This window comes from Streptomyces sp. NPDC002055 (assembly GCF_040296705.1).
Taxonomy (GTDB): Bacteria; Actinomycetota; Actinomycetes; order Streptomycetales; family Streptomycetaceae; genus Streptomyces.
Window position 1 is genome coordinate 56,352 of sequence record NZ_JBEOXS010000010.1, and the last position, 57,671, is coordinate 114,022.

The following is a 57,671-nucleotide window of genomic DNA, read 5'->3' on the forward strand; positions in this document are numbered from 1 at the left end:
GCCAGCTGGCACAGGCGGCCGGCCCGGCCGCGCGGGACGCCTTCCTGGTCAATCTGATGCTGGTGCTGACGCGGGAGATCCGCACCTACGAGACCGCCGTGCAGCGGACCATGCACGACCCGGCGCCGGCCGTGCAGGCTCCCGGCGCGACGGGTGAGGAGCAGCGGCTGCTGCTCCGCCGGCTGCACGACGACTGCGCCATGGCGCGCCGGGCCGTACGGGCGGCCGTCGGCACGCGCTGACCGGAGTGGGGATGGTGGCCGACCCGGGTACCGGGGTCGGCCACCATCCCCACTCCAGGGGTCGGCACGCTCCCGGGGCGCGACGGTCGGCGCGGGGTGAACCCTCTGGGCCGATCGGTCGAAATTCCCTGACGCTCCGCGGCCCGGCTCCGGTCCACTCCGCAGGCCCGCAACAGCCTCTCGGCCTTGTATTCCGTGCCTCTGGCGGCACCTGAATGACGTGCACACTCCTCCGCCGCAGCGTGATTGACGGATCGTCTGACTAGCGATAGCTGTAGTCGGGTTCCACGCCATCCCCATCCCGTCTGCGCATCACCTGGCACGGTCCAGCCCGAGGAGGCTGCTGCATGCGAGGATCCGCTCACGAAGGCGCGAGAGGCACCCGGCGGCTCGGGGGGCGGGCGGCCGTCGCGACAGCCGGCGCCGCTCTGCTGATCCCCCTGGTCGCCGCCGCGCCGTCCGCCACCGCCGCCCGGCCCGATCCGTACTCCCTCGAGCAGGCGTTCACCGACGCGGCGCAGCGGTACCAGGTGCCCCGGAGCGTGCTGCTCGGGGTCTCCTATCTGCAGTCCCGGTGGGACAGCCACCACGGGGAGCCGTCCGTCTCCGGCGGCTACGGCCCCATGCATCTGACGGATGCCCGGACCGCGCTGGCGGAGGCCCCTCCCCTGGCGCACGGTGGCGAGGAGGATCCGCGCGGCGACGGTTCCCGGGCGCGCCGGACCGTTCCCGAACAGCCTGCCAAGGTTCCGGAGCCGTCGGAGGTGCCGGCCCGGCTGCGGACGCTCCAGCGGGCCGCCGAGCTGACGGATCTCGCCCCGCGCCGGCTCCGGGAGGACGACGCGGCCAACATCAGCGGTGGCGCGGCGCTGCTCGCCGCCGCCCAGGAGTCGCTCGGGCTGCCGCTCAGCGGGGATCCGGCGCAGTGGTACGCGGCCGTGGCCCGGTACTCCGGCGCCGACGACCGTGCCACGGCGGCCGGCTACGCCGACGATGTGTTCGAGGTGATCCGGCACGGCGAGCGGCGCACCACCGACAGCGGGCAGGAGGTCGCGCTGCCCGGTGCGCCCGGGCTGGAGCCGGCCACCGAGCAGGCGCCGCGGCTGGGCCTGCGGGCCACGGCCGCGGGCAAGGCGGAGTGCCCGGCCGCGGTGGCCTGCGAGTGGATTCCGGCTCCGTACAAGGAGTTCGGCGAGGGGAGCGAGCGGGACTACGGCAACCACGACAAGGCCGACCGGCCCCGCGGCCAGAAGATCGAGTACATCATCGTGCACGACACCGAGGGTCCGTGGGACGTGACGATCGACCTGATCAAGGATCCGACGTACGTCTCCTGGCAGTACAGCCTGCGCTCCTCGGACGGCCATGTCGCCCAGCACGTTCCGCTCAAGGACGTCGCCTGGCACTCGGGGAACTGGTTCGTGAACTCCAAGTCCATCGGTCTGGAGCACGAGGGCTTCCTCACCGCGCCCGACGCCTGGTACACGGAGGCGATGTATCGCGCCTCGGCCCGGCTGGTGCAGCATCTGGCGAAACGATTCGACATTCCGCTGGACCGGCAGCACATCCTGGGCCACGACAACGTCCCGGGCCCGACGGCGATGACGATTCCCGGGATGCACACCGACCCCGGTCCGTACTGGGACTGGGCGCACTACTTCGAGCTGCTGGGCGCCCCGCTGCGGTCGACCGCGGACGCGAAGGGCGGGCTGGTGACGATCCGGCCCGACTACGCCCGGAACAAGCCCGTCTACACCGGCTGCAAGAAGGACAGCAAGGAGAAGTGCCCGTCGCACGGCTCCGGCGCCGTCCGGCTGCACACCGCGCCGCGTGCGGACGCGCCGCTGGTCAAGGACATCGGGCTGCATCCGCCGAACGGTGACGACTCGACGACCGGGGTCAACGATCTCGGTGCGCGGGCCTCCACCGGCCAGCAGTTCGCGGTCGCCGAGCGGAAGGGCGACTGGACGGCGGTCTGGTACCTGGGCCAGAAGGCGTGGTTCCACAACCCGGCCAAGCAGCCGACGGCGGTGAACGCCAAGGGCCGGGTCGCCACCCCGAAGGCGGGCAGGAAGACCGTCGAGGTGTTCGGGCGCGCGTACCCGGAGGCGGCCGCCTACCCGAAGGACATTCCGGTCCAGCCGCTGTCCGCGCTGCCGTACAAGCTGGGGGCCGGCGAGAAGTACGCCGTGGGCCCGAAGATCACCGGTGAGTACTACTACGCCCCGACCTTCGACACCAAGGGCCACCGGGTGGTCCGGGGGAAGCAGAAGTACTACCAGATCCAGGCCGGCCACCGGGTGGCGTTCGTGAAGGCCGAGGACGTGACCGTGCGCCAGTCGGACCAGTAGACCCGGCTCCCGCCGGGCTCGGGTGCGGCCCGCCCAGGGGACGGCCCGTAGCGTCTGTGCCGCCGCTCCGCCACCGCTGGGGCGGCGGCACCGCTGTGGGCTCGGCTCCGCGTGGACAGCCGTGGGCAGCAGGTGGAGAGCCGTGAGCAGCTCCGGGTGGACAGCCGTGGCCCCCGTTCCGCGTGGCCGGCCGAGCGGTCAGCTCTGCTGGAACATCTCCGCGGGCAGCGGCTTGAGCAGCTGGTACAGGTCGTCGGTGATCGGGCGGTCCCAGCTGGCGATGGTGACGAGCACGCCGTCGCTGCGGTCGAACTGGGCGCAGGAGATCCGGCTCTCCGAGAGCTTGATCCGCCGCACGATCAGCAGGTTGTCCTCGTGCATCACCGGGGTGTCCTCGGTCTCGACGATGTGCACCGGCTCCTCGTTGCCCAGTGCGGCGAGGAGCTGGGCCACCTCGAAGGGGGCCTGGTCCTCACCGAGTTCACGGGCCGGGGAGCCCGCGGGCAGATTGCCGATGATCATCGCCGGGCCGCGGCCGCCGAACAGGTCGTAGCGGAGGAAGACGCCCTGGCAGCTGCCGTCCGGGGCAGGCAGCAGGCCCGCGCCGAGATTGCCCGGCCAGTCACTGGGATCCATCGCGAGGACATCGAAGTCCGGCCCGGTGGGCGTGGCTGCGCTGCGGCGGCGGAGGAAGGACATGCCGACATGGTACGTGCCCGCCGACCGCGCGCGATCCGCACCGGGGCGCCGCCGGGAGCGTGCCGTGGCGCTCCGGGGAGCGCGCACCGGCGGTCGGCCGGCCCGGTGCGGGGCCGCACGCCGGAGAGCGGCGGCGCCGGGCCGCGGCCCGTCCGAACGGACCGCCCGAACAGCCCGGCGGCCCGTCAGCCGGACCGTCGTGGCGGTGGCGCGGCCGGTGGCCGGTGTTCCTCCGTCACCGGCCCCACGAGTCCGGCTTCGTAGGCGAGGATCACCGCATGCGTACGGTTGTTCGCATTGAGCTTGGCCAGCAGGTTCCCCACGTGGGTCTTGACCGTCTCCAGGGCCACGGTCAGCCGGGTGGAGATCTGCTGGTTGGACAGCCCCTGGGCCATCAGGCGGACGATCTCGGTCTCACGGCTGGTGAGCGTCGCGGCACCTCCGGTGGCCGGGTCCCGGCGGACGAGCCGTCCGGGGGCCGGTGGCCGGACGGCACCGGGGAACAGCACGGAGTCACCGGTGGCGACCAGCCGGACGGCGTGCGCGATCTGCTGCGACGGGGCGCGCTTGCGGATGAACCCGCTGGCGCCGGCCCGCAGGGCGTCGTGGACGTGCTCGTCGTTCTCGAAGGTGGTGATCACGACGACCTTCGGCGGACGGGCCAGTTCCGCGTGCAGCCGGCGGATGGCCTCGATGCCGCCGACCCGGGGCATCCGGAGGTCCATCAGCACCACGTCGGGGCGCAGCTCGGTGACGAGCGGGAGCACCTCGTCACCGTCGGCCGCCTCGCCCACGACGTCCAGGTCGGGCTTGGCCGACAGCAGGGTGCGCAGTCCGGTGCGGGTGAGTTCCTCGTCGTCGACGATGAGGACGGTCACCGGGCGTTCCTCGGCGGCCGCCTGCGCGGCCGGAGTGCCGTTCACGGCGCGGGCCGCAGCGGCAGCCGTGCGACGAGCCGCCAGCGGCCCCCGCCGGACGGGGCCGGGTCGTCCACCGGGCCCGCGGTCACCTCGCCGCGCAGCAGCCGGACCCGTTCGGTGATCCCGGTGAGGCCGTGCCCGTGCCGTCCGGACGGGCGGCCCGCCGCGGTGGTCACGGGGTTGGTGAGCTCCACCTCCAGCAGGCCGTCGCGGACGGCGACCCGGAGGGTGAGGCCGGTCTGCCCGCCGTGCCGTAACGCGTTGGTCAGGCCCTCCTGGATGATCCGGTACGCCTCCCGCGACACGGTGGCGGGGACGCGGTCGAGGCCGCCGGTGGTCTCGACGGTCAGCTGGGCCCCGGCCCGGCGGACGGTGCCGGTGAGTGCTCCGAGGTCGGTCAGGGTGCGCCGGGGTGCCGTGGGGGAGGGTTCCGCGCGGAGGACGCCGAGGACGTGGTCGAGGTCGTCCAGCGCGGCGCGCGAGGTCTCCTCGATGCTGCTCAAGGCGCTGAGGGCGGCCTGCGGGTCACTGCCCAGGAGTTCCTTGGCGACGGCGGCCTGGATGGTGGCCGCGGTGAGGGTGTGCCCGATCGAGTCGTGCAACTCCTGGGCCAGCCGGTTGCGTTGGGCCTCCTGACGCATCCGCTCCTCGGCGGCGGCCAGCCGCTCGGCGGGCCCGAGGCCCAGCAGGGCCGGGGCGAGCAGCCGCAGCAGCGCCGCTCCTCCGGCGGTGACACCGCAGGCCGTCACGAGGCACGCGGCCGCGACGCCCAGGGTCCACAGGCCCTGCGGACCCGCCGGCACCCGGGCCTCGGTGCGGTGGATGTCGATGACACCTCCGCCGCCGAGCCAGACCGTGACGAAGGCGACCGCCGCGAAGAGCAGCAGTCCGGTCGCCGCGGTCACCACGGCGCCGAGCGCCATGTGCGGCACCAGCCAGGCCGAGGTCCGCAGCCGGTCGGCCCAGCGGGACCGCGGTGCCGCGGCCGGGGCGGGGAGTCCAGTCCCCAGCAGGCCGTTGGCCAGGCGCACGCTCCCCCGCCGGGCGGCGGCGGGCACGCCCATGGCCACGATCACCGCGACCGTGGCGAGGCAGCCGCCCACCGCTCCTGCCGGAGTGGGGTGGCCGGACGCCGCCAGGACGGCGGTCAGGGGCGGCAGGCTCAGCGCCGCCCCGAGGCACGCGTGGAGCCAACTGCGGTACACGGCACCGCCGAACAGCGGTCGCATCATCGTCTGCACGCCGGAACAGTACGTCCGCGGCGGGAGGCGGCACCTCCCTCTGAAGAGCCAGACCGGGGGGCCGGTGAGCGGAGCCGGTGCTTCCGTGCGACGCCCCTTCCGTGCGGCACGTATGCCTACGGCGCGGCTTCGTCGGGCACTGCTGTCATCCGGCGCCTCTTTCATCCGGCTCTGCTTCATCCGGCGCCGCTTTCATCTTTCATCCGGCACTGCTTCGCCCGGCGCCTTCCTCCTAAGCCGTGTCGTCCGATAGCTCCGGGGCTTCGTGCCGGGGTTGTCCGCTGCGTCTTCCGTTCCGGCGGCCGGGGCGGGCTCATCCCTCCCGGCCGGCTCCCGGCGCGGGACCGCCGGTGCGGTCCCGGTGCCGTGCGTGGTGGCGGGCCACCCGGGCGCGGTTGCCGCAGGACGGCTTGCACCACTCCTGGCGGGGGTGGTCCTGGAGGAAGTAGCGCACACAGCGCGGCGCCGGGCAGGCCCGCAGCCGCGCCCGGCCGGGCCCGGTCAGCAGCGCGACGGCGGCGAGTGCGAGGGCCGCGGCCACCCGGTCGGCGGGGGACGCGGGGGCGGCGGCGGTGGGCACGGCCACCGGGGCGCCGCCCTCCGGCCAGTCCAAGCGCGGCGCGGCGGGCACCCGTCCGGCGGCCCGGGCCAGGGTCTGCAGGGCGTCCTCGGCGGTGGGCAGCCGGCCGGCGTCGGCCCGGCTCGCGGGGCGCGGAGCCACGGCCCGCGCGAACAGCGCGCGCACCGCGGTGCGCACCTCCCGCACGGCGCTCAGCACGGTCTCGTCCGCGGTGACCGGGCCGGCGTCCAGGGCGGAGCGCAGCCGTCCCTCCCGGCCGCGCAGCCACTGGGCGAGGCCGTCGACCGTTTCCAGGTCGTCGGTGACGCCGCCCGCGCCATCGTGCCGGAGGGTGACCGCGAGTTCGAGTGCCAGCTGTTCCGGCATCGGGCCAGTCGTCATCGGGCTAGTCGTCATCGGGCTAATGCTAGCCTCGCGATCAACCATTAGGTACGGAGGGGGATTTCATGTCCGATCTGCGGGAACTGCTGCGGGGGCTGGAGGTGTTCACCGGCGATCCGCCCCGGTTCGATCCCGGGAGCGCGCCCGGCAGCCCGGACGGGCTGTTCAGCCAGTGGCTGCTGGGGGCGGTGGAGGCCGCCGTTCCGGCGCCGCACGCCATGACGTTGTCCACGGCCGGTGCCGACGGCACGCCGTCCGCCCGCGTCCTGATCCTGAAGAACGTGACCGCGAACGGCTGGCAGTTCGCCACCGACGCCGCCTCCGCCAAGGGCCGCGACCTCGCCGCCTGGCCGTACGCGGCACTGACCTTCCACTGGCAGCCGCTCGCCCGGCAGGTCCGCGTCCGGGGGCCGGTGGCCGCGGAGAGCCCGGAGCGCAGCGCCGCCGACTTCCTCGCCCGGAGTACCGCGGCCCGGGCGGAGTCCCTGCTGGGGCGGCAGAGCAGTCCGCTCGAGGACCCGGCCGTCCGGGACCGGGCGGTGCGGGAGTCCCGGGCGCGACTGGAGCGGGATCCGGAACTCGTGGCTCCCGGCTGGACGCTGTACACCCTCCGGGCCGACGAGGTGGAGTTCTGGCAGGGCGACCGGGACCGCCGGCACACCCGGCTCGTCTACCGCCGCACCGGGTCCGACTGGCGCAAGGAGCTGTTGTGGCCGTGACACCCCCGCTGCACGCCGTGCTCGCTGCCCAGCGGCGGCTGGACGGCCTGCTGGACGGACTCACCGACGCGGTGGTACGGGCACCGAGCGCGCTGCCCGGCTGGTCCCGTGCACATGTGCTCGCGCATCTCGAAGGAGTCGGCGCCGCCCTCGCGCGGCAGGCCCGGTACGCCACCCAGGGCAGGACGATCGAGGTGTACGACGGCGGCCGGCCGGCCCGGGACGCCGCCATCGAGGCGGGTGCGGAGCGGTCCGCCGAGGAGCTGCGGGCGGCCGTGCGGAGCATGCTCGGCACCGCGGAGGAGGTCTGGTCGGGGCTCGATCCCGAGCAGTGGCGGCTCCCGGTGCGCTACCGCGACGGCGAGGTGACGACCGCCCTGCTGGCCTGGTGGCGGGAGGTGGAAGTGCACACCGCCGACCTGCTGCTGGGGCGCGGGCCGAGCGGCTGGTCCCGCGCGTTCTGTGCGCACGCGCTGGACTTCCTCGCACCGCGGGCGCCCGAGGGCGGTCTGAGGCTGGTGGCGGCCGACGGTCCCGAGGTGCGCGCGCTGGGGACGGGCGAGCGGCCGGTCACCGTGCACGGGGCGCTGGCCGATCTGACGGCGTGGCTGGCGGGCCGGGCCCCGGAGGGCCGGGTCGACGCGGCGCCGGGGCCGCTCCCCGAACTCCGGCCGTGGCCCTGACCGTCGGGACATGCCGGTCCGCCCGGCGGGTGGACCGGCGCCGTGCCGCGCCGCGGCGCCTCGTCGGGCGGCCGCGGCGCGGGGCGTGAGCCGGGGGTCGCCCCTCGGGACACGCCGGAACGACGCTCAGGTGAGGTCGAACTCGCCGTCCCGGGCGCCGAGGACGAACGCGCGCCACTCCGCCGGTGTGAAGATCAGCGCCGGGCCCTCCGGGTTGCGGCCGTCCCGCATCGCGATGTAGCCCTCGATGAAGGCGATCTGGACATCACCCGTCCCCTGGCTGCTGGACTGCCACTCGGCGTTGCTCAAGTCGAGCTGGGGCTTCTTGAATCCTGCCGGCGCCTGCTGTGTGGTGCTGTCGGCCACGTCCGTGCTCCTCCCGGTTCGTCTGCCCGGTCAGCCTATCGATCGTCACCGGTGGCGCACAGGCCGTGCGCCAATCAGGACCGGGGCGGCTCGGAGCCGACCAGCCACATGGCGAAGAACTGGGAGCCGCCGCCGTACGCGTGTCCGAGCGCCGTGCGCGCGCCCGCCACTTGGTGCTCCCCCGCCCGGCCGCGGACCTGGAGCGCCGCCTCGGCGAAGCGGATCATGCCGGAGGCCCCGATGGGGTTGGTGGAGAGCACCCCGCCCGAGGGGTTGACCGGCAGGTCGCCGTCGAGTTCGGTGGCGCCCGACTCGGTGAGCTTCCAGCCCTCCCCCTCGGCGGCGAAGCCGAGGTTCTCCAGCCACATGGGTTCGTACCAGGAGAACGGCACGTACATCTCGACCGCGTCGATCTCCCGGCGCGGGTCGGTGATCCCCGCCTGCCGGTAGACGTCCGCGGCGCAGTCCTTGCCGGCCTGCGGGGAGACGAAGTCCTTCCCGGCGAACATCGTGGGCTCGCTGCGCATCGCCCCGCCGTGCACCCAGGCCGGCGGGTGCGGGGCGCGCCGGGCGCCGGCCCGGTCGGTGAGGACCATGGCGCAGGCGCCGTCCGAGGAGGGGCAGGTCTCGGAGTAGCGGACGGGGTCCCAGAGCATCGGGGAGGACTGCACCTTCTCCAGGGTGAGCCCGGCCTCGTGGAGGTGCGCGTAGGGGTTCCTCAGCGCGTTGCGCCGGTCCTTGTAGGCCACCAGCGCGCCGACGGCGGACGGCGCGCCGGAGCGGCGCATGTACGCCCGTACGTGCGGGGCGAAGAAGCCGCCCGCCCCCGCTAGCAGCGGCTGCTGGAAGGGGATCGGGAGCGACAGCCCCCACATGGCGTTGGATTCGGACTGCTTCTCGAAGGCCAGGGTGAGGACGGTGCGGTGGACGCGGGCGGCGACGAGACCGCAGGCGACCAGGGCCGTGGAGCCGCCCACGGAGCCGGCGGTGTGCACCCGGAGCATCGGCTTGCCGACGGCGCCGAGCGCGTCGGCGAGGAACAGCTCCGGCATCATGACGCCTTCGAAGAAGTCGGGGGCCTTGCCGATGACGACGGCGTCGATGTCGGCCCAGTCCAGCTCGGCGTCGGCCAGGGCGCGGACGGCGGCCTCCCGGACCAGTCCGGCCAGCGACACGTCGTGCCGGGCCGCGACGTGCTTCGTCTGTCCGATGCCGACGACGGCCACGGGTTCTCGGGTCATCGCTCGGCTCCTTCGAGGACGGCGACCAGGTTCTGCTGGAGGCAGGGGCCGGAGGTGGCGTGGGCCAGGGCGCGGTCGGACGCCCCGCGGTGGATGCGGGCGGCGGCCTCGCCGAGGCGGATCAGGCCGGCGGCCATCACCGGGTGGGCGGCGAGCGCGCCGCCGGAAGGGTTCACGGTCACCGTGCCGTCCAACCGCAGGGCCTTGCGGAGCACGACCTCCTGGGAGGTGAAGGGGGCGTGGATCTCGGCGGTGTCGACGGGCCGTTCGAAGGCGCCGGCCCGCTCGGCGGCGAGCCGGGCGGAGGGCGAGTCGGTCAGGTCGCGCACCCCGAGGCTGTGGGCCTCGATGCGGTGGTCCATGCCGCGGATCCAGGCGGGGCGGGGGCACAGCCGGCGGGCGGTGGCCCCGGCGGCGAGGACGACGGCGGCCGCGCCGTCGCTGACCGGGGGCACGTCGTGCCGCCGCAGCGGCCGCACCAGGTACTCCTCGGCGAGCAGCCCCTCCGGCGGCGGCGAACCGGTGAGCTGGGCGTGCGGGTTGTCGCGGGCCGCGGTGCGGCTGCGGGCGGCGATGCCGGCGAGGGCCCGCTCGTCGGTGTCGCCGGCGTCGATCAGCGCCTGGGCCTGGAGGGCGGCCAGGGAGACGGAGTCCGGCCAGAGCGGCGCCACGTAGTACGGGTCGAGCTGACGGGTGAGCACGTCCCGGAGTTCGCCCGGGGAGGACTTCCCCCAGGCGTAGACGAGTGCGGTGTCCGCCTCGCCGGTGAGCAGCCGGACCCAGGCCTCGTACAGGGCCCAGGCGCCGTCCGTCTCGACGTGCGACTCGGAGATCGGGGGCCAGGCGCCGACCCCGTCGAGGGCCATGGTGAACGAGAAGGCCCGCCCGGCGAGGTAGTCGCTGGAGCCGGAGCAGGTGAAGTCGATCTCCCCGGTCCGCAGGTCCACCTGGCGCAGGACGTCCTCCAGGACGGGGATCAGCATCTCCACCTCGGAGACCTCGGCGGTGCTGCGCCGGTGGTCGGTCTGGGCGAAGGCGACGATGGCCACGTCCCGCGTCACAGCAGCTCCCGGTAGGTCTCGTAGGCGGCGTCGGGTTCGCCGGTGGGGCGGTAGTGGTCGGGGTGCCGGCCGCCTTCGGTCCAGACGGGTTCGACGCGCAGCCCCATCCGCACCCGGTCGTACGGGATGCCGCCGATGCGGCCGTGGAGGGCGAGGTCGGCGCCGTCCAGGGCGATGTGGGCGTAGACGTAGGGCACGTCGATGTCGAGGTTCTTCGCCTTGATGTTGACGATGCAGAAGGTGGTGACGGTGCCGCGGGGGCCGACCTCGACCTGCTCGCCGGTGGCGACGCCGCAGGTGGGGCAGGCTCCGCGGGGCGGGACGTAGACCTTCCGGCAGGCCGGGCACCGCTCCCCGACGATCCGCCGGCCGGCGAGCGCGGCCAGGTGACGGCTCTGCGCGCGGCCGGGAGCGTAGGTGTAGTCGAGACGGGCGGGGGCGACGATGCCGGTGACCGGGTCGTCGAACACGCCGTCGTGCGGGGCGGGTTCAGCCGCATCCGGGTCGGTTCCGACGGTGTCCGGGGCAGGTTCGAAGCAGGCGATGTCGGTGATGGCGCCGGTGCGCTCCGCGGCCCAGCGGATACGGACCCGCAGTCCGGTGCGGACGTGCTCCGGCCCCGGGACGTCGAGAGCGTGCAGCAGCGCGGTGTCGGCGCCGTCGAGCCGGACGAGCACCCAGGCGAAGGGCCGGTCGCGGGGGCCTGCACGGCGGGGCTGCGGGTTCCAGGCCCAGGTGGTGACGGTTCCGGTGGTGCCGACCTCGACGAGTTCGCGCAGCTCGGCGGCGGTGACGGGGTCGTACTCGGCGGGCGGGACGAGGATCCGGCCGTCCTCCGTGCGTGCCCCGAGGACCGTGCGTTCGCGCAGGCCCGTGAGGAAGGCGCCGCGGACGGGGCCGAGGGAGCGGGTGAAGGGGAACTCGAGGACCAGCGGGGCGCTCAGCACCTCGGGGCCGGGGGTGGACGGCATGGCGTGGCTCCTTCCAGGGGCCGGTGCCGGAGGGCCGGTCGTCAGGCCCGCCGGAAGACGGGGGGCCGCTTCTCGGCGAAGGCCCGGGAGCCCTCCTTCGCGTCGGCGGTGCCGAAGACGGGCCAGCCGAGCTCGAATTCGCGTCGCAGGGCCTCGGTCTCGCCGAGTTCCGCGGCCTCGTGGACGGACGCCTTGACGGCCTCCACGGCGAGCGGGCCGTTGGCGTTGATCAGTTCGGCGGTCTCCAGGGCCCGTTCCAGCGCGGTGCCGTCCGGGACGACATGGCCGATCAGGCCGATCCGCTCGGCCTCGGCGGCGCTGTACGGACGGCCGGTGAGCAGCATCTCCAGGGCGTGGGTGCGGGGGATCTGCCGCGGCAGGCGCACGGTGGAGCCGCCGATCGGGAAGAGCCCGCGCCGGACCTCGAAGAGGCCGAAGGTGGCGCTCTCGCCCGCGATCCGGATGTCGGTGCCCTGGAGGATCTCGGTGCCGCCGGCGACGCAGGGGCCCTCCACCGCGGCGATGACCGGCTTGCGGGGGCGGTGGTTCCGGAGCAGGGCCTTCCAGTGCAGATCGGGGTCGGCCTTCATCCGGTCCCGGTACTGATCGCCGCCGGAGCCGTCGCCGGCCAGGGACTTGAGGTCCATGCCGGCGCAGAAGGCTCCGCCGGCGCCGGTCAGCACCACCGACCGGATGTCATCGTCCGCGTCCGCCGCCAGCCAGCCGTCGTACAGGCCGACCAGCATGGGGAGCGACAGGGCGTTCCGGGCCTGCGGCCGGTTCAGGGTGAGCACCAGGGTGGCGCCTTCGCGCCGCTCGGTGAGGTGTTCCGTCTCCACGCCCACGGCTTCCTCCTGTCGTCGGCCCGTGGCCGGGCCGGGGTCGGGGCGCGCCGGCCCGGTCGCTCGCCGGACGCGGTGCGGCCGGCGCGGCGCTGCGGATCGGGTGCGCGGGTCGGCGCCCGGCGCCGGCGGGAACCGTCCGCCGCGCCGGCGCGGCACCGGAACAGGGTGCAGGAAGCGGAGAGCCAGTTCAAGAGTTTTCTGACTAGCAGTCAGATTTCTTGGGCGGCGCTCTTCCCCCCTCCGGCGCCGGGCGCTCTAATGACCGCCGGGCCGCGGGCCCGAACGTCGCCGCCGGGGCGAGGAGGAGATGTGGAGTACAACCTTGCCGACCTGTTCGAGTCGGTCGTGGACGCCGCGGCGGACCGTGAGGCGCTGGTGTACGCGGACCATCCCGTCACGGGCGCGGAGCGGCGCCTGACCTACGCCGAGCTGGACACCGCCGCCAACCGGCTCGGCCACCATCTCCTGGACCGGGGGATCGGCCCCGGCGATCATGTCGGCCTGCACCTGTACAACGGCGTGCCCTACGTCCAGACACTGCTGGCCTGCCTGAAGATCCGCGCGGTGCCGGTGAACGTCAACTACCGATATGTCGAGGAGGAGTTGGTCTACCTCTACCGGGACGCCGATCTGGCGGCCCTCGTCTTCGACGGGGAGTTCGGTGCGCGGGTGGCGGCCGCACTGCCGCGGACGCCGTCGCTGCGCCACCGGATCCGGGTCGGCGGGTGCGCCGAGGAGGCCGACTGGCCGGGCGGCCTGCCGGTGCCGTTCGCCGAGGCCGTGGCGTCCGGGGACCCGGGGCGGGGGTTCGGGCCGCGGTCCGGGGACGACCGGTTCATCATCTACACCGGCGGCACCACGGGCATGCCCAAGGGTGTGCTGTGGCGGCAGGAGGATCTCTTCTTCGCCGGCATGGGCGGCGGCGCGCCGACCGGCCGGCCGGTGTCCCGGCCGGAGGAGCTGGCCGAGCGGGTCGCGGCGGGCGGTGCGGGGCTGGTCTTCTTCCCGACGGCGCCGCTGATGCACGGCACGTCCACGCTCACGGCCTTCATCGCCTTCCACTTCGGCCAGAAGGTGGTGCTGCACCGGAAGTTCGTACCCGAGGAGGTGCTGCGCACCGTGGAGCGGGAGCGCGTCACCAGTGTCTCCCTGGTCGGTGACGCGATGCTGCGGCCGCTGGTCGACGCGCTGTCCGGGCCGTTGAAGGGGACCGACTGCGCGTCGCTGCTGAGCGTCAGCAGCTCCGGCGCGATCCTCTCCGAGACGGTGCGGGCCCGGTTCCGGGAGCTGGTGCCGCACACGCTGCTGCTCAACAACTTCGGTTCGTCGGAGTCGGGTTTCAACGGCACCGCCACCGAGGACGCGGGGCCGGAGCGGGGCTTCCGGTTACGGGTCGGCCCGACGACGACCGTGGTGGACCCGGCCACCCATGAGCGGGTGCCGCCGGGCGAGCCGGGACGGATCGCCCAGCGCGGCCATGTCCCGCTCGGCTACTACAACGATCCGCGGAAGACGGCCGAGACGTTCTTCGAGGCGGACGGGGCGCGCTGGGTCCTGCTCGGGGACATGGCGACCCTGGACGAGGACGGGGTGCTGACGGTCCTCGGCCGCGGCTCGCAGTGCATCAACACCGGGGGCGAGAAGGTCTATCCGGAAGAGGTCGAGCAGGCTCTGAAGGCGCACCCCGATGTGTACGACGCGCTGGTCACGGGCGTACCGGACCCCCGGTGGGGGCACCGGGTGGCGGCTGTGGTCGAACTCCGGGACGGGGCCGCGGAACCGACGCTGGAGGAGATCCAGCACCACTGCCGCACCCGGCTGGCCGGGTACAAGATCCCGCGCGGCCTGGTCGTCACGGCACGGATACAGCGGTCACCCAGCGGAAAGGCGGACTACCGGTGGGCGCGCGCCGTGGCGGCGGGCGGCGGCGGCTGAGCGGACGGGGTGCACGGGCGGTAGCCATGGGCGGTGTGCGCGGGCGGTGTCGCGGCCTCGGCTCGGTTGCCGTCGGCACCCTCGGCGTCCCGGGCCTCCCCGGATGAAACAGCCCGCGCGGTGAGCGGCGGCACGGCCGCGGCCGGCCATGGCCCGCTCGCCGACGCCCGATGCCTGGCCCGCCGTCCCCGCCGGATCACCCCCGGTCCGGGCCCGCACCCCCGCCCGTCCGGTCCGGGCCGTCCGCATCAGCCGCCCCGTCGGTGTCCTCGACCAGCGTGGATCCCTCGAACACGCCGAGCCGCTCCCGGTAGAGCTCGATCGGCACCCCGTTCGGGTCGTGCAGGTAGAGGCTGTCCTCGACGCCCCGGTCCGGGCCCAGATACTCGATGCCGGCGGCGTCGAGCGCTTGCCGCGCCGCCGTGTACTGGGCGTCGCTGACCGAGAGCGCGAGGTGCTGGACGCCGCCGACGGTCTCGGTGAACGGCGGGTGGTCGTGCCCGGGGAAGTCGAAGAACCCGAGCAGGTTGCCGTGGCCGATGTCGAAGAAGAAGTGCGTGGAGCCGCGGTAGTCCCGGTTCTCCACGATCTCCACCAGGGGGAAGCCGAGGAACTCCTGGTGGAAGCGGATCGTCTCCTCGACGTCCCGGCAGATGAAGGCGATGTGGTGGATGCCGCGCGCTGTGGCGGCCGGCCGGTTCCGGCGGCCGTGGAGGTACCGGGCCCGCAGTTCCTCACGGTGCGCGCGCACCCGTTCCAGCGCGGCTCCCTCGGGCTGAGGCATGTCCTGGTCCTCCTGGCGGCTCAGTGGTTGATTGGCCCTTCAACCATTAAGCCGCTTCCGCCCACGAACCGGAAGGCCCACCGCCGGGTGACGCCACGATCCGGCCGGTGATCACCCGAGGCCGGGAATCCGCAGGCCGACGCCGGTATCGCCCGTCGGCCGGCGCCGTTCAGCCGGTGGTGAACCGGTCCCGCAGCTCGCGCTTGAGGATCTTGCCGCTGGCGTTCCGGGGCAGTTCGTCCACGAGGAAGACCCGTTTCGGGGCCTTGAAGTGGGCGAGCCGCTCCCGGGCGTGGTCGACGAGCCGCTGCGGCTCGATGTCACCACGCGGGACGACCACCGCCGTGACGCACTCGATCCAGCGGTCGTCGGGGAGTCCGATCACGGCCACCTCGGCGACCTGCGGATGCTCGTACAGCACATCCTCGACCTGGCGCGAAGCGACCAGCACTCCCCCGGAGTTGATCACGTCCTTCACCCGGTCGACGACGGTCAGATAGCCCTCCGCGTCCCGGACGGCCAGGTCGCCGGAGCGGAACCAGCCGTCCCGGAAGGCCTCGGCCGTCTCCTCCGGCTTCTCCCAGTAGCCCTCGCAGAGCTGCGGGGAGCGGTAGACGACCTCACCGGGTGTGCCGTCGGGCACGTCCTCCCCCGCCGCGTCCACCACCCGGGCCTCCACGAACAGGACCGGACGCCCGCAGGAATCCATCCGGCCGTCGTGCTCCTCCGGCCGCAGCACCGTGGCGAGCGGACCGATCTCGCTCTGCCCGAAGCAGTTGTAGAAGGCGAGCCCGGGGAGGCGATCGCGCAGGCGCTCCAGCACCGGCACGGGCATGATCGACGCCCCGTAGTACGCCTTGCGCAGTGCCGACAGATCGCGGTCCGCGAAGTCCGGGTGCCCGGAGAGCGCGATCCAGACGGTGGGCGGCGCGAACAGGCTGTCCGCCCGGCCCGCCGCCACCAGGTCGAGGAGCGCGGCGGGGTCCGGTCCGTCGACGACGGTGTTCTCGGCGCCGACCGCCAGATACGGCATCAGGAACACGTGCATCTGCGCCGAGTGGTAGAGCGGCAGGGAGTGCACCGGCCGGTCCGTCTCGCGCAGATCGAGCGCGGTGATCGCGCTGACGTACGCGTGGACCAGGGCGCGGTGCGTCATCATCGCGCCCTTGGGCAGCGCCGTGGTGCCCGAGGTGTAGAGCAGTTGGACGAGATCCTCGGTGTCCGGTGGCGGATCCGCGCGGTACGGCCGCGCCGTCCGGAGCCGGACGAGCAGGGAGTCGTCGGTGTCGCGCAGCGGCAGGACGGCGAGGCCGTCGGGGACGGCGGGCGCCGTGCCGGGGTCGGCCAGCACCAGGGCGCTGCCCGACTGCTGCAGGATGTACCGCAGATCCTCGCCGGTGAGGTGGTGGTTGACCGGTACGTGCACCAGCCCGGCACGGGCGCAGGCCAGGAAACCGATCAGGTAGGCGTCGGAGTTGTGCCCGTAGGACGCGACCCGTTCGCCGGTCCGGAGCCCGTGCTCGCGCAGGACACCGGCTGCCGCCGAGACCGCCTCGTCCAGCTCGCGGTAGGTCCAGGAACGGGTGCCGTACCGCAGGGCGGTGCGGTCCGGCACCCGCCGGGCGCTGCGCCGCAGGACGCCGTCGACTGTGCTGCTGCGTACACCGGTCATTCCGTGATCCTGTGGCGCGCGCCGGGTGAGGTCAAGGCACCGGGCGGGGTCCGGGGCGGGTTCGGCGCGTTCGGTTGTCCGTCAAGGCATCGCGCGGACAGCGGGTGGGCGGCACGGGACGGTTCAGCCATCGGGCGGGGCCCCGGTCCCCGTCGTCCGCCGGCCGGCTCCGCAGCAGGCCGATCCGGGTCGGAGCCGGCCCGGGTCAGAGCCGGTCCGAGGGTTCCGGGCCGGGGTTCCAGGACGAGGTGCCGTGGACGGTGCCGATGGACTGTACGGCGCACCCCATGCGGTCGACGGCGGTGAGGACGGCGTGCCGGGCCGCTTCGCTGTCGCTGGGCGGGAAGGCGACGCGCAGTTGGTGCGCGTAGGCCGTCTCGTAGGTCAGCTGCCAGCCGGTTCCGGTGACGATGAAGTGGTCCTGCCGGCTGCCGTTGTACTCATAGCCGCCCCGGTCCGCGGTGGGGGCGAGTGCGTCGCGCAGGATCCGCAGACGCTCGGAGTAGGGGAGTTCTCCCTCCTCCAGCCGGATGTAGATGTGGTCGTGTTCGACCGCCGCGTCGAACCAGGGCGCGATGTCCGTATCACGGGAGAGGAGTTCGGAGGTGAGGCGGCCGCTGAGCCATCCGTCGAGGAACGCGGCAGCCCCGCAGTCGAAGCGTTCGTACTCGCTCTCGCGTGACCAGATCACCACCGGCCAGGACTCGGGCGGGCCCTCGGTCAGCCAGCACACCTGTCCCGCGTCGCCGGTCAGGGCCCAGGTGAGCAGCCCGCCGGGCTCCGGGAAGAAGGGGTACGGGTGCTCCTCGGGCCAGCGCTCACGCATCGGGCCGAAGACTTCCAGGAGGTCCGCTTCGAGCCGGACCGGGTTGTCGTCACCGAACGGCGTGCACAGGCACAGCCCGCCCGAGAAGTCACCGCGGCCGTACGTCTCCACCAGCTGTTTGTAGTCGTCCGGCAGCCGGGTGCCCACCGCCCGCTCCGTGTCGTCCCAGTCACCGTGTCCGTCGACCGCTTCGACGGGCGGCGGTATCCGTTCGGCGAGCCGGGCGAGGGAACCCGCTGCATTGATCATGGACACACTGTAGGCCGGGACGTGCGCCCCGGGCGTACCCGGATCCGGCACCGGGCCCGGCCCTCGACCGCGGCGCCGGAGGTATGCCGAGGCGGCGGGGGCCGGCGCCTCAGACCGCCCGTTCCCGCCCTTCCCAGTACGGCTCGCGCAGCCGCCGCTTGTAGAGCTTGCCGTTGGGGTCGCGGGGCATGGTGTGGACGAAGTCCACGGAGCGGGGGCGCTTGTAGCGGGCGAGGCGCTCCTCGCAGTGGGCGAGGAGGGACGCGGCCAGCTCCTCCCCCGGGCGGTGGCCGTCCGCGGGTTCGACGACCGCCTTGACCTCCTCGCCCCAGTCGTCGTGCGGGATGCCGAAGACGGCGGCGTCCGCGACGGCCGGGTGCGCGAGGAGGGCGGCCTCGATCTCCGCGGGGTAGATGTTCACCCCGCCCGAGATGATCATGTCGATCTTGCGGTCGCGGAGGTAGAGGTAGCCGTCCTCGTCGAGGTAGCCGAGGTCGCCGACGGTGAAGAAGTCGCCGATGCGGTTCTTCCGCGTCTTCTGTTCGTCGCGGTGGTAGCTGAAGCCGCCGGTGGTCATCCGCATGTAGACGGTGCCCAGTTGTCCCGCCGCCAGCCGGTTCCCGTCGTCGTCGAAGACCGCCAGTTCGCTGATGGGCCAGGCGCGGCCGACGGTGCCCGGCTTCTTGAGCCAGTCCTCGGCAGTGGCGAAGGCCCCGCCGCCCTCACTCGCCGCGTAGTACTCCTCGACGCAGGTCCCCCACCAGTCGATCATTGCCCGCTTGACGTGTTCGGGGCAGGGCGCGGCCCCGTGGATGGCGTGCCGCATCGAGGAGACGTCGTAGGCGTTCCGGACCTTCTCGGGCAGGGCGAGGAGCCGGTGGAACTGGGTCGGCACCATGTGGGTGTGGGTGCACCGGTGACGGTCGATGAGCCGCAGCATCTCCTCCGGCCGCCAGCCGTCCATGACCACCAGCCGGTGCCCCAGGTGCAGCGACGCGCCCGCGAACTGCAGGACGGCGGTGTGGTAGAGCGGCGAGCACACCAGGTGGACGTTGTCACCGAAGGGCTCGATGCCGAAGATGCCGAGGAACCCGCCGAGGTACGCCTCCTCGGGCGGCCGGCCCGGGAGGGGCCGGCGGATGCCGCGGGGGCGGCCGGTGGTGCCGGAGGTGTAGTTCATGACCCAGCCGAGGGTGCGGTCCGCCGGCGGCTCGGGCGACTGCCCGTCGAGGAGGTCCCGGTACGGCCGGAAGCCGTCGACGGTGCCGACCGCGTAGCGCTGCCCGGCCGGCAGTCCCGCCTCGTCGGCGGCGCGCGAGGCCTGCTCCCCGAACCGCTCGTGGGCGATCAGGACCCGGGCCCCGGAGTCGGCGACGATCCAGGCGATCTCCGGGCCGAGCAGGTGGTGGTTGACCGGAACGAGGTACAGCCCGGCCTGGGTGGCGGCGAGGAACGCCGTGAGGAGCTCGGGTCCGTTGGGGAGTACGGCGGCGAAGGCGTCGCCCCGGCGCAGCCCCGCCGCGCGGAGCCCGTGCACCAGCCGGTTCGCCGCCGCGTGCAGCTCCGCCGCGGTCCACTCCGTGCCGTCCGGGGCGACCAGGACCGTGCGGTCCGGGTCCGCGGTCGCCTGGGCCCAGAATCCCTGGGGTGCCGGGGTCATGGTGCTCCTCCTCGCGTCGGGTCGGGGCCGTGCGTCGGATCGGGCCTCGCGTCGGGTTGGGGCCTTGCGTCGGGTCGAGGCCTTGCGTCGGGTCGAGGTCTCGTGCCGAGAGCCTCGTGCCTGCCGGTGGGAAGGGTGCGCGCCGGGCGGACCCGCGCACCGGGGAAAGGCGCGTGCGGGGACGGATGCCTGCCGGGATCAGGGCCGGACGGGACGTCAGGCGCGTCCGGCGATGCGCTGGACGCGGTCGACGGCGCGCTCGAATCCGCGGGTGAGGTCGTCGAAGACGGCCTGGACGCGGCGCTCGGAGGTCATCTGGCCGACGATCTGGCCGACGGGCGTGCCGAGCAGCGACTCGACCTCGTACCGCTGGATGCGGGAGACCGCCTCGGCGACCAGCAGCCCCTGGAGCGGCATCGGGAGCGCACCGGGGCCGGCGGGGTCGTCCCAGGCGTCGGTCCACTCGGTGCGCAGCTGGCGGGCCGGCTTCCCGGTGAGTGCCCGGGAGCGGACGGTGTCGCCGGATCCGGCGGCCAGCAGCTTGCGCGTCAGGGCGCGGGAGCGGAGCCGGGCCTCCCGGGTGGTCAGCCAGATCGAGCCCAGCCACACCCCCTGGGCGCCGAGGGCCAGGCCGGCGGCGATCTGTTCGCCGGTGCCGATGCCCCCGGCGGCGAGCACGGGCAGCGGGTCGACCGCCTTGACGACCTCGGGGGTGAGCACCATCGAGGCGATCTCCCCCGTGTGGCCGCCCGCTTCGTAGCCCTGGGCGACGACGACGTCGATGCCGGCCTCCGCGTGGCGTTCGGCGTGCCGGGCGCTGCCCGCCAGCGCCGCGACGAGGATGCCGTGGCTGTGCGCGCGGCGGACGACGTCGGGCGGTGGGGAGCCGAGGGCGTTGGCGAGGAGCCGTACCGGGTAGTCCAGGGCGACGTCCAGCTGGGAGCGGGCCACGTGTTCCATCCAGCCGGTGATCCGCCAGCCGGACGCCTCGCCCTCGGGGAGTTCGGGGACGCCGTGCTGGGCGAGGGTCTCCCGGACGAACCGGCGGTGGGCGTCCGGGATCATGTCCTCGATGTCGGCCTCGGTGACGCCGTCCACCGCACGGGCGGGCATGACCACGTCGATGCCGTAGGGCTTGCCGTCGGTGTGCTTCTGCATCCAGTCCAGGTCGCGGGCGAGCTCGTCCGGGGCGCCGTACCGAACCACGCCGAGCACCCCGAGGCCGCCCGCGCGGGTGATCGCGGCGGCCACCGCGGGGAACGGCGTGAAGCCGAAGATGGCGTGCTCCACGCCCAGTCTCTTGCTCAGCTCCGTCTCCATGGGGCGCAGGATGCCGCAGGGCGACGGCCGAGGGAAGAGATTTTCTGATGCAGTGTCAGTTTTCTTGCCGGGTGCGGCGGATCCGCCGGAGGACACCCCTCCGGCGGCGTCCGGCCGGGTCACTCCCCCAGCGCCGCCATGGCCGCGTTGTGCCCCGGGATCCCGCTGACCCCGCCGCCGCGCACCGCTCCCGCGCCGCAGAGCAGCACATTGGCGTGCCCGGTCTCCACGCCCCACCGGCCGGTCTCCGCGGTGGCGTACGGGAAGGCGAGGTCCCGGTGGAAGATGTTCCCGCGGGGCAGGCCCAGGTCCCGTTCCAGGTCGAGCGGGGTCTTCGCCTCGATGCAGGGCCGGCCGTCGGCGTCGGTGGCCAGGCAGTCGGCGACCGGCTCGTCGAGGCAGGCGTCGAGCTGGGCGAGGGTGGACTTCAGGAGATCCTCGCGCACCGCGTCGTGGTCCCGCTCGAACAGCCCCGCCGGGGTGTGCAGTCCGAACAGGGTCAGCGTCTGGTACCCCCGGTCGACCAGCTCCGGCCCCAGGATCGAGGGGTCGGTCAGGGAGTGGCAGTAGATCTCCGACGGCGGGGCGGCCGGCGGTTCCCCGGCCGCGGCCTGCCGGTAGGCCGTCGCCAACTGCTCGTATCCCTCGGCGATGTGGAAGGTTCCGGCGAAGGCCTCACGGGGGTCGACGTCCCGGTCGCGCAGCCGCGGCAGCCGGCGCAGCAGCATGTTCACCTTCAGCTGCGCACCCTCGGCGCGGGGGGCCGGGGGTTCGTCGCCGAGCAGCTCGGCCAGGGTCCGCGGGGACGCGTTGACCAGGACCTGCGCCGCGGCCACGGTGCCCTCCCGCTCGGGTCCGCGGTACGTCACCTCCGCGCGGGTGCCGTCGGTGGCGATGCCGGTCGCCTCGTGTCCGGTGACGATCTCGGCTCCGGCGGCGCGGGCGGCGTCGGCCAGCGCGTCGGTGAGGGCGCCCATGCCGCCTACGGGGACGTCCCAGTCGCCGGTGCCGCCGCCGATGACGTGGTAGAGGAAGCAGCGGTTCTGCCGCAGGGACGCGTCGTGCGCGTCGGCGAAGGTGCCGATCAGCGCGTCGGTGAGGACGACACCGCGCACCAGGTCGTCCCGGAACGTCTCCTCGACCACCCGGCCGAGCGGCTGCTCGAACAGGGCCTGCCAGGCCTGCTCGTCCGCGATCCGCTCCCGCAGCGCCTCACGGGTCGGCAGCGGCTCCGTCAGCGTGGGGAAGACCCGCTCGGCCAGCCGCGCCGTCCGGCCGTAGAAGTCCTCCCAGGCCGCGAACTCCCGGTCGGAGCCGGTGAGCCGGGCGAAGGCGGCACGGGTGCGCTCCCGGTCGCCGCTGTGCACCAGCAGCCCGGTGGCGCGCCCGCCCCGCTCGGCCGGGGTGTAGGACGACACGCTGCGCCTGCGGACCCGGAAGCGCAGCCCCAGCTCCCGGACGATCTTCTGCGGCAACAGACTGACCAGGTACGAGTACCGGGAGAGCCGGGCGTCGACCCCCGGGAAGGGGCGGGTGGAGACGGCGGCGCCGCCGGTGCGGTCCAGGCGCTCCAGCACGAGCACGCTGCGGCCGGCCCGGGCCAGATAGGCGGCGGCGACGAGACCGTTGTGGCCTCCGCCGATGATCACTGCGTCGTACGCGTCCTTGGCAGCCATGCCTCTGCGTACCACGCCGTCGCCGCACCCGGCCAGGGCGCGCGGGGGCGGCGCAGACGGGCGGAGCGGGGTGTTCCGGGCGGGGGTGGGGCGGAGCGTGGCGGGCAGCCCGGCGGGGCAGAGCAGGGTGCTCCGGGCCGGGGCGAGGCGGGGGTGCTCCGGGCAGAGGCGAGGCGGGGGTGCTCCGGGCAGAGGCGAGGCGGGGGTGCTCCGGGCCGGGGCCGGGCGCGGTGCTTTGCGCCGGGACGGGCCGGGGCGGGACGGGGCGGGACGGGACGGGGCGGGACGGGACGGGACGGGACGGGACAAGGTGCTTTGGGCCGGGGACGGAACGAGGCGCTTCGGCACGGGCCGGGGCGGCTCAGAGCCCCGGGGTGCCCCGCTGCTGCCGCAGCACCGCGACCCGGCGGTAGAGGGCGACCGCCTCCTCGGAGCGCCCGAGTTGCTCCAGGCAGTGGGCCTCGTCGTTCCTGCTGGTCAGGGCGTCGTGGTGGTCGGGGCCCAGCACCCGCTCCCGGGCGGCGGCCACCTCGCGGTAGACCGTCAGGGCGTCGCCCCAGCGGCCCAGCCAGCCCAGGCCGACGGCGACCTCGCGACGGCTGACCAGCGTGTCCGGGTGGTCCGGGCCCAGCACCCGCTCGCGCACCGCGCACACCTCCCGGGCCTCAGCGAGCGCGTCCTCCCAGCGGCCGAGGCGGCCGAGGTTGACGCCGCGGCCGTGCCGGGCCCGCAGTGTCTCGGGATCCTCGGGGCCGTGCGCGCGGGTGCGGTCGTCCACCAGGGCGTGATAGAGCTTCAGCGCCTCGGAGCTGCGGCCCAGCCGCCCGAGGCTGATGCCGACCTCGTACCGGGCGGCGAGCGTGTCGGGGTGCTCCGGGCCGAGCGCCTCGCTGCGGGCCCCGGCCACCTCGCGGTAGGTGAGCAGGGCCTCGTCCCAGCGGCCGAGCCGGCCCAGGACGTAGGCCACCTCGTACCGGGTGACGAGGGTGTCCGGGTGCTGCGCCCCCAGCACCCGGGCCCGTGCGGCGGCCACCTCACGGGCCATCGTGTACGAGTCCTCCAGCCGGCCCAGCCGGCTCAGGTTGTAAGCGAGGTTGTGACGGCAGCGCAGGGTGTCGGGGTGGTCGGCCCCCATGATGCGCTCCCGGGCGGCGAGCACGTCGCCGTACAGCTGGTGGGCCTCGAAGTGCCGGCCGAGCCGGCTGAGGGCGTACGCGCTCTCCTGGCGCGCGGCGAGCGTGTCCGGGTGCTCCGGGCCGAGGCTCCGTTCGCGGCCGGTGGCGACCCGGCCGAACTCGCGCAGGGCGTCGCCGGGCCGGCCGAGTCTGCTGAGGGTGTAGCCGACCTCGTAACGGCTGGCCAGGGTGTCGGGATGGTCCGGGCCGAGGACGTGCTCGCGCTCGGCGGCGACCGCCCGGTGCACCTCCCCGGCCTCCTCCCAGCGGCCCAGCCGGCTCAGGCTGAGCCCGGCGTTGTGCCGGCCGCGGAGCCCCGCCAGCAGCTCAGGCGACGGCGCCGACCGGTCCGCCAGCGGCGGGGACGTGGTGCGGGCGTCGGTGGGCGCGGTCCACTCGCCGGTCAGCGCGGTCCACTCCGCGGGCAGGACGGTGCCGCGGCCGCCGTGGGCCCGGGAGCCGAGGGTCATGCCGTGCGCCCAGTCGGGAAGGCCCGGGGCGGCGGACCACCCGCCCGGCACTTCCCTCGCCACGGCACCCACGCCGGCGTAGTCGGGGGCGGGGGCCCGGACGGCCGGGGCGGGGCGCACCTCCGGGGGCAGCACCCCGGACCGGAGGAGACCGGGCACGCCCAGCAGCGCGGTCGTCCCCGGACCGGGCCTGGGGTGGACGGCGGAGAGGATCCGGTCCTCCAGCACGGCGGCGTCCCGGGGCCGGTGCCCGGGGTCCTTGGCGAGCAGCTCCAGCACGACGCGGTCGAGGAACTCGGGGATCTCCGGACGGTGCGCCCGGAGCGGTTCGGGCACCGTGTCGCGGTGCCCCACCAGCACCGACCAGGCGTCCTCGAGGTCGAACGGCGGCGCCCCGGTGGCGATCTCGTACAGCACGCAGCCCAGCGAGTAGAGGTCGCTGCGGTGGTCCACCCCGCCACCGCCGGTGATCTGCTCGGGCGACATGTAGTGCGGCGTGCCCATGGCGATGCCGATGCCGGTGAGCCGCCCGCTGAAGCCGATGTCGTCGCCGAGGCGGGCGATGCCGAAGTCGCATATCTTCACGGTTCCGTCGGCCAGCCGCATGATGTTGGCGGGCTTGAGGTCCCGGTGCACGATCCCCTGCCGGTGGGTGTAGGCGAGCGCGCCCGCCACCTGGCCGGCGATCTCCACGACCTCGGGAACGGCGAGCGGCCGCTGCCCGTTGTCCTGGAGCAACTGGCTGAGATTGCGCCCGTCGAGGAGCTCCATGACGAGATAGAGAACGCCGTCGTCGTCCCCGAAGTCGTGGACGACGGTCACCCCGCGGTGCTGGAGCGCGGCCGCGACGCGCGCCTCGCGCCGGAAGCGCTCGCGCAGCACCCGGGTGAAGGACTGGTCCTGGGGCGAGCCCAGCGGTTTCAGACACTTGACGGCGACCCGGCGCCCCAGCGACTCGTCACGGGCGGCCCAGACCTCGCCCATACCGCCGCGCCCGATCCGGTCGAGCAGCCGGTACCGGCCGTGGATCAGCCTGCTGTCCCCCATTGCCTGCCGCCGCCCCCGTCAGTTCGCTGCACTCTCCCCGGTCCGTCCAGTATGGCGGCCGGTTCGCGGTGCTTGTAGGGCGACGTGCGGGTGACCGGGCCCCGGCCGCGCGACGGCGCCGGCGACAGCGTCGGCGGCGGCTTGCCGGCACACCCGCTTCCCATCGGCCGTGATCCGGGCCCGGGCCCGGGGTTGACGTGCCCTGGCGCCGCGGCCGGAGGGGCGGGGCGCCGGCGGGCGCACGTCGACGGGGCGCGGTGCGCGCGTGCTCCCGCGCGCCTCCGGAACGTCTCACCCGCCGGAGGCCGGGGGCCGGGTCGCGCGGCGGGGCCGCCGGGGCCTGTCGCCCGGTGCCCGCCGTCGCGGCAGCGCTCGACGAGAGGCCGGGGTGACCGTAAACATCCGCTTCGCCCCCACCGGTGGGGGCTACCGTCGTGCTGTTCCATTCGTGAAGGAGACGGGGGTCGGGTACGAATGTTGAGCGAGACACGGCTGCGGAGCGAGGATGTGGCGGCTCCGGACCGGTTGGCGTACTGGGCGGATCTGGTCGGGCGGACACACGCGCCGGTGCACATGGAGAGCGAGCACGCGGAGGATTTCCGGGCCATGCAGCGGGTGCTGGACCTGGGCGCGGTGACCGTGTGGCCGGCGACGTTCCAGCAGTTGGTGATCCGACGCACACCGCGGCTGGTGCGACGCTCGGATCCCGGGCTGTTCCACCTGTCGGTGCTCGTCGGTGGTACCGGGGTCGGGACCTGGGACGACCAGGAGGCGGTCTACCAGCCCTCCGACCTGCACATCAACGACTCGTCGGTGCCGTGGGAGATCCGTACGGGGAGCGCGCCGGTGTCGGTGGTGGGGGTGGAGATCCCGAAGGCTCTGCTGCCGCTGCCGACGAAGCTGCTGCGGCGCGGGGTACCGCGGCGGGTGGCGGCCGGCACGGGGATGGTGGCCCTGACCACGCAGTTTCTGACCCAGGTCGTCACCGATGCGCCACGCTACCGGCCGGAGGACGGGCCCCGGCTGGGGGCGGTGCTGGTGGATCTGGTGGCCGCGCTCTTCGCGCACGCGGCGGAGGCGGAGGGGTGTCTGCCGGAGGGGGCGCGGCAGCGGGCGTTGTTGTTGCAGGTGAAGCGGTTCATCCGGGCGCATCTTCACGATCCGGGGTTGCGTCCGGGGGACGTCGCGGCCGCGCATCACATCTCGGTGTCCTATCTGCACCGTCTGTTCAAGGGCGAGGAGACGACCGTGGCCGCGTGGATCAGGCGGTGCAGGCTGGAGGCGGCACGGCGCGATCTGGCGGATCCGGCACTGACGGAGGTTCCGGTACATGTGGTGGCGGCGCGGTGGGGGTTCTCCCGGGCGTCGGACTTCAACCGCTCGTTCCGGACGGTCTACGGGATGCCGCCCGGCGAGTACCGGAAGTGCCCGATGTGCTGACGTGCACTGCGCGGCAAGAGAGTTGTCGACTGTGTGCTCATGACGGCCGGGCCTGCGTCCGCGAGGCTTCAGGGGTACGGGAACACCGCATACAACGGGGGAATTCTCATGCATCGTTCTGCACGCATGGCTTCGATCGCGGCTGCCGGGATGCTGGCCGCGGGGGCGCTGTTCGGGGGCGCGGGGACGGCTCAGGCCGCCCCGCAGGCCTCGGAGACGGAGACAGTGGCCGGGATCACCTTCGATTCCTTCTACTACGGCAACGGACGGAAGATCAGCGCCTACCGCAGCGGGGAGTTCATGGGGGACGCGGAGTGGATCCAGGACTCGCCCACCAGTGGCGGGCCGGGTGACCGGCTGTGCGTCTTCGACCCGACGAAGGACCGTCACCACTTGTCCGCCCGCCTCAAGAACGGCCGCAGCGTGACCACCAACGGCCACAACGTGCCGCACCGGGCCTGCAAGGGCGGGAACCTGCCCGAGGACCGCACGTACAAGATGCGCCTGTGCGTCACGGGCAGCGGCGGGACGGTCTGCTCGAGGTACTACGAGGTCACCTCCTGACCTCGCCCACCTCGCCGTCCGAGGGGCCCGCCCTTCCGTCCTGACACGCCCGGATGCCCTTCGATGAGCACCTCCGCCGCCACGGGGCCCGCGCGGGTGCGGACATCCGGCACACGCCCCGCATGACGCCGCGGCCTCCGAGACCGACCACCCCGGTCCCGGAGGCCGTGGTCATGTCTCGCCCATGTCTCCGGTCGCCGTCGGGGCTGCGGTCGCCGTCCGGCCGACGAGGCCCGGTTCGGCGGCGCCCTTTGCGCCCTCGGCCCTCATACGGGCGCTCGCGCCGCGGCCCGACGGACCCGCCCCCGGCCCCCGGCCCCCGGCCTGCGAGACGGCTCACCCGGGGGCATGCACGAGGGCGCCGAAAAAAACTTCGGCCGGTGATGTCGAGAACCCGTGGCCGGCTCCGTCCCCGAGGTGAACGCGACCACAATGGGTCGCACCAGCACCGAGGAGAAGCATCATGGCCAAGTACTTGCTGCTCAAGCACTACCGGGGCGCCCCGGCCGCGGTCAACGACGTGCCGATGGACCAGTGGGCGCCGGAGGAGATCACGGCCCACGTGCAGTACATGCAGGACTTCGCGACCCGACTGGAGGGGACCGGCGAGTTCGTCGACGGTCAGGCGCTCGCGCCCGAGGGGGCGTGGGTCCGGTACGACGGCGAGGGGCGCCCGCCGGTCACCGACGGCCCGTTCGCCGAGACCAAGGACCTCATCGCCGGCTGGATGGTGATCGACGTCGACAGCTACGACCGGGCCGTCGAGCTGGCCGGGGAACTGTCGGCCGCCCCCGGGGCGGGCGGGAAGCCGATCCACGAGTGGCTGGAGGTGCGCCCGTTCCTGACCGCGCCGCCCACCATCACGGAGTGACGTCACCGATGGACGAGGCCCGGCTCCGGAGCCTCACCCCCAGCGTGATCGCGATCCTCGTCCGCCGCGGAGCCGACTTCGCGGCGGCCGAGGACGCCGTGCAGGACGCGCTGGTCGAGGCCCTGCGCGTCTGGCCGACGGGCCCTTCCCCCAGCCCTTCGAGCGGGGGACACCCCAGCCCGAGCCCTTCGCGGGGCGCCCCCGGCCTGAGCTCCACGAGCCGAGGGCACGCCGTCCCGGGTTCCACGAGCGGAGGACACGCCGTCCCGCGCCCGTCGAGCGAGGGGGACCCTGTCCCAGGTACGTCGAGCGTCGGGGCCTCCGTAGGCGCCTCCGTGGGGGCCTCCGTGCGGGATCCGAAGGGGTGGCTGGTCACCGTGGCCTGGCGCAAGTTCCTCGACGCGACCCGGGCGGACGCCGCCCGCCGCCGGCGTGAGGACCTCGTCGACCAGGAACCGGCGCCCGGACCCGCGCCCGCGGTGGACGACACGCTCCAGCTCTACTTCCTGTGCGCCCACCCGTCGCTGACGCCGGCGTCCGCGGTCGCCCTCACGCTGCGCGCCGTCGGCGGCCTGACCACTCGTCAGATCGCCCAGGCCTACCTGGTGCCCGAGGCGACCATGGCGCAGCGCATCAGCCGGGCCAAGCGCACCGTGTCCGGCACCGGGCACTCCGCTGCCCTGGGAGCACCTCCCGGCCGAAGGCCGGGGGAGAAGCCGGGAGCTGGGGGACGGTTCGACCGGCCCGGCGACGTCGCCACCGTGCTGCGCGTCCTCTACCTGGTCTTCAACGAGGGCTACTCCGGCGATGTCGACCTGTCCGCCGAGGCCATCCGGCTCACCCGGCAGCTCGCCGCCGCGTACGACCACCCCGAAGTGGCCGGGCTGCTCGCCCTCATGCTGCTCCACCACGCCCGGCGCGCCGCCCGGACCGCGCCCGACGGCAGCCTGGTACCGCTCGCCGAGCAGGACCGCGGCCGGTGGGACACCGGGGCGATCACCGAAGGCGTCGGGATCCTGCAGGCCGCCCTCGCCCGCGACCGGCTGGGCGAGTTCCAGGCCCAGGCCGCCATCGCGGCACTCCACGCCGACGCGCCCACCGCCGAGGAGACCGACTGGGTGCAGATCGTCGAGTGGTACGACGAGCTCCTGCGCCTGACCGACAGCCCGGTCGTCCGGCTCAACCGCGCGGTCGCCGTCGGCGAGGCCGACGGACCGCGCGCCGGCCTGGCAGCACTCGCGGAGCTGGACGACTCTTCCCCCGGTTCGTCGGGCAAGGGAGACCCCACCCCGAGCTCACCGAGCAGAGGAGACTCCGCCCCGACATCTTCGAGCAAAGGCCACTCCATCCCCCGCTACACCGCCGTGGCGGCCTATCTCCACGAGCGCGACGGCGACCTGGAGACGGCGGCACGGCTGTACGCCGAGGCGGCCCACCAGGCCCCCAACCTCGCCGAACGCGACCACCTGACCCGCCAGGCCGCCCGGCTCAACGCCCGTCGGCCGTGCTGAATGCCCGCGGGGTCGCCTGGCGAGTCGCGCTCGGAATGACGCAGAACTGAGCACGGTGTGACCAGGCCAAGTAGGTGTCGTCCCTTTACATGCAGGCGCGCTCGTGAGGTCCATCTGCCTACGGATCGGAGTCAGGGGTCTCATGGTGCGTGCTGGGGCTCTGACTGGCCGACGGCGACGGCCCGCAGAGTGTCGGCCAGAGGCTTGTACCCGAGCTGCATCAGCGCCCGGACCGCACTGGCCTCGCGACCGGTCTGCCACAGGCCTGCGGCGGGGGTGATGAAGGGCGTGACGGTGAGGCCGCAAGCGCGGAAGGGGGCGGTGTTCAGATAACTCATGCCGCCAGTTCCGCACAGATACGACCTGGCACCAGTGAGGGCCGCAAGGTCGGCGAGACGTTCCGAGCGGCCCGTCCTGGCGTGAAGTCTGCTGCTGCGGAGGACGCAGCCAGTCCAGCCCAACAGATTCAGAAGGATCCGTGTGGACGACTCGGCTAGATCAGCGGTCTTGTCGGTGGTGTCGAACAGGGCGAGAAGCGAGGTCAGGGCCTGCTGGAAAGCGGGCCAGTGGGGGCTGGCCCCGTAGTACTGCTGCAGCATCTGCGCGGTTCTGCGCCGGGACCGGAGAGGTTCGGCCATCAGCGCGTCCCGGATGGCTGTCCGGCGGCCGTGAGCCAGGTGGGTGGGGATGGTGAGCCACCGGCGGTCCTGCGGGTCGGGCAGGGAGACGAGGCGGGTTCGATGCTGGTAGTCGCGGCGGGTGAACTGGACGTCGTCCAGGACGATCCAGCAGTCCGCCGCGAACAGCTTGGCCAGGGTGGTCAGACGCGGGAAAAGATTGGGCTGGTGGATCGCGCACAGCCCGCCGGGTAACGGCAGGTCAGGTGAGGAGGCGACGGGTGAAGCCATCGTGGATGAGGGATTCGTAGGCGGCATGCACGGCCTCCGGGACGTCCTGCTCGATGGCGAAGCCGAGCCGGGGGTACTCGATGACCCGCTGCATGTCGCCGACGAGCATGTGAGTGACAAAGGCTTCGTCGCCGATCGCCTTGAGGTAGTCGTCGAACTCCAGAGGTTCGGACGCGCAGATCACCTCAACCTCGGGCCAGACCTTGCGACAGGTGGCATAGGCGCGTCGTTCCATATAGGGCATCGCCGTCAACAGCACCGACGTCGGCATGATGCCGGCCGCAGCCAGCACCTCACGGGTGAAGGCAATGTTCTGCCCGGTGTTGGCGGCGTTCGGCTCGATGAGGACAGCGTCGGCGGGGACGCCGATGCCGATGGCGTGGTCGCGGAAGTGAACAGCCTCACCGCGCGGGAAGCGGGCGGCGGTGTTGGGGCTGTTGCCGCCGGTGAACACGAGTGTCGGTACGAGCCCCTGGTGATAGAGGTCGGCAGTGAAGGCCGCGACCCGCAGGTCGTGGCTGCCCAGCCCGATCGCCACATCGCAAGGCTTCAGCTGGTGATGCATCTGGTGGTAGTCCCAGATCAGCTTCGCGTTGCGCCACTGGTCCTCGGAGATGGCCCGCTGCTGTTCCGTCACTGCTTCTCCCTGCTCACCGTTGCCTGGGACGTCGTGTCCCCTGGATCGTGGTCCGGATGCCCTCGATGCTGCGAAGTTGGTGGCTCATGCCGTATTGCGCGGCCATCTTCGCGGCCCCGTCGAGAACCTGCAGTCCATCATCCCGGGTGGCCGGGTCGGAGAGCAGGATGTGAGCGTGGGCGGTGTCCAGACGCACGCGTTGCATCGGCGAGTCGGTCGTGGCGGTGCTGCGTGCGATGTCGATGTACTGCAGGGCTTTGGTGAGGTCGCCGGCGCCGCGATGGGCGAGGGCGAGTTTCTGGTGGGCGACGGACCAGTCGTCGGGCTCGGCCAGATCCTCGAAGTCACGGGTCGCGGCGAGCATGACGCGGGCGGCATAGTCGTGGTTGCCGTCCTTGCTCAGCGCGGTACCCACCCACAGCCGGGCCCTGGCCCGGTCGCGGCGGGAGAGCCGATCATCCACCGCCAGAGTTTCGTAGTGACGGGCAGCGGCCTCCAGTTTGCCGGACATCTCGGCTACCACGGCGAGCGACAGGTCGAGCTGTGCGATGCGGCGGGGGATGTCGAGCTGGGTGAACGCCGAGCGGGCGCCCACATATGAGTGCTGGGCCGACAGCGGCCCCAGCACGGCCCCCTGATCGCGCTGCAGATCGCCGAGCAGGGCCGTTGAACGGGCGAACAGATACAGGCCTCTGTCGTCCAGCTCGACCGGTCTGAAGCGGCCCAGCCAGCGGCTCAGCAGGTTGTCGGCGAACGCGAAACTCTGCCGGGACAGCGCGACGACAACACGGTCCAGGTCATCGGCCCAAGACTCGTATTCCCAGGCTCGTGGGCCGGACGCAGTCACCCGCCGTCCCGGCCCGGACGCGGAGCGACCTGCTTCGGACAGCAGTGTCTCGAACCGCAGATGCACCGCGGCATCTGCACGGGCCAGCGCGGTGTCCAGGATTGCCTGCGTGTCAGGCCTCGGCTCGGTGGACTCAAGGAGCTTGTTCCACTTGGCGACAGTGCGCTGAGCGACCCCGAGGTGCTGGGCAAAGACCCTGACGCTCATCCGTAGCGCGAGCTGCAGGGCATGGGCCTCCAGGCCACTCCAGTGGTGCACGGTCGCCACACGTCACCCCCTTCCGCACAGCATCGAAGCACGATGCAGGCAGATGGGGCACGCAAGTGCAACGGAAGTACAACAACGGTTCATTTTCCAGGGGTTGGAACAGGGCCACTCTCGGAGTGCTGGCCCGGTCCCGTCGGGCCGACCACGCCTCCCGCCCCTATGCATCCTTCGAAAGGACACACAAGTGGATCCCCTCACGGAGCATCGCACGGTGAACGGCCCGATCGTCTACGGCTTCCTCCGGCTCCCCCAGACGGCTGCCGCCCGGCAGACGGCCCTGACCGGGGCCCTGGTGGAGTACTGCCACAGCCACGAGCTGGTGCTGGGTGCCATCTTCATCGAACGCGACAGCACCACGACTGCCTCCAGCACGGCGTTCACCGGCCTGCTGGATGTGCTCGACCTGCCGGATGTCTATGGCGTGGTTCTGCCTGCCGCCTCCCATCTGGGGCCCAAGCCGATAGCCGCCGAGCGGCGACTGCAGATCACCGGCTCAGGAGTGCGGCTGATACTCGCCCGCGGCAGCAGGACGATCCGGCGGACATCGGATCGCTGTCGCCGCAGCACTCCCAGCTCTGCCCCTACCGTGGATACCGAGACATGAGGCTGCCATGCCCGATGCCATCAAGAGATTCTTCGCGCCCGTCCCCGAATCCGTGGGTGAGGTCCGTGACTTCGCCATCCGCACCCTCGCCGCCTGGGGCATGGAAGGGAGGACCGAAGACGTCCGCCTCTGTGTCTCCGAGCTGGCTACCAACGCCCTCACGCACGGCACATGCTGCGGCCATGGCTTCCACGTCACGATGAGCGTCGAGGACGACATCGTCCGCGTCGAGGTCCAGGACTCCAGCCCCCACCAGCCCAAGCGCCGACGCCCCACCGACGACGACACCTGCGGCCGCGGCCTGCACATCGTCGACATGCTCTCCGATGACTGGGGTATCGAAGATCGCGGAGTGACGGGCAAAGCCGTCTGGTCCCGCTTCAAGACTGCCCCGCCCACCACAGGAGCACCCTGCTGACCTCCTGCACCCAGCCCAGTCCCTGCTCGCCGGCTGTCTGGGCGCATCACCACAGCGCTGCGCTGAAAATGACAAACGGGTCGTCCCTGTGCTTGTCCTACGCGCGCAGGGACAGCCCGCCAAGCCTCCTGGACGACGGCTGCTCAAGTCCGATCGCACGAGCCCTGAACTGCGAACTCAGCGGACGGCCGCTCTCCTGATTCAGGAGACCGGAAAGGCAGAGATAAGAGGGCCCTACCGCCGCACCCGCGGCATCCCCAGTCCGATCCAGGAGATGATCTCTCGCTGGATCTCGTTGTTGCCGCCGCCGAAGGTGAAGATCACTGCGCTGCGGTAGCCGCGTTCCAGTTCGCCGTGGAGGACGGCGCCCGCGGAGCCCTCCTTGAGCGGGCCGGCGGCGGCCACCACCTCCATCAGCCAGGCGTACGCGTCCCGGCGTGCCTCGCTGCCGTAGACCTTGACGGCGGAGGCGTCCTGCGGGGTGAGTGCGCCGCGCTGGAGGGCGTCCACCATCTGCCAGTTGAGGAGCTTCAGGGCGTCGAGGCGGGTGTGGGTGCGGGCCAGCCGGCTGCGGACCCAGCCCAGGTCGATGACCCGGCGGCCGTCGGTGAGCTTGGTGTCGGCGGCCCAGCGCTGGACGTTGTGCAGGGCGCGGATCGCCATGGTGCCGTGGGCGGCGAGGGTGACGCGCTCGTGGTTGAGCTGGGTGGTGATGAGGCGCCAGCCCTGGTTCTCCTCCCCGACCCGGCGGCCGACGGGGACACGGATGTTCTCGTAGTGGCTGGCGGTGGTGTCGTGGGAGGCGAGGGTCCGGATGAGCGTGCAGGAGTAGCCGGGGTCGGTGGTCGGCACGAGGAGGATGCTGATGCCCTTGTGCGGCGGCACGCCGTCCTCGATGGGGGTGGTGCGGACGGCGAGCCACACCCAGTCCGCCGTGTCGCCGTTGGTGGTCCAGATCTTCTGGCCGTTGACGACGTAGTCGTCCCCGTCCCGTACGGCACGGGTCTTCAGCGACGCGAGGTCGGTGCCGGCGTCGGGTTCGCTGTAGCCGATGGCGAAGTCGATCTCCCCGGCGAGGATCTTCGGCAGGAAGTACCGCTTCTGCTCCTCGGTGCCGAACTGCATGATCGTCGGCCCGACGGTGTTGAGGGCCATGAGCGGCAGTGGGACCCCGGCCTGTGCGGCCTCGTCGAAGAAGATGAACTGTTCCATGGGGCTCATGCCGCGGCCGCCGTACTCGCTGGGCCAGCCGACGCCGAGCCAGCCGTCGGATCCGAGGCGGCGCACCGTCCGGCGGTAGAACCGCTTCTGGTCGGCCGGATCGCCGTACCGGGCGTACGCGTTGTCGGGCACCAGCTCGGCGAAGTAGCCGCGCAGCTCGGTGCGGAGCTGCTGTTGCTCGGGGGTGTATTCGAGATGCACGGCCCCTCCTGGAGTCCTGTCCCTGTTGTCCTGGAGTTCTGTCCCGGCGTCCTGTCGCTGTCCCGGAGTCCTGTCCCGGAGTCCTGTCTCTGTCCTGGGGTCCTGTCCCTGCGGCGGCGCACAGAGTAGAACGCGTTCCATAAATCTGGAAGACACGGTGCGGGCCCGGGTGTCGGCCGACCTCCGAAATCCCGCCGGGCGGTACCCCGCACAGCAGGGACGTCCGCACCCCGTCCCCGCACAGCAAGCACCCGTCCCCGCACAGCAGGAACGGGTGCGGAAGTCCCCGCACAGCAGGAACGGCTGCGGAACGTTCCCGGTCAGCGCGTCATGGCGGAGTTCCAGATCAGCGGGTAGCGGCGGGAGCACTCCGCCTCCACCTGCCGCAGCCGCACCGCCACCGCTTCCCGGCGTGGCTCCGGGCACTCCCGGGCGAGCCGGTGGAACAGGGCGCGCAGCCGCAGGAGCACCATGGGCGAGCCCTCGGCCGCCACCATGACGTCGTCCACGGCCGTTCCGAGCCAGTCCGGCCAGTCCGGGACGTCCATGACGAGTCGCGTCCGGCCGCGGGCGTCCGTCAGCCGCCCGGTTCCCAGGTCCCGGACGGCGGCGAGGGTCAGCAGCTCCTCGATGTGGTCCAGCGCCTGGACGGCGGTGGCCGGGTCGTTGACCGCCGGGGAGAGCGAGCGCAGCGCGATGTCGGCCAGCAGCCGGAACGCCAGACCGGGGTCCTGGTCGAACGTCCGCTCCGGGCCGGTGATGACCGACCGCAGCACCTCATGGGCGGGCAGCGGGCCGCCGTGGACGGAGGCGAGCACCGTGCCGCGGCCGACCGTCGCGCCGGTCCGGGACCGGAGGACGACCACACTGCCGTGCGCGATGGCGGCCGTCAGCAGCCGCTCCGCGTCCACCTGCTGGAGGACGGCGCTCGGCCGGTCCCAGTAGATGTCCGTGCGCTCACCGCCAGGCCAGTCGTCGCGCCGCCCCTCATCAGCCGTCCGCACTCCGCCGTCACGCTCACCACCCCTCCCCTCATCACCCGTCCGTTCCCCACCGTCACGCTCACCGGCCCCTCGTTCCCCACCCCTTCCTTCACCACCGTCCCGCTCACCCCCCGTTCCGTCACTCCCCGCCCCCTCACGGTCCACCGGCGGGCCGGGCGGCGGTGCCTCTCCGGTGAACGGATGCGGGTGGCGGGCCTCCAGAACGGCGTACGCCCGCCGGGTGATCGCGTCGAGGGTCGGGGCCAGCTGGATGGAGTCGAACGCCCGCACCTGGAGGGTGCGCATCAGGGCCAGGGCGGCGAGGGCGAGGAGCATGTCGATCGCCGGCACGGCGACCGTGACCCGGTCCCGGGGGCCGATGGTCAGCCCGGCCGTGACGGAGAAGACGAACACCCCGATGGCGAAGGCGAAGGTGCGCCAGACGATGGGGGCGTTCCGGAACAGCCCGAGGCGCGGGGTGAGATTGCTGTAGGCCCACTGCACGACGAGGTAGAGCACCGAGAACAGGAGGCTCACCAGACTGACGACCCCGAAGCCCACGGTGAACAGCAGGCCGGCCACCCGTTCGCCGTCCACTTCCGGGGACATCGGGATCCGGTGGGCGAACAGGCCGCCGAAGAAGCCGGCGAGCGCGCAGATCAGCTGGGACCCGCCCCGGCGCAGGCCGCGGCGCGGCCGCCGCAGCGGGCCGCTGTGACGGGAGCGCACGGCGCCCCGGCCGTTCGCCGTCAGCTGCACGGAACGCCTCCCTCCGGTGGACCGCACCTCGTCATCGCCACAGCAGCGGCATCCCACCCGCGCGGGCCACGGGCGGGCGTACCGGGCCGCGGTGTCCCCGCACCCCGTGTTCGGCCAGCGGCCCGACGGCGAGGCCGTGTTCGCGGCAGGCCGCGATCAGATCGGGCAGGGCGCCCAGGGGGGCGCGCCAGGCGCCGCGGGCGCCGGTGCTGTCGGAGTCGTGCAGCAGCACCGTCGCGCCGCCGCGCAGGGTCCGGTTCAGTTCGGCCAGCACGGTGTCCGGGCTGGCCCGCGTGGTCCAGTCTCGGCCCCAGGCCGACCACAGCACCGGCTGCAGCCCGGCCCGCCGCGCCGCGGCCCAGCGCCCGGCGGTGAGGATGCCGTACGGGGGGCGGTACCAGAGGGGTCGTCGGCCGGCCAGCCGGCGGACCGCCTCCACGGTGCGCCGCAGCTCGTGGGCGTCCCGCCGGGGGCGGGGGGTCCAGGGGCGCTCGTGATGCCAGCCGTGGACGGCGAGTTCGTGGCCCTCGGTGACGATCTCCCGGCCGAGGGCGCGGTGCCGCTCCAGGGCGCTGCCGAGGACGAAGAACGTCGCCCGCACCGACAGCCGGTCCAGTTCCCGCAGGAAGAGCGGGGTGCTCCGGGGGTCCGGTCCGTCGTCGAAGGTGAGGGCCACATGGCCGTGGTCGCCCTGTCCGTCCAGCGCAGGACCCAGGGTCCTGCGGACGGCGGGCAGCCAGGTGGCCGCGGGTCCGATGTGCCAGGCCGCGGCGGCGAGGACGGTACCGGCGGCCGCCCGGCGGAGCAGGGGCGCGTTCACCACATGTCTTCCTTTCCCTGACCCGCCACGACGGGCGACCGGGCCAGCTGCACGCTGCCCAGGGCGAGTACGGCCAGTGCCGCGGCCTCGGGGACGATCCGCAGGCCGAGGGCGAGTTCCTCGTCGAAGAGCACCGCGCCGAGGACGACGCTGAGGAGGGCGTCGCCCAGGGTCAGGGCGGGCTGGGAGGCGACCAGGGTGCCGGCCCGCAGGGTGGCCTGGAGCAGCAGGAAGCTGAACAGCCCGACGCCCAGCGCGGTGTAGGTCTGCCAGGCCGTCAGCAGTGCTCCGACCCCGTCGGTCAGGCGGCCGATCGCGTCCTTCATCAGGGCCGCGGTGCAGGAGAAGCCGATGGCGGTGGCCGTGCCGAGCACCGCGGCCCGCGGGGAGGACGGCAGCCGCAGCGCCGTCACCACGAGGACGAGCACCAGGGCGGAGACCGACACCGCCACCACCAGCCAGCGGTTCCCGGGCACCGTCGAGCGGCCGCCCGAGGGCGAGGCGAGCGCCAGGAAGGCCGCCAGCCCGGTGGCCATGGCCACGAACGCCCACCGGGTGCGCCGGTCCGGCCGGCTGCGGAACACGACACTGCCCACCACCAGCGTGAACAGCAGCTCCGTGGTCATCACCGGCTGCACCACGGCCAGCGGACCGGTGGCGAGCGCGGCGGCCTGGCACGCGCCGGACAGCGCGAGCGCGCCGGCGCCCCACAGCCAGACCGGCCGGCGCAGCAGATGGAACAGCCAGGAGACCTTCGGGGTGGGCCGGCCCGCCTTCTCGTCGGCGGCGGCACGGCGCTGGAGCACCGACGCCACGGCGTTGCCCAGTGCGGCGAGCAGCGCCAGGCAGATCGAGAGCACCGTCAGCACGCCGTGGCCCCGTTCCTCAGCCGAAGCGTCGGGCCAGCGCGCGGAAGACCCCGGGGGCCAGTCCGTGGACCCGGGCGGGCAGGGCCAGCCACGGTGGGACGAACGCGTCGTCGCGTCCGGCGGCCAGGGCCGACCACACGGCGTCGGCGACCCGGGAGGCGGGGACCGGCCGGGGTCTGTTGCGGTGGTAGGGGACCCCTCGGCGGATGAAGAACGGGGTGTCGACGGCGCCGGGCAGGATCATCGACACCCGGACCCCGGTGCGGGCGAGTTCGTAGCGGAGGCTCTCCGCGAAGGACATCAGACCGCCCTTGGCCGCCGCGTACACGGCCTCCTCCCGGACGCCCACGCACCCCGCCATGGAGCCGATGAGGACGATGTGGCCGGTCCCCCGGGCGACCATCCCGGGCAGCACCAGCCGTACCAGGTGCAGGGCGGCCGACAGGTTGACCGACAGGACGGCGTCGAGGGCACCGGCGGGCATCCGGGTGAAGGGGCCCGCCCAGCCGATCCCCGCTCCGGCGATCAGCGCGTCCACCCTGCCCTCCCGGTGCAGGGCCCGCGCCGCGAGCCATTCCCGGCCCCGGGGGTCGGTGAGGTCGGTCGGCAGCGGGGTGCCGGAGGTCTCCTCCGCGACGGCCGTCAGCCGCTCCTCGTCCCGGCCGTTGAGCAGCAGCCGCCAGCCGCCCTCGGCGGCGATCCGCGCGGCCACGGCGGCCCCGATGCCCGAGGACGCCCCGGTGACGAGCGCCACCGGCCGTACCGCACCGCCCGCGGACGGGCGCCGGGACCTGTAGGGCATCGTCGATCCTCCGGGGACTCGGAAGGGCCGGGCAGTGGCTCCTCCAGAATCCTGGCTACCCGCCCCGCCCGCCTGTTCACGGTCGCCGGGTTCATCCACCCGAACAGGTCGACCGCGCACCGTCCGGGTGCGGCATTCGGCCCTCCGGCTCGGTCCCTTGGGCATGGTGGGTGCCATGGAGCGGCGATACCTGCTCATCAGCGCGAGCATGGGCGCGGGCCACGACGCGGCGGCGGACGAACTGGCGCGGCGGCTCCGCGACCGGGGCCACACGGTGCTGCGGCGGGACCTCCTCGCGCTGCTGCCCGCCGGGGCCGGTCCGGCCCTGCGGTCCTTCTACCGCACGGCCGTCCGCCGGCTCCCCGGGCTCTACGCGGGGATCTACCGAACGTTCCTCGCGGGCGGGCCGGGGCCGCGGCCGGACGTCTCCCCGCTGGCCGCCGTCGCCGAGCGCCCGGTGCGGGAGGTGGTGGACCGGTGGCGGCCGGACGGGGTGGTGTCCACCTTCCATCTGGCGGCGCAGGTCACCGGACGGCTGCGGGCGCGCGGTGCCCTCGGGGTGCGCAGCACCGTGGTGGTGACCGACTTCGCCCTGCACCGCGGCTGGCTGCACCCGGGGAACGACCTCCACCTGTGCCTCACCGAGGCCGCCGCCGGGGCCGCGCGGTCCGCATCCGGCAGGCCCGCGGTCGCGTGCGGACCGGTGGTGCCGCCGGGCTTCCACGCTCCCGCGCCCTCCCCGCTGTGGCGGGACTCGCCGCTGGGGACGGCCGGCCGGCCGGCGGTGCTGCTCTCGGCGGGCGCCTGGGGAGTGGGTCCGGGGCTGCTGGAGACGGCGGGAGCGCTGGCCGGGCACGGGTGTCTCCCGGTGCTGCTGTGCGGCCACGACCGGCGGCTGCGGCACCGGGCGGCCCGGCTGCCGGGGGTGCTGGCGCTGGGCTGGGTGGCGGATCTCCCGGGGCTGATGGCGGCGGCCCGGCTGCTGGTGGACAACGCGGCGGGCCAGACCGCGGTCCAGGCCCTGGCGGCGGGGCTCCCGGTGATCGGGTACCGCCCGCTCACCGGCCACGGCGCCCACGGCGTACGGGAGATGGCCGCGGCGGGACTGTCGTTCCCGGCCTCCGGGCCGCGGGATCTGCTGTCGGCGGTGGACGCGCTCGCCGTCCCGGGGCCGGCCCGGGACCGGCAGATCGCGCGGGGGAGGTCCGCGTTCCGGTCGGACGCCGCCGAGTACGTCGCCGCACCGCCCGGGACAGCGCCCCGGGAGCCGTGAGAGGGCCTGCCGCGGGAGCCGTGCCGTCGCGGGGTACCGGAGAGCCTGCCCGTCGTTCAGGGCATCCGCCACCTCACCCCGCACACCTTCGCCAACCCGACCGACCAACCCGCCGTCATGCTCAGCACATTCACCCCCGACCTGTACGTGCAGTACTTCCGAGACCTCCAGAAAGTCCTCACCGACGGCCGGCCCTTGACACCACAGGCCAATATCGACGCGATGAGCCGCTACGCGACCGAGCCTGCCACCGACCTGGCCTGAGGCAGTCGACGGGTCCCCGTGACCGGTGACCCATGAACGGGAACGCCTGGGTCGACCGGTATCGAACTCGCCCACATCGTCCACCTCGTCGACACACCCGGGGACCAGCCCCGGCTGCAAATGGTCTTCCGAGCACACCGGTGGGCAGGAGTCTCGGAGGTCCGGGAACCCGACAAATGCACGAGCTGGAGCTGGTGGCATCCCGAAGACCTCCCGTCGCAGACCGTGCCCCACACCCGGATCGCTATCGAGGGCATTCGCGCAGGCCGCCTCTACACCGAGGCGGGCTGGTCATGACGGCTGAGACGAACCGAACCGGCAGGTGGGGCGGAACGCCATAGGAGATGGGCGGCTGAGCCTTAGGCTCGGTGGCACACCGGTAGCGACCGATTCCAGGAGGACTGCGATGCAACTGAATGCAAACACACCAGCGTTCCGCTAACGTCGCAGGTCAGCAAGTGTCGTCCCCGCACCTGCGGGGGTGTTCCGATATGAGCCCCCGTTCGTCTGATTCGGGGGCAGTCCTCCCCGCACCCGCGGGGGTGTTCCGGCCAGATCGGTCGAGGTCGCGTCCAACAGGGTGCCGTCCCCGCACCTGCGGGGTGTTCCAACCATGCCCTCACAGGGCCCCTGTTCCACGTCAAGATCACCAAATAGCCCAAAGAGGGCCCATGGCATTGCTCGCCGAGTACAGCGTCAACGCCACCCTCGGCCGCCACATCGTCGAGGTCTACGACGCCGACGCCCATCTTGGCGACGAGACTGCCATGGACGCAGCAGAGCAGCAGGTGGTAGCCGGCAACGGCTACCACCTGTACCTGTACAGCCTGCAGCTGGACATCGATGCACAGATCAACATCCGCATCTGGGATGCCCCACGCCAACCACCCATCGACAGCGAAGGTGCCGTTCAGGTCGTCATCGAATCCGAAACCGGGATTCTCGTCGTCAACCAACTGTCCATTGGCCCCGCCGGGCAGATGTCCCTGCCCCGCCCCGGCGTCTATGAAGGCCACGCCTGGTGGTCCGGACGCCAAGCAACGGCCGACTACTACCATGACACCCTCGACCATCTGGCCGAAGACTCCCCTGACGGTGTGCTCCAACGTGCCTGGCGCAGCAGCCCCACCGCCGAACGCTATGTCCTGGACCTTGCATACACACGCCCATCCGAACCTGTAGACGACGATGACAGCGACCTTTAGATGTCGCCTTTTTGGGGCTTGTGGTCGTTGAACAGTTCATGACGGTTCTCATGCGCTACTGGCGCCTGAGAGGCATCCCGGCACATACACACCCAGGACGCTCTCCAACGTCTCTCGCTGGCGCGTCGGAAGCCCGTCGGAACGCTCCAGCAGCGGCCCAGAGGATCTGATGCAGCACGCCGAAGGAGAACTCTGTCGCCGCTTCGATGCCGATGGCTCGAAGCACCGTGTACCTGGCTGCCCGCGCCCGCCCCTCGGATCACCACGCGGCCGCACTCCGACCTGCTGATGAACCATCCACACCGAACCGGTAAGCCGTCCGGCCTGGACGCCGCGCCCAAGCCCCCGGTACACCCTTCGGGTGTCCGTCCGCGAGGGAACGTGCCTCCTCCGCCTCAGCTGCCACCACTCCCCCACCAAGCCCACCGGCCCCACGCGCAGCGGACACCTTCCGGTGTGATCCGTGACCTCGGCGGCCGCTCGGTAGATACTGGAGTCGGGCGTTCCGGTGGAGCTCACTCAGGGTACCGTTCACTCCTGACACCCAGTCAGGAATGTCAGCGTCGAGTCGGCATCAGACCCGCCGGAGGCCGCTTCGGACCGTCAGGAACCGCCACGATCGAGAGCTGGGCATGACCACCGCGACCTGCGGAAACAGAGCCCAGAGGCTTGCTTTTAGTCTTACCAGGAGGTACCCGTGAAGATGCTGATCAACGTTCCGGACACCGTGGTCGCCGATGCGCTGCGCGGGGTGGCCGTCGCCCATCCCGAGCTCATGGTCGATGTGGAGAAGCGGCTGGTCGTACGCCGGGACGCACCCGTGGCCGACAAGGTGGGGCTGATCTCCGGCGGAGGCTCGGGCCATGAACCGCTGCACGGCGGATTCGTGGGCCCGGGGATGCTCGACGCCGCCTGTCCGGGCGAGGTCTTCACCTCGCCCGTGCCCGATCAGATGGCCCGCGCCGCGGCGGCCGTGGACAGCGGCAAGGGTGTGCTGTTCATCGTGAAGAACTACACCGGCGACGTGATGAACTTCAACATGGCCGCCGAACTGGCCGAGGACGAGGGCATCCAGGTCGCCAGCGTGCTGGTCAACGACGATGTCGCCGTCACCGACAGCCTCTTCACGGCCGGCCGGCGCGGCACCGGGGCGACGCTCTTCGTGGAGAAGATCGCCGGGGCCGCGGCGGACGAGGGCGCTCCGCTGGAGCGGGTGGAGGCCATCGCCCGGAAGGTGAACGAGAACTCCCGGAGCTTCGGGGTGGCGCTCAGCGCCTGCACCACCCCGGCCAAGGGCAGCCCCACGTTCGACCTGCCCGCCGGTGAACTGGAGCTGGGCATCGGCATCCACGGCGAGCCGGGTCGCGAGCGGCGCCCGATGATGACGTCCCGGGAGATCGCGGACTTCGCCGTCGACGCCGTCCTGGAGGACCTGCGTCCGGACGCCCCTGTGCTGCTCCTGGTCAACGGCATGGGCGCGACCCCGCTGCTGGAGCTGTACGGCTTCAACGCGGAGGTGCACCGGGTGCTGGCCGAGCGCCAGGTCAGCGTCGCCCGGACACTCGTCGGCAACTACGTGACCTCGCTCGACATGGCCGGCTGTTCGGTGACGCTGTGCCAGATCGACGAGGAACTGCTGCGGCTCTGGGACGCGCCGGTGGCGACGCCGGGGCTGCGCTGGGGGCGCTGAGCCTTCGCCCCGCCCCCGGCATCGGCCCGCTACCGGGATCCGGCGGCCGGGGAACCGGGGATTCGGGCCGCCCCGCGGTCAGTCGCGGGGCGGTGCCGGGTCCGGACGGGGGCTGTTCCTACGGCCCGCGGTGTCCGCGCGGGCGGCCGGGCCCCGCCGGAGTCACTTCCCCACGGTGGCGAGGTAGGTGTCGAACTCCTCGCCCCGCCGGGTGTCCTCGAAGACCACGTAGTGCGTGAGCCTGCCCCAGCGGGCGTGGCCGTAGATCGTGCCCTCGTTGGCGTAGACGGTCTCGCCGTGCTCGTCCTCGCAGTAGTCGTGGAAGCGCAGGCAGAGCCGGGTCGCCCAGGGCGGTCCGGACACCAGGACGTCGTCGAACTCGATCTTCAGTCCGGCGTCGACGAACCGCCGCAGCCACCGTTCGACCTCCTTCTTCCCGCGGAACTCCCCGGCCCATGAGCTCCGTCCGGGGAAGACGAACCGGACGTCGTCGGCGTACGTGCGCAGTTGTGGCGCGAGGTCCCCCTCGCCCAGCCGGCGCGCGTTGTGGCGCACCAGGGCGCCCACCGCCGCCCCGTACAGTGCGGGCAGTGCCACTCCGACCGCCACAGCGGCGGCGGTGACTGTTCGTCGGCTCCCGACCGGCATCCGGCCCTCCCTCTCTCGTTGGTCCCGCTGTCTCCGCAGGGACAACGCCGCAGCGGACAGTCCCCGAGGCGCACGGCTCCTGACCCACGCGACGGTAGCGCCGGAACCCTCCCCGTGCACCACCGTTCCGCCCGGCACGGCGGGCCCGATTCCCCGGCGGCACGACGCACGACGGGGCCACGACAGAGCCACGACAGGGCCACGGCCGCCACAGGCGCGCCATGGTCCGGCCGCCGCAGGAGCCATGGTCCACCGGGCGGACGGCGCCGGGCACCACACCCGGCGATTCGGATCCATCCGAAATGGCGTTCTCACGCCGCTACACCAGCATTTTTCGGACAAGCGTGCGCCGAGAGCGCACAATCCGGGTCCATATGACCTCCCGGGGTACGCAACCCTGTGGCGACAAGGGCGTACAGCCTGTGATCATGCCGTGATTCATGCGGTTGACCACCCCGCATCGTCAAAAATTTGCTGTGGAATGAGGATTCCGCAGCAAGTAGTGACCGAAAACGGTCTTCCCACTTTGACTCTTGACCAACTGTTGGCGAATGTCATGCGCATGGACTCCTCCCAACAGGCCGCGCCCGACGGTCCGTTGCGCATGCGCGACTTCCGGCTCCTGCTCGCAGGAGCCACCGCCGGGCAGGTCGGCGCTCAGGTCACCCTGGTCGCCCTCCCCCTGGTCGCGGTGCTCGAACTGCACGCCTCCGCCTTCCAGGTGGGGCTGCTCACCGCCGCGGAGACCGCCGCGTTCCTGCTCGTCGGGCTGCCCGCTGGAGCCTGGGTCGACCGGATGCGCAAGCTGCCGCTGCTCATCCGGGCCGATGTGGTGCGGGCCGTGGCCATGGCCGGCATCCCGGTCGCGGCGGCCCTGGACGTGCTGACCATGGCGCAGCTCTACGTGGTGGCGCTGATCACCGGCGTGGCCACGGTCTTCTTCGACGTCGCCCACCAGAGCTACCTGCCCCGGCTGCTCCCCCAGGAACAGCTGGTGGCGGGGAACGGGGCGCTGGAGACGGTCCGTTCGTCGGCGCAGATCGCCGGTCCCGGACTCGGCGGCGGGCTCGTCCAGCTCGTCGGGGCCCACCTGGCGATCGTCGCCGACGCGGTGGGCTATGCGGTCTCGGCCTTGTTCCTGCTGGGCATCCGCCGCCCCGAGCCCGCACCGGAGCCCGCACCGGACGCCTCGCTGCGGCGGGAGATCGGCGAGGGTCTGCGGTTCGTGCTGGGGCGTCCGCTGCTGCGGGTCATCGCCGCGACCACCGGGCTCGGGAACTTCTTCACCGCGCTGCTGATGGCGGTGCAGACCGTGTTCCTGGTGCGGGTGCTCGGTCTGAGCCCCGCCGCGATCGGGCTGATGCTGTCGGCGGCGGCGGTCGGCGGACTGGCCGGCGCGCTCGCTGCGGGCCCGCTCGCCCGCGCCCTGGGACAGGCCCGCATCATCTGGCTGTCCTCGCTGGTCACGGGCCCGTTCGCGCTGCTGTGGCCGCTGGCCGGCAGTGGCGCCGCGGCCGCCCTCTTCGCCGTCGGGTCCGGTGTCGTCTTCTTCGGCGCGGTCGTCTACAACGTCGCGCAGGTGAGCTTCCGGCAGACCCTGTGCCCGCCGAGACTGCTCGGCCGGATGAACGCCACCATGCGTTTCCTGGTCTGGGGCACCCTGCCCCTCGGCGCCCTGGTGGGCGGTGCGGTGGCGGACGCCGCCGGGCCGCGCGCCGCCGTGTGGGTCTGCGCGGTCGGCTTCCTCCTGGTGCCGCTGCCGCTGCTGTTCTCCCCGCTGCGCCGGATGCGAGACCTGCCGGCGCCGGTGCCCGACGAGGAACCGACGGCCGCGGGCGACAGCAGCTCCGAGGCCACTCCGGTCGGATGAGTGGGACGGGGCAGCAACGACCCCGCCCGGACCCGGGCCCCCGGCCACCGGCCCGTCCGTCCCCCGCGCCCGGCCACGGCAGCGCTCCCGGCCGTGCCCTCCCGGGCCCTCCGTGGAGCGCCGCCCTCCGGGAGAGCCGGCGAGCCCGCAACGGGCACGCGCCGGCGCAAGCGCCTGCGCCCGGCCGCCGCGGCCCGGCAGAAGCACCTTGCCGCGGAAGCACCCGGCACGCCCCGGAACCACCACAGCACCGCCCCGCTACCACCGCCCGCGCGGGGGCTCTCCGCCCCTGCTCCCCGTCCGGCCCGCTGCCCGCGGACCGGACGCCGACCAGAGAGGAACCGGTGCACTCCAGCATCACGGGCCAATACCTCACCCGATATCAGCGGCTCGACGAGAGCGGCGGTCTGCTGCCCGTCACCGGGGCGCAGCGCCGGTTCGTCCTCGTGCGCTCGCTCGACCCGGCCGGACGGCCCGATGTCGTGCCGCTCTTCTTCGCGTTCCCGCGCGGCACCGTGGACCTGACGCGGCTGCGTGCGGCCGCCGGTTCGCTGGCCGCCCTGCACCCCGCACTGCGCGCCCGGACGGCCGTGCTGCGCGGAACTCCCGTGCAGCGGCTTGGCGATGCCGAGGTGCCGGCGGAGCGGGTGGAGTCCGCGCCGGGCGAGGACGCGAAGGCGGCGCTGCGCCGGGCGCTCGGCCGGTGGCCGGCGGACGGCCCGCCGCTGCGGCTGTACCTCGCCGAGGACGGTCCGGACGCGGCCGAGGAGGTGCTGGCCGTCGCCCTGGACCACGCCGCGTGCGACGGACAGTCGCTGGCCAGGATCACCGGGGAGCTGACGGCCGCCTACCGTGACGGGCTCGGCCCGGCGGATGTGGACCCGGGCCGGGCGGCCGCCGAACTGCGCGCCTACCGTGAGGCCGTGCTGCTGCAGCTCGCCGCCGAGGAGCGGGCGAGCGCACCGGCCGCCCTCTCCTACTGGGCCGAACGGCTCCGCGGCGTACAGGACATGACACCGGCCGCGGGCGTACGTCCCGTGCCCGCGGGGCTGCCCACGGGTGCGGCCGAGGTCCGGATTCCGGTCCCGGCCGGCGACGGCGCCGCGCTCCCGTTCCCCGCTCTGCTGGAGGCCTGCCGGGCCGCGGTGGGCGCGGTGCACGGCCCCGGGCATGTCGTTCCCGTCGGGTACCCGTGGGGTGGCCGGCCGGCGGCGGCGGAGCCGGTGCTCGGCTGCTTCCTCAACACCGTGGTCTTCCCCGCGGCGACCGGCGCCCCGGACCGGCAGGCCGGCCCGGCGGATCCCGCCGGGGACGCGGCGACCGCCTGGTGGGACGACCTGGACCGGGCCGACACGCCGTTCGACGAGGTGGTGCGCGCGGCGCGGGCCGCCGGCGCGGCGGCCTGGTCCGGCCGGATGGACGCCATGCTCACCGTCGAGGACCGGAGCCGCCGCGCGCCGCTGCGGCTGGCCGGGGTGGACGGGCGGGAGGTGAGCGTGGACGGGCGGCCCGTGCGCGCGCCGTTCGCCGTCTCCGTCAGCCAGGGCGCGGACGTGGAGCTCCGGATGGTCTGGGACCGCGCCCTGATCGACGACACCGCGGCCCGTGACGCCTTCGGGGCGCTGGCCGCCCGGGTTCGCTCCGGTCTGCCGTCCGGTCCGGCCGCGCCGGTCATCGCTCCGGCCGGGCACAGACCCACCGCGTAGCACGCCGTACCCCTGCGGCGGCCCACCGCGCGACCCGCGGAGGCCGCCCTCTCGGCAGGGCCCGCACACCGGGCTCCCGGCCGACCGTTTCACCGATACCGAACCCCGACTACCCCAGGGATGGCCGATGTTCCCCCTCTCCTCGTCGCAGGAGATCGTCTGGCTGCACGAGCAAGTGACGCCGGGCAGCCGCGCCTACAACTTCACCGGAGCGCTCGACCTGTGGGGCGCGCTCGACGAGGAGGCGCTGCGCCGCGGGCTGGCCGCGACGCTCGACCGGCATCCGGGACTGCGCCTGGAGCTGGTGCCCGGGACCGACGGGATCCCCGGCCAGCGGGTCGCCCCGGCGTGCGCGCCCCGGCTGCACACCGTGGACCTCTCCGGAGACCCGGACCCCGAGGAGTCGTTCGCCCGGCTGCTGCGCACCGAGGCCGAGACCCCGCTGGACACCTGCGAGGCGCCGCTGCTGCGCTGGACGCTGGTGCGGCTCGCGCCGGACCTGCACCGGCTGATCCACGTCGAGCACCATCTGATCCACGACGGCCACTCGTTCGCGATCCTGCTCGACGACGTGTTCCGCGTCTACCGGGCCCATGTCCTGGGCGAGCCGGTCGCGCTGCGGCCCGCGCCCTCCTACGAGGAGCACGTGCGGGCCGCGGCGGCGCCGGACGCCGTCGCCTCCCGTGACCGCAGCCTCGCCCACTGGCAGGACGAACTGCGCTCTGCCGCCTTCGACATGCCGCTGCCCGGCCTGGCGCGGCCGGGCGCCCGGCGCCGGCACCGGGGCGGCCAGCTCCGCCAGTCCATCGGCGCGGACCTCGCCGGGAAGCTGCGGGAGCACGCCCGGGAGCGGGGGCTCACGCCGTTCGCCGCGCTGCTCGGCCTGTTCGCGGAGTTGCTGCGGCGGCACAGCGGCCGGTCGGAGATGGTCATCGGTACCGCGGTGGGCAACCGCCCGCGCGGCTTCGAGGAGACCGTCGGGATGTTCGTCAACACGATCCCGCTGCGGCTGACGCCGGACCCGGACGCCCCCGCCGACGATGTGATGGACGAGGTGACCGACACCCTGATCCGGGCGCTCCCGCACCAGGACGTCCCGGTGCAGGAGCTGACCCGGGCGCTCGGCATGCACACCTCGGGGGCCGACAACCCGCTGTTCAGCGTGATGTTCAGCGCCCATGACGCGGCGCTCCCGGAGATCGAGGTGCCGGGTCTGGACGTCACCCTGTTCGAGGGGTTCAACACCGGCACCACACGCTTCGACCTCGATGTGGTGCTGCTGCCGGACGACCGCCGTGGGGTGAGCCCGCGGCAGGGCGCCCCCGGCATGACGCTCGTGTGGGACTACGACGACGACCTGTTCGGCGAGGACGTGGCGGAACTGCTCGCCGGACGGCTCCTGGACCTCCTCCGCTCCTACCTGGAGAACCCCGAGGCGCCGCTGGCCGCGCTGGCGGGGGCCGGGGCGGACCCCCGCCCGGAGACCGCGCCTCCGGTGTCCGACGCGCCGGGCGACCTGCTGGACCCGGCCGCCCGGCACGACCCGGCACGGCCGGCGGTCCACGCCGGTGAACTGCGGCTGACCTACGGGGAGCTGGACCGGCGGGTGGCGGAGCTCGCCGAGCGGCTGCGGGCCTGCGGCGTGACCGCGGGACAGCCGGTGGCGGCGGTGCTCCCGCGGGGCACCGACTCCGTGGTGACGCTGCTGGCCTGTCTGCGGACGGGAGCGGTGTACGCCCCGCTCTCCCCGCAGGACCCGGCGGCCCGGCTGGGCCTGCTGCTGGAGCGGCTCGCTCCGGCGCTGGTGCTGACCGACGGCAGTGTGGAACTGGCGGCGACGGCTCTGCCGGTGGCGCGGGTCGGTGACCGCGTGTTCCCGCTCGCCCACCCGGCGCGGACCGTGGAGGGCGCCGCGTACATCATCCACACCTCCGGCTCGACGGGTATTCCCAAGCCGGTCGCGGTCGGCCGGGGGGCGCTGGAGAACCACATGACCGGCGCGGCGGACCGGTTCGGGCTGGTGGCCGACGACCGGGTGCTGCTGTTCGCCCAGCCGTCGTTCGACGTGGCGCTGGAGGAGGTGCTGCCCTCGCTGCACGCCGGAGCCGCTCTGGTCGTGCCGGATCGCGAGGTGCCCACCGGCACCGAGCTGGCGGGGATGCTCGCCGACACCGGGGTCACCGTCGCCAACCTGCCGACGAGTTACTTCCTCGCCACCCGCGCGGAGCTCCGGCCGGCGCTGCGGGAGCGCCGCTGGGCGCCGCGGCTGGTGGTGCTCGGCGGTGAGCGGATCCCGGCCGACGCGCTGCGGGAGTTCCTCGGCGACACCGACGCCAGGGTGCTCAACGTGTACGGCGTGACCGAGGCCGCGGTCAGCTCCACGGTTCACGAGATCACCGCCGCGGACCTGGTGGACGGCGCCGAGATCCCGCTCGGCACGGAGCTGCCCGGGGAGCGGGTGCACGTCCTCGACGCGGGGCTGCTGCGGCCGCTGCCGGCCGGCGCGGTGGGCGAACTCGCCATCAGCGGCGCGGGCCTGGCGGAGGGCTACGTCGGCAACGCGGAGACCACGGCCGCCCGCTTCGTGCGCCCGGAGGCGCTCGGCGGCGAACGGGTCTATCTGACCGGCGACCTGGGCTACCGCGACCGGTCCGGGCGGCTGCACTTCCTCGGCCGCCGCGACAACCAGGTCAAGCTGCGCGGCTACCGCATCGAGCTGGAGGAGATCGAGGCCGCCGCGTCGGCGGAGCTCGGCGGCCGGTCCTGCGCGGTCGTGCTCGACCGCGACGCGGCGGGCGGCCCCCGGCTGATCGGCTTCCTCGAGGGCAGCACCGAGCCCGACCAGGAGGCCCTGCACACGGCGCTGAGCGGGCGGCTGCCCGGGGCGCTGGTGCCGGGCCGCTGGGTGCGGCTGGACGCGATGCCGCTGCTGCCCGGCGGCAAGCCCGACCGGGCCGCGCTGGCCCGGGCCGCCGCCGGCCTCACGCCCGTCCGGCAGCCGGTGGACGAGGCCCCGGCGGCGTTCGCCGACCCGGAGGTGGCGCTGCTCGCCGAGGGCTGGCGCGAAGTCCTGGGCCACGCGCGCTTCTCCGAGTCCTCCCACTTCTTCCGGATCGGCGGGCACTCGCTGCTCGCCGCGCACCTCGCGGCCTGGCTGGAGCCCCGGCTGGGCGACCGGCCGCCGCTGCGCCTCCTCTTCCAGAACCCGGTGCTGGCCGACCAGGCCCGCGCCCTGACCGCCGTCGGCACGACGGCCGCGCCTTCGGAGTCGATATGAGCGAGCACCTCACCAGCACCCCGTCCGACGCCACCGCACCGTCCCGTCCCGCGCTCAGCGTGGCCCACGGGGACACTCCCTCCCCCGCGGCGGGCTCCGTGCTCGCCCACTACGAGGAGTGGGTGCGCCGGACGCCGGACGCCCCCGCCGTCCTGGACGGCGAGGACCAGTGGAGTTACGCCGAGATCGACGCGGCCGCCGCGGACGTGGCCGCCGCGCTGCGGGACCGGGTCGGCCCCGGCGACCTGGTCGGCGTCTGTCTGGACCGGTCCGCCGCGCTCGTGGTGACCGCGGTCGCCCTGGCCCGGCTCGGCGCCGTCTATCTGCCGCTCGGGCCCCGGCCCGGGGAGCGGCGGATCGCCGCCGTCACCGAGAACGTCCGGGTCGGCTGCCTCATCGGGGAGCCCGCCCTGCTGCCGGAGGCGCACCGCACCGGGGAGCAGCTGGCGCTGGCCCTGCCCGGCCGGGGTGCCAACGCGCCCGCCGCGGCGGTGGCCGCCTTCACCACGCCTCCCGACGGTGCGTCGGCCGCCCCGGAGGGCACCTTCTACGCCGTCCTCACCTCGGGTTCCACCGGCACGCCGAAGGCCGTCGCCGTAGCCGAGCCCGCGCTCGGCGCGCTGCTGGACTGGTACCGCGCGGAGACCGGGGTCGGCCCCGGTGAGCGGCAGAGTCTGCTGATCGGTGTCGCGTTCGACCCGCATCTGATGGAGCTGTGGGCCGGCCTGACGAGCGGTGCGGCCCTCTGCCCCGCCCCCGACGCGGTCCGCTGGGACCCGGCGGTGCTCACCGACTGGTGGCGCGACGCCCGGATCACCGTCTCCGTCGCCGCCACGCCGATGGCCGAGCCGGTGCTGGACCGGACGTGGCCGTCGGGCCTGGTGCTGCGTCACCTGGTCGTCGGCGGGGACCGGATGCGCCGCCGGCCGGCCGCCGGTCTGCCGGTGACCGTGCACAACGCCTACGGCCCGGCCGAGTCGACGGTCGTCACCACGACGTACGCGATGCGTCCCGGTGAGGCCGAGGGTGCGGAGGGCGCTCCGCCCATCGGGCGCCCCGTTCCGGGGGTGACCGTGTGCGTCACCGACGAGCAGGGTGTCCTGCTGCCCCGCGGCGAGGCCGGTGAACTGCGCATCGGCGGACGGCTGCTGGCGCTCGGCTATCTGGACGAGGCCCTGACCGCGCAGCGGTTCACCGCCGCGCCGGACGGCCTCGGCGTGCCGGAGGCCGACCGGGTCTACCGGACCGGCGACCGGGTGCGGATGCGCGAGGACGGCGAGCTGGACTTCCTGGGGCGGCTGGACGACCAGGTGAAGATCAGCGGAGTGCGGATCGAGCCCGCCGAGGTCGCCTCCGCGCTGGAGCGCGACCCCGGGGTCGCCGCGGCCGTGGTCGCGGTGCGCCGCACCCCCGCGGGCGACGCCCGGCTCGCCGCGTTCGTCCAGGCCGCACCGGGCCACGGGCTCTCCCCGAGCGCGGTGCTGAGCGGGGTGCGGCCGTGGCTGCCCGAGCAGGCGGTGCCCGCCTCGCTGACGATCGTGGACGGCTTTCCGCTGGACGCCAACGGCAAGGTGGACCGCGCGGCGCTGCTCGCGACCGGTGAGTCCGCGCCCGCCACGGCCCCGGACGGTACGGGCGCGGCGGACGGCTCCGGAGCGGACGAGGGGGCCGGTGCCGGCGAGCGGCTGGTGCTGCGGCTCTGCCGTGATCTGCTCGGTGCCCCGGAGATCCGGCTGACGGACAACTTCACCGAGGCCGGGGGCAATTCCCTGGCGCTGGCCCGGCTGCTGACCGCGGTGCGGGAGGAGAGCGGGGTCCGGCTGCGGGCGCCCGAGGTGCTGCGGCAGCCCGATCTGCGGGCGGTGGCGGCGCTCCTCGACAGCCGCCGGCCCGCCGGCGACGGGACCCCGGCGACCGCGTCCGGCGTCACCGGAACCGCCGTCACCGGAACCGCCGTCACTGAAACCCCTGCCTCCGCAGCCACCGGCGCCGGGACGGTCTCCGCGACCGCCCCGGACGGGCGGACACCCGACGGGGACGGCTCGCTGCCCGTCCTGATCGCCCGGCACGCCGCCCGGCGCCCCGACGACCTGGCGGTGCTGGACGGCGGGACCACCCTGACGTACCGGCAGCTGGTGTCCTCGGCCGCGGCGCTGGCGGGCCGGCTGCGGGACCGCGGGGTGCGGCCGGGTGACCGGGTCGCCCTGCTCGTCCCGCGCTCCGCGCGGACCGTCGTCGCCCAGCTCGGGGTGTGGTGGGCGGGCGCGACCTGCGTGCCGCTGGACCCGGCGCACCCGGCGGCCCGTACCGCCCGGATGCTCGCCGACACCGAGGCCGTGCTGACGCTGACCGACGGCAAGCTCCTGGAGTCCTCGGAGCTGAGCCCCGAGAAGGTTCTGGTGCTGCCCGCCGACGGCGCCCTGCCGGACGTGGAGCCGGCAGCGGTGGCGGAGCCCGTCGCCACCGGCCCGGACGGTGCCGCGCTGGTGCTGTTCACGTCCGGCTCGACCGGCCGGCCGAAGGGCGTGGCGGTCACCCACCGCGGGATCGCGGACCTGGTGCGGGCCCCCGGCTACGCGACGGTCACCCCGCGCGACCGGGTCCTGTTCCACTCGCCGGTCACCTTCGACGCCTCGACCTTCGAGCTCTGGGGGGCGCTGGCGAACGGCGCGTCCATCGCCGTCTGCACCGCCGAACGGCCCTCGCTGGAGGACCTGGCGCAGCAGGTCGAACGGCACGGTGTCACGGTCGCCTTCTTCACCACCGCGCTCTTCCACCAGCTGGCCGTGCGCCGTTCGCGGCTGTTCGGCGTGGTGCGCACCGTGATGGTCGGCGGCGAGGCGCTGGCCGCCGCCCACGCCCGTGCGGTGCTGCGGGCGTTCCCCTGGCTGGAGCTGGTCAACGCCTACGGCCCGACCGAGGCGACGACCGTCGCCACCGCCCACCGTGTCACGGACGCCGACTGTGACGGCCAGGTGCCCATCGGGCGCGCCGTCGCCGGTGCCACCGCCTACGTGCTGGACGGCGAGGGGAACCCCGTGGCGCCGGGCACGCAGGGCGAGTTGTGGGTCGGCGGGACGCGGCTGGCCCTCGGCTACGTCGGCCTGCCCGAGCTGACGGCCGAGCGGTTCGTCGACCATCCGGCGCACGGGCGGCTCTACCGCACCGGTGACCTGGTCTCCGCCCGACCGGACGGGGTGCTGGACTTCCAAGGCCGCGCGGACGACCAGGTGAAGGTCCGGGGCTTCCGGATCGAGCCGGGCGAGATCGAGCACGCGCTGCGCGAGGAGCCGGAGGTGGACGACGCGGCGGTGACGGTGCGCCGCCCGAGCGCGGACGACGCCCGGCTTGCGGCGTTCGTCGTGGCCGCTCCGGGGCCGGTGCCGCGCGCCGAGACGCTCCGGGCCCGGCTCGCCGGACGGCTGCCCGCGCATCTGGTTCCGGACGAGTGGACGGTCGTCGACCGGCTGCCGCTGACGAGTTCCGGCAAGGTGGACCGGCGCGCCCTGGCCGAGCTGGACGGCTCCGGCACCGGTCCGCTCGCCCCGGCCGCCCCCGCCCTGGGCGATGCGGCGCTGGCCCCCATCGAACAGGCCGTGGCCCGCGCCTGGAGCCTCTCCCTCGGACGGGAGATCACCGAGCGGGACGCCGACTTCATCGAACAGGGCGGCCACTCGCTGCTCGCACTGGCCGTCGTCGACGACCTGTACGAGGAGCTCGGGGTCGAGCTGCCCCTGGCGGAGTTCTTCGCCACGCCCACCGTGGCCGGCCACGCGGCGGTGCTGGAGCGCGCCCTGCTGGCCGAGCTCGGTGACGACGACGGGCTCGGTGACGACGACGGGCTCGGGGACGCCGGGCTCGGGGACGAGACCGACACCCCCGGCGCCCCGGAGACCCCCGCCGCGCCGGCGGGCGGCTTCGGCCCGACCGGCGCGGCCGGACACGACGGCGCCCGCCACGACCTGCCGACGGAGGACCTCCATGGCCACTGATCCCGCACTCTCCTCCGTCGCCCGGCAGGAAGCGCTGCTGCGCCGGGCCCGTTCCCGGGCCCGCACCCGCACGGGCGGCCCGGCACCGGTGCCCGGCGCCGTCGCCGGCCCGGACGCCGGCCCGGACACCGCCGACCGTTCCGGTCCGGTGCCGCTCTCCCGCGCGCAGCGGCGGATGTGGCTGATGGACCGGCTCGGCCAGGGCGGCGCCCTGTACGCCGTGCCGTTCGCCACCCGCGTCCGAGGCCCGCTGGACACCGCGGCGCTCGGCGCCGCTCTGGACGGGCTGGTCCGGCGGCACGAGATCCTCCGGACCCGGTACGGCCACCGCGAGGACATACCGTTCCAGCAGGTCATGGACCCGGCGCCGGTTCCCGTCCCGGTGGTGGACGCGGCCGGTGACGGCACGGAGCAGCTGCTCCGGGAGGCGGCCCGCCCGTTCGACCTGGCCTCGGGGCCGATGCTGCGCGCGCTGGTCGTCCGGCACGCCGAGCAGGACCACACGGTGCTGCTGACCCTCCACCACATCGCGGTGGACGGCGGCTCGATCGGTACGGTCGCCACGGAGATCGCGGAGCTCTACGCCGCGGCGTGCGAGGGCCGTGCCGACCGGCTGGCCCCGGCCCCGCAGTACGCGGACTTCGCCCGCCGGGAGCACACGTCCGCCGAACGGCTCGCGCCCGGCCTGGAGCACTGGCTGCGCCGGCTCGACGGTGCCGCCCCGCTCGTCCTGCCCGGCCCCGACCGGGCCGCGGACGGGACCGGCACCGCGGCCTCGGACGGGACCGGCGCGGCCGGTCCGGCCCGGGCCGGACGGATCCATGAAGCGCCGCTGGGCGCCGAGGTGCTGCCCGCACTGCGGGCTCTGGCCCAGGAGCGGCGGACCACGCTGTTCACCGTGGTGCTGGCCGCGGCGTTCGCCGCACTGCACCGGGCCACCGGGGAGAACGACCTGGTCATCGGCTGTGCAAGCAGTCACCGCACGGGCGCGGCGATGCGCGGACTCGTCGGACTGTGCGTCAACACCCTGCCCGTCCGGGTCGATCTGTCCGGCGACCCCGCCTTCGGGACGCTGGTGGACCGGGTGCACACGGCGCTGCTGGAGGCCCAGGAGCACCGCGAGGTGCCGTTCGACCTGGTGGTGGAGCGGCTCGGCGCCGCCGCGCGCGGCGGCGACGGGACCGCGCTGGTCCGGGTCACCGCGGATCTACTCCAGGAGCCCACGGCGCTCCTGCTGCCCGGCACCACGGCCGAGGCCGTCGAACTCGACCTCGGCACGGCCAAGTTCGACCTGTCCTTCGGTGTCGCCGAGGGTGAAGCCCTCTCCCTGGTGCAGCACAGCGCGGCCGTCCTGGGCGACGGGACGGGCGCCCGGCTGACGGAGGCGTTCGGGGAGCTGCTGGCGGCCTTGGCCGCGGACCCGGCGCTGCGTACGGCCGCACTGCCCGGCGGGCTGCTGACGTCCGGCCGGCAGGACGCCGCCGGGCCGGCGGGGACCGGGGCGACGGAGACCGGGCCGACGGGGACCGGGGCGGCCCATCCGGCCGAGGAGCGTCTGCGGGCGCACCCCGACGTGGCCCGCGCGGTGGTCGTGGAGTTCGCCGGCCGGCCGCCGCTGGCGTGGGCGGTCCTCGCCCGCGCCGGCGGGCCGAGCCCGTCGCAGCTGCGGTCGCAGCTGCGCGCGGGGCTGGAGCGCTCCGCGGTCCCGGCAGCGGTGACCCTGCTCGACACGCTGCCGCTCACGGCCGAGGGGACGGTGGACCGGACGCGGCTGCCCGGTCTGCCGGCGGCGCCCATGGCCCCGGCCCCCGCGCCGGAGCCGGAACGGGAGCCGGAGCCGTTCACCGGCGAGCGGGAACGCGCCGTCCTCGCCGTCTACACCGAGCTGCTGGCCCAGGAACCGGCCCCGGACGACGACTTCTTCGTGCTCGGCGGCCACTCCCTGACCGCGGTGCAGCTGGCCGAACGGCTGCGGGAACGGCTCCGGCTGCCGCTCACCGGGCTGGACGTCATGGAGCGCCGCACCCCGCGGGCACTGGCGGCACTGCTGAACGCCCGGGAGGCCGAGCGGGCCGCGGCGTCCGCGGCTGCCCCGGCCCGCCGTCCGTGCACGCCCCGGACCGGCACCGTCCTGGTGACCGGGGCCACCGGTGGCGTGGGGGCGTTCGTGGTGCGCGAGCTCGTCCGGCGCGGCCGGCCGGTACGGGCGCTCGCCCGCCCCGAGTCGGCGCACCGGGTGAGCGGGGACGGCGTGGAGGTGGTCGAGGGCGACCTGACCGATCTCGACAGCCTGCGCGCCGCCTGCTCCGGAGCGGACGCCGTCATCCACGCGGCCTGCACCTTCACCCGCCCGGAGGTGGACATCGCGGCGATGGAGGCGCTGGTGGACGCCTGGCGGCAGGGCCCGTTCGTGTTCGTCAGCAGCGTGGACGCCTACGGGCACCCGGCCGAGGCCGAGGTGGCGGAAGGCGCGCCGTCGCGCGAGCCGCTGACCGCGTACGGCAGTGCCAAGGTGACCTGCGAACGGCTGCTGCTGGACGCCGCCGGGACCGAGGGCCGGGGCGGCGCGTCCGCCGTGCGCTCCCCCATCGTCTGGGGTGCGCACGACCGGCTCCGCGACCAGCTGCGCTGGGGGGCGACCGGGGCGCTGTACCAGGCGGCGCTGGCCGGGGACCCGCTCGTGCTGCCGGACCCCGGAGCCGGGGAGCACGGTTGGTACGGCGCGCCCTGGGTGCACGCCGCCGCGCTCGCCCGCGCGCTGGTCACCTGTCTGGACGAGCCGGTGGACGGGGTGGTCAACGCGATCGGCGGCCATGTGGCCTGGCCGGACCTCGCCACCGAGCTGGCCGCCCTCCTGGGCAGCGGGAGCGAGGTGACGATCGGAGCAGGGACGCACCGCGACCTGGACCA

Annotated in this window: 44 protein-coding genes and 1 pseudogene (2 of these 45 cut by a window edge); 20 read left to right on the top strand and 25 right to left on the bottom strand. The window is 73.8% G+C overall.

Annotation, left to right across the window (positions count from 1 at the left end; all coding sequences use genetic code 11):
* Both ABT112_RS08260 and ABT112_RS08265 read left to right on the top strand, forming a co-directional pair.
* Positions 1–242, top strand: partial view of an aminoglycoside phosphotransferase family protein gene (locus ABT112_RS08260; protein ID WP_351506897.1) — the end only. It extends 877 nt beyond the left edge of the window; 242 of the gene's 1,119 nt are visible here — the last part of the coding sequence; the start codon falls outside the window, past its left edge; the stop codon is at positions 240–242.
* 347 nt (positions 243–589) lie between these two features.
* Complete coding sequence (locus ABT112_RS08265) at positions 590–2,593, top strand: N-acetylmuramoyl-L-alanine amidase (protein WP_351506899.1); 2,004 nt, start codon at positions 590–592, stop codon at positions 2,591–2,593.
* Positions 2,594–2,791: 198 nt separating this feature from the next.
* On the opposite strand, the gene ABT112_RS08270 is transcribed toward ABT112_RS08265, so the two are convergent.
* From ABT112_RS08270 to ABT112_RS08285, 4 genes are all read right to left on the bottom strand, one after another.
* A complete protein-coding gene (locus ABT112_RS08270) occupies positions 2,792–3,292 on the bottom strand; it encodes a hypothetical protein (RefSeq protein ID WP_351506901.1) in 501 nt (166 codons plus the stop codon).
* 185 nt (positions 3,293–3,477) lie between these two features.
* On the bottom strand, positions 3,478–4,215 hold the full coding sequence (locus tag ABT112_RS08275) for a response regulator (protein WP_351506903.1): 738 nt from the start codon (positions 4,213–4,215) through the stop codon (positions 3,478–3,480).
* Positions 4,212–5,444, bottom strand: coding sequence for a sensor histidine kinase (locus ABT112_RS08280; protein WP_351507102.1), 1,233 nt, complete (start codon positions 5,442–5,444; stop codon positions 4,212–4,214). The genes ABT112_RS08275 and ABT112_RS08280 overlap by 4 nt, the downstream gene beginning before the upstream one ends.
* Positions 5,445–5,766: 322 nt before the next feature.
* The gene (locus ABT112_RS08285; protein WP_351506905.1) at positions 5,767–6,429 is read right to left on the bottom strand and encodes a CGNR zinc finger domain-containing protein; all 663 of its coding nucleotides are present in this window, start codon (positions 6,427–6,429) and stop codon (positions 5,767–5,769) included.
* Between the two features lie 50 nt (positions 6,430–6,479).
* Between ABT112_RS08285 and ABT112_RS08290 the strand changes: the two genes are divergently transcribed.
* Positions 6,480–7,133, top strand: coding sequence for a pyridoxine/pyridoxamine 5'-phosphate oxidase (locus ABT112_RS08290; RefSeq protein WP_351506907.1), 654 nt, complete (start codon positions 6,480–6,482; stop codon positions 7,131–7,133).
* On the top strand, positions 7,124–7,816 hold the full coding sequence (locus ABT112_RS08295; RefSeq protein ID WP_351506909.1) for a maleylpyruvate isomerase family mycothiol-dependent enzyme: 693 nt from the start codon (positions 7,124–7,126) through the stop codon (positions 7,814–7,816). Before ABT112_RS08290 ends, ABT112_RS08295 begins: the two co-directional genes overlap by 10 nt.
* Positions 7,817–7,942: 126 nt before the next feature.
* Here ABT112_RS08295 and ABT112_RS08300 read toward each other — a convergent pair whose 3' ends face one another.
* The 5 genes from ABT112_RS08300 to ABT112_RS08320 all read right to left on the bottom strand — a co-directional run bounded on the left by ABT112_RS08300 (position 7,943) and on the right by ABT112_RS08320 (position 12,300).
* Positions 7,943–8,182, bottom strand: a complete 240-nt coding sequence (locus ABT112_RS08300) for a DUF397 domain-containing protein (protein WP_351506911.1) — start codon at positions 8,180–8,182, stop codon at positions 7,943–7,945.
* 74 nt (positions 8,183–8,256) lie between these two features.
* Positions 8,257–9,423, bottom strand: coding sequence for a thiolase family protein (locus ABT112_RS08305; RefSeq protein WP_351506913.1), 1,167 nt, complete (start codon positions 9,421–9,423; stop codon positions 8,257–8,259).
* Positions 9,420–10,484, bottom strand: a complete 1,065-nt coding sequence (locus tag ABT112_RS08310; protein ID WP_351506915.1) for a thiolase family protein — start codon at positions 10,482–10,484, stop codon at positions 9,420–9,422. The genes ABT112_RS08305 and ABT112_RS08310 overlap by 4 nt, the downstream gene beginning before the upstream one ends.
* On the bottom strand, positions 10,481–11,455 hold the full coding sequence (locus ABT112_RS08315; protein ID WP_351506917.1) for an OB-fold nucleic acid binding domain-containing protein: 975 nt from the start codon (positions 11,453–11,455) through the stop codon (positions 10,481–10,483). The genes ABT112_RS08310 and ABT112_RS08315 overlap by 4 nt, the downstream gene beginning before the upstream one ends.
* 41 nt (positions 11,456–11,496) lie before the next feature.
* On the bottom strand, positions 11,497–12,300 hold the full coding sequence (locus ABT112_RS08320) for a crotonase/enoyl-CoA hydratase family protein (protein ID WP_351506919.1): 804 nt from the start codon (positions 12,298–12,300) through the stop codon (positions 11,497–11,499).
* Positions 12,301–12,609: 309 nt separating this feature from the next.
* Between ABT112_RS08320 and ABT112_RS08325 the strand changes: the two genes are divergently transcribed.
* Complete coding sequence (locus ABT112_RS08325) at positions 12,610–14,235, top strand: acyl-CoA synthetase (RefSeq protein WP_351506921.1); 1,626 nt, start codon at positions 12,610–12,612, stop codon at positions 14,233–14,235.
* Between the two features lie 196 nt (positions 14,236–14,431).
* Here ABT112_RS08325 and ABT112_RS08330 read toward each other — a convergent pair whose 3' ends face one another.
* The 7 genes from ABT112_RS08330 to ABT112_RS08360 form a co-directional block, all read right to left on the bottom strand.
* Entirely contained in the window at positions 14,432–15,019 is a 588-nt protein-coding gene (locus ABT112_RS08330; protein WP_351506923.1) for a VOC family protein, read from the bottom strand.
* A 169-nt stretch (positions 15,020–15,188) separates the two neighbouring features.
* A complete protein-coding gene (locus tag ABT112_RS08335; RefSeq protein ID WP_351506925.1) occupies positions 15,189–16,691 on the bottom strand; it encodes an acyl-CoA synthetase in 1,503 nt (500 codons plus the stop codon).
* A 205-nt stretch (positions 16,692–16,896) separates the two neighbouring features.
* Positions 16,897–17,766 carry an SMI1/KNR4 family protein gene (locus ABT112_RS08340; protein WP_351506928.1) on the bottom strand — a complete coding sequence of 290 codons (870 nt, stop codon included), beginning with the start codon at positions 17,764–17,766 and terminating at the stop codon, positions 16,897–16,899.
* Positions 17,767–17,875: 109 nt separating this feature from the next.
* A complete protein-coding gene (locus ABT112_RS08345) occupies positions 17,876–19,426 on the bottom strand; it encodes an acyl-CoA synthetase (RefSeq protein ID WP_351506930.1) in 1,551 nt (516 codons plus the stop codon).
* A 216-nt stretch (positions 19,427–19,642) separates the two neighbouring features.
* Positions 19,643–20,746, bottom strand: a complete 1,104-nt coding sequence (locus tag ABT112_RS08350; RefSeq protein WP_351506932.1) for an NAD(P)H-dependent flavin oxidoreductase — start codon at positions 20,744–20,746, stop codon at positions 19,643–19,645.
* Positions 20,747–20,865: 119 nt separating this feature from the next.
* Complete coding sequence (locus ABT112_RS08355) at positions 20,866–22,422, bottom strand: phytoene desaturase family protein (RefSeq protein WP_351506934.1); 1,557 nt, start codon at positions 22,420–22,422, stop codon at positions 20,866–20,868.
* A 361-nt stretch (positions 22,423–22,783) separates the two neighbouring features.
* Positions 22,784–25,114 (bottom strand): serine/threonine-protein kinase, encoded by a 2,331-nt coding sequence (locus ABT112_RS08360; protein WP_351506936.1) that lies wholly within the window; start codon positions 25,112–25,114, stop codon positions 22,784–22,786.
* Between the two features lie 474 nt (positions 25,115–25,588).
* Here ABT112_RS08360 and ABT112_RS08365 point away from each other — a divergent pair, with 474 nt between their 5' ends.
* The 4 genes from ABT112_RS08365 to ABT112_RS08380 all read left to right on the top strand — a co-directional run bounded on the left by ABT112_RS08365 (position 25,589) and on the right by ABT112_RS08380 (position 29,500).
* Positions 25,589–26,554, top strand: a complete 966-nt coding sequence (locus ABT112_RS08365) for a helix-turn-helix domain-containing protein (protein WP_351506938.1) — start codon at positions 25,589–25,591, stop codon at positions 26,552–26,554.
* 126 nt (positions 26,555–26,680) lie between these two features.
* Positions 26,681–27,118, top strand: coding sequence for a hypothetical protein (locus ABT112_RS08370; RefSeq protein ID WP_351506940.1), 438 nt, complete (start codon positions 26,681–26,683; stop codon positions 27,116–27,118).
* A 463-nt stretch (positions 27,119–27,581) separates the two neighbouring features.
* Positions 27,582–27,989: a YciI family protein gene (locus tag ABT112_RS08375; protein ID WP_351506943.1), complete on the top strand. Its 408-nt coding sequence runs from the start codon at positions 27,582–27,584 to the stop codon at positions 27,987–27,989.
* 8 nt (positions 27,990–27,997) lie between these two features.
* Positions 27,998–29,500, top strand: a complete 1,503-nt coding sequence (locus ABT112_RS08380) for an RNA polymerase sigma factor (RefSeq protein ID WP_351507104.1) — start codon at positions 27,998–28,000, stop codon at positions 29,498–29,500.
* A gap of 140 nt (positions 29,501–29,640) precedes the next feature.
* Here ABT112_RS08380 and ABT112_RS08385 read toward each other — a convergent pair whose 3' ends face one another.
* Genes ABT112_RS08385 through ABT112_RS08395 form a run of 3 tightly spaced genes read right to left on the bottom strand, consistent with a single transcriptional unit; the run spans position 29,641 to position 32,159 of the window.
* The gene (locus ABT112_RS08385) at positions 29,641–30,408 is read right to left on the bottom strand and encodes a WbqC family protein (protein ID WP_351506945.1); all 768 of its coding nucleotides are present in this window, start codon (positions 30,406–30,408) and stop codon (positions 29,641–29,643) included.
* Positions 30,380–31,045, bottom strand: coding sequence for a YdcF family protein (locus ABT112_RS08390; protein WP_351506947.1), 666 nt, complete (start codon positions 31,043–31,045; stop codon positions 30,380–30,382). Before ABT112_RS08390 ends, ABT112_RS08385 begins: the two co-directional genes overlap by 29 nt.
* Positions 31,046–31,058: 13 nt before the next feature.
* Positions 31,059–32,159, bottom strand: a complete 1,101-nt coding sequence (locus tag ABT112_RS08395) for a hypothetical protein (protein WP_351506949.1) — start codon at positions 32,157–32,159, stop codon at positions 31,059–31,061.
* A gap of 184 nt (positions 32,160–32,343) precedes the next feature.
* Here ABT112_RS08395 and ABT112_RS08400 point away from each other — a divergent pair, with 184 nt between their 5' ends.
* Both ABT112_RS08400 and ABT112_RS08405 read left to right on the top strand, forming a co-directional pair.
* Positions 32,344–32,763, top strand: coding sequence for a hypothetical protein (locus ABT112_RS08400; protein ID WP_351506951.1), 420 nt, complete (start codon positions 32,344–32,346; stop codon positions 32,761–32,763).
* Between the two features lie 7 nt (positions 32,764–32,770).
* Positions 32,771–33,181, top strand: coding sequence for an ATP-binding protein (locus ABT112_RS08405; RefSeq protein ID WP_351506952.1), 411 nt, complete (start codon positions 32,771–32,773; stop codon positions 33,179–33,181).
* 234 nt (positions 33,182–33,415) lie between these two features.
* Here the strand turns inward: ABT112_RS08405 and ABT112_RS08410 are convergent, their stop codons facing one another.
* The 5 genes from ABT112_RS08410 to ABT112_RS08430 form a co-directional block, all read right to left on the bottom strand.
* Entirely contained in the window at positions 33,416–34,603 is a 1,188-nt protein-coding gene (locus tag ABT112_RS08410; protein WP_351506954.1) for an acyl-CoA dehydrogenase family protein, read from the bottom strand.
* 320 nt (positions 34,604–34,923) lie between these two features.
* The gene (locus tag ABT112_RS08415) at positions 34,924–36,345 is read right to left on the bottom strand and encodes a DUF2254 family protein (RefSeq protein ID WP_351506956.1); all 1,422 of its coding nucleotides are present in this window, start codon (positions 36,343–36,345) and stop codon (positions 34,924–34,926) included.
* 31 nt (positions 36,346–36,376) lie between these two features.
* Positions 36,377–37,168: a polysaccharide deacetylase family protein gene (locus ABT112_RS08420; protein WP_502975281.1), complete on the bottom strand. Its 792-nt coding sequence runs from the start codon at positions 37,166–37,168 to the stop codon at positions 36,377–36,379.
* A complete protein-coding gene (locus ABT112_RS08425) occupies positions 37,162–38,031 on the bottom strand; it encodes a DMT family transporter (RefSeq protein ID WP_351507105.1) in 870 nt (289 codons plus the stop codon). Before ABT112_RS08425 ends, ABT112_RS08420 begins: the two co-directional genes overlap by 7 nt.
* 19 nt (positions 38,032–38,050) lie before the next feature.
* Positions 38,051–38,836 (bottom strand): SDR family NAD(P)-dependent oxidoreductase, encoded by a 786-nt coding sequence (locus ABT112_RS08430; RefSeq protein WP_351506961.1) that lies wholly within the window; start codon positions 38,834–38,836, stop codon positions 38,051–38,053.
* Positions 38,837–39,011: 175 nt separating this feature from the next.
* Between ABT112_RS08430 and ABT112_RS08435 the strand changes: the two genes are divergently transcribed.
* The 4 genes and pseudogenes from ABT112_RS08435 to dhaK all read left to right on the top strand — a co-directional run bounded on the left by ABT112_RS08435 (position 39,012) and on the right by dhaK (position 43,268).
* Positions 39,012–40,109 (top strand): MGDG synthase family glycosyltransferase, encoded by a 1,098-nt coding sequence (locus ABT112_RS08435; RefSeq protein WP_351506963.1) that lies wholly within the window; start codon positions 39,012–39,014, stop codon positions 40,107–40,109.
* A gap of 75 nt (positions 40,110–40,184) precedes the next feature.
* Positions 40,185–40,373, top strand: a pseudogene (locus tag ABT112_RS08440) (cupin domain-containing protein); the annotation flags it as partial.
* 671 nt (positions 40,374–41,044) lie between these two features.
* A complete protein-coding gene (locus ABT112_RS08445) occupies positions 41,045–41,578 on the top strand; it encodes a hypothetical protein (protein ID WP_351506965.1) in 534 nt (177 codons plus the stop codon).
* Between the two features lie 697 nt (positions 41,579–42,275).
* Positions 42,276–43,268 (top strand): dihydroxyacetone kinase subunit DhaK, encoded by a 993-nt coding sequence (gene dhaK / locus ABT112_RS08450; protein ID WP_351506967.1) that lies wholly within the window; start codon positions 42,276–42,278, stop codon positions 43,266–43,268.
* Between the two features lie 162 nt (positions 43,269–43,430).
* On the opposite strand, the gene ABT112_RS08455 is transcribed toward dhaK, so the two are convergent.
* Positions 43,431–43,916: a nuclear transport factor 2 family protein gene (locus ABT112_RS08455; RefSeq protein ID WP_351506969.1), complete on the bottom strand. Its 486-nt coding sequence runs from the start codon at positions 43,914–43,916 to the stop codon at positions 43,431–43,433.
* Positions 43,917–44,478: 562 nt separating this feature from the next.
* On the opposite strand from ABT112_RS08455, the gene ABT112_RS08460 reads away from it, so the two are divergent.
* The 5 genes from ABT112_RS08460 to ABT112_RS08480 all read left to right on the top strand — a co-directional run.
* Positions 44,479–45,786: an MFS transporter gene (locus ABT112_RS08460; RefSeq protein ID WP_351506971.1), complete on the top strand. Its 1,308-nt coding sequence runs from the start codon at positions 44,479–44,481 to the stop codon at positions 45,784–45,786.
* Between the two features lie 344 nt (positions 45,787–46,130).
* A complete protein-coding gene (locus tag ABT112_RS08465; protein WP_351506972.1) occupies positions 46,131–47,492 on the top strand; it encodes a non-ribosomal peptide synthetase in 1,362 nt (453 codons plus the stop codon).
* A 127-nt stretch (positions 47,493–47,619) separates the two neighbouring features.
* Complete coding sequence (locus ABT112_RS08470) at positions 47,620–50,769, top strand: non-ribosomal peptide synthetase (protein WP_351506974.1); 3,150 nt, start codon at positions 47,620–47,622, stop codon at positions 50,767–50,769.
* Complete coding sequence (locus ABT112_RS08475; RefSeq protein WP_351506977.1) at positions 50,766–54,761, top strand: amino acid adenylation domain-containing protein; 3,996 nt, start codon at positions 50,766–50,768, stop codon at positions 54,759–54,761. The genes ABT112_RS08470 and ABT112_RS08475 overlap by 4 nt, the downstream gene beginning before the upstream one ends.
* Positions 54,751–57,671, top strand: the 5' portion of a protein-coding gene (locus ABT112_RS08480) for a condensation domain-containing protein (protein WP_351506979.1). 106 nt of this gene lie beyond the right edge of the window; only the first 2,921 of its 3,027 coding nucleotides appear in the window; it begins with the start codon at positions 54,751–54,753; its stop codon lies off the right edge, out of view. Before ABT112_RS08475 ends, ABT112_RS08480 begins: the two co-directional genes overlap by 11 nt.

Bases quoted from the DNA above. Each gene is read 5' to 3' on its own strand.
- ABT112_RS08265 (WP_351506899.1), top strand. From the start codon at position 590: ATGCGAGGATCCGCTCACGAAGGCGCGAGAGGCACCCGGCGGCTCGGG.
- ABT112_RS08270 (WP_351506901.1), bottom strand. From the start codon at position 3,292: ATGTCCTTCCTCCGCCGCCGCAGCGCAGCCACGCCCACCGGGCCGGAC.
- ABT112_RS08280 (WP_351507102.1), bottom strand. From the start codon at position 5,444: ATGATGCGACCGCTGTTCGGCGGTGCCGTGTACCGCAGTTGGCTCCAC.
- ABT112_RS08285 (WP_351506905.1), bottom strand. From the start codon at position 6,429: ATGACGACTAGCCCGATGACGACTGGCCCGATGCCGGAACAGCTGGCA.
- ABT112_RS08290 (WP_351506907.1), top strand. From the start codon at position 6,480: ATGTCCGATCTGCGGGAACTGCTGCGGGGGCTGGAGGTGTTCACCGGC.
- ABT112_RS08305 (WP_351506913.1), bottom strand. From the start codon at position 9,423: ATGACCCGAGAACCCGTGGCCGTCGTCGGCATCGGACAGACGAAGCAC.
- ABT112_RS08315 (WP_351506917.1), bottom strand. From the start codon at position 11,455: ATGCCGTCCACCCCCGGCCCCGAGGTGCTGAGCGCCCCGCTGGTCCTC.
- ABT112_RS08330 (WP_351506923.1), bottom strand. From the start codon at position 15,019: ATGCCTCAGCCCGAGGGAGCCGCGCTGGAACGGGTGCGCGCGCACCGT.
- ABT112_RS08335 (WP_351506925.1), bottom strand. From the start codon at position 16,691: ATGACCGGTGTACGCAGCAGCACAGTCGACGGCGTCCTGCGGCGCAGC.
- ABT112_RS08340 (WP_351506928.1), bottom strand. From the start codon at position 17,766: ATGATCAATGCAGCGGGTTCCCTCGCCCGGCTCGCCGAACGGATACCG.
- ABT112_RS08345 (WP_351506930.1), bottom strand. From the start codon at position 19,426: ATGACCCCGGCACCCCAGGGATTCTGGGCCCAGGCGACCGCGGACCCG.
- ABT112_RS08350 (WP_351506932.1), bottom strand. From the start codon at position 20,746: ATGGAGACGGAGCTGAGCAAGAGACTGGGCGTGGAGCACGCCATCTTC.
- ABT112_RS08355 (WP_351506934.1), bottom strand. From the start codon at position 22,422: ATGGCTGCCAAGGACGCGTACGACGCAGTGATCATCGGCGGAGGCCAC.
- ABT112_RS08360 (WP_351506936.1), bottom strand. From the start codon at position 25,114: ATGGGGGACAGCAGGCTGATCCACGGCCGGTACCGGCTGCTCGACCGG.
- ABT112_RS08365 (WP_351506938.1), top strand. From the start codon at position 25,589: ATGTTGAGCGAGACACGGCTGCGGAGCGAGGATGTGGCGGCTCCGGAC.
- ABT112_RS08370 (WP_351506940.1), top strand. From the start codon at position 26,681: ATGGCTTCGATCGCGGCTGCCGGGATGCTGGCCGCGGGGGCGCTGTTC.
- ABT112_RS08375 (WP_351506943.1), top strand. From the start codon at position 27,582: ATGGCCAAGTACTTGCTGCTCAAGCACTACCGGGGCGCCCCGGCCGCG.
- ABT112_RS08380 (WP_351507104.1), top strand. From the start codon at position 27,998: ATGGACGAGGCCCGGCTCCGGAGCCTCACCCCCAGCGTGATCGCGATC.
- ABT112_RS08385 (WP_351506945.1), bottom strand. From the start codon at position 30,408: ATGGCTTCACCCGTCGCCTCCTCACCTGACCTGCCGTTACCCGGCGGG.
- ABT112_RS08405 (WP_351506952.1), top strand. From the start codon at position 32,771: ATGCCCGATGCCATCAAGAGATTCTTCGCGCCCGTCCCCGAATCCGTG.
- ABT112_RS08430 (WP_351506961.1), bottom strand. From the start codon at position 38,836: ATGCCCTACAGGTCCCGGCGCCCGTCCGCGGGCGGTGCGGTACGGCCG.
- ABT112_RS08435 (WP_351506963.1), top strand. From the start codon at position 39,012: ATGGAGCGGCGATACCTGCTCATCAGCGCGAGCATGGGCGCGGGCCAC.
- ABT112_RS08445 (WP_351506965.1), top strand. From the start codon at position 41,045: ATGGCATTGCTCGCCGAGTACAGCGTCAACGCCACCCTCGGCCGCCAC.
- ABT112_RS08455 (WP_351506969.1), bottom strand. From the start codon at position 43,916: ATGCCGGTCGGGAGCCGACGAACAGTCACCGCCGCCGCTGTGGCGGTC.
- ABT112_RS08460 (WP_351506971.1), top strand. From the start codon at position 44,479: ATGGACTCCTCCCAACAGGCCGCGCCCGACGGTCCGTTGCGCATGCGC.
- ABT112_RS08470 (WP_351506974.1), top strand. From the start codon at position 47,620: ATGTTCCCCCTCTCCTCGTCGCAGGAGATCGTCTGGCTGCACGAGCAA.
- ABT112_RS08475 (WP_351506977.1), top strand. From the start codon at position 50,766: ATGAGCGAGCACCTCACCAGCACCCCGTCCGACGCCACCGCACCGTCC.